The organism is Streptomyces sp. NPDC000404 (assembly GCF_040300365.1).
GTDB classification, from domain to species: Bacteria; Actinomycetota; Actinomycetes; order Streptomycetales; family Streptomycetaceae; genus Streptomyces; species Streptomyces ramulosus.
In genome coordinates this window covers 166,884-211,979 of sequence record NZ_JBEPDN010000016.1, presented here as the reverse complement: position 1 = coordinate 211,979, position 45,096 = coordinate 166,884, and the positions used below count along the sequence as shown (strand labels likewise).

42 protein-coding genes (1 of these 42 cut by a window edge) are annotated in these 45,096 nt (G+C 74.2%); 27 read left to right on the top strand and 15 right to left on the bottom strand.

Features of this window, described 5'->3' with window-relative positions:
• Positions 1-180 precede the first annotated feature (180 nt).
• Positions 181-1,104, bottom strand: coding sequence for a DUF3027 domain-containing protein (locus ABT345_RS28675; RefSeq protein WP_345079420.1), 924 nt, complete (start codon positions 1,102-1,104; stop codon positions 181-183).
• Between the two features lie 389 nt (positions 1,105-1,493).
• On the opposite strand from ABT345_RS28675, the gene ABT345_RS28670 reads away from it, so the two are divergent.
• The 4 genes from ABT345_RS28670 (at position 1,494) to ABT345_RS28655 (ending at position 5,204) form a co-directional block, all read left to right on the top strand.
• Positions 1,494-2,900 (top strand): MFS transporter, encoded by a 1,407-nt coding sequence (locus tag ABT345_RS28670; RefSeq protein ID WP_345079417.1) that lies wholly within the window; start codon positions 1,494-1,496, stop codon positions 2,898-2,900.
• Between the two features lie 160 nt (positions 2,901-3,060).
• Complete coding sequence (locus ABT345_RS28665; RefSeq protein WP_345079414.1) at positions 3,061-3,564, top strand: hypothetical protein; 504 nt, start codon at positions 3,061-3,063, stop codon at positions 3,562-3,564.
• A 37-nt stretch (positions 3,565-3,601) separates the two neighbouring features.
• Positions 3,602-4,306, top strand: a complete 705-nt coding sequence (locus ABT345_RS28660; protein ID WP_345079411.1) for a futalosine hydrolase — start codon at positions 3,602-3,604, stop codon at positions 4,304-4,306.
• A gap of 46 nt (positions 4,307-4,352) precedes the next feature.
• Positions 4,353-5,204: a 1,4-dihydroxy-6-naphtoate synthase gene (locus tag ABT345_RS28655; RefSeq protein WP_345079408.1), complete on the top strand. Its 852-nt coding sequence runs from the start codon at positions 4,353-4,355 to the stop codon at positions 5,202-5,204.
• Positions 5,205-5,259: 55 nt separating this feature from the next.
• Here the strand turns inward: ABT345_RS28655 and ABT345_RS28650 are convergent, their stop codons facing one another.
• Positions 5,260-5,643, bottom strand: a complete 384-nt coding sequence (locus tag ABT345_RS28650) for a cold-shock protein (RefSeq protein WP_143942785.1) — start codon at positions 5,641-5,643, stop codon at positions 5,260-5,262.
• Positions 5,644-5,862: 219 nt separating this feature from the next.
• On the opposite strand from ABT345_RS28650, the gene ABT345_RS28645 reads away from it, so the two are divergent.
• Complete coding sequence (locus ABT345_RS28645; RefSeq protein ID WP_345079401.1) at positions 5,863-6,114, top strand: hypothetical protein; 252 nt, start codon at positions 5,863-5,865, stop codon at positions 6,112-6,114.
• On the opposite strand, the gene ABT345_RS28640 is transcribed toward ABT345_RS28645, so the two are convergent.
• Positions 6,084-6,761 carry an HAD family hydrolase gene (locus ABT345_RS28640; protein WP_386459482.1) on the bottom strand — a complete coding sequence of 226 codons (678 nt, stop codon included), beginning with the start codon at positions 6,759-6,761 and terminating at the stop codon, positions 6,084-6,086. The genes ABT345_RS28645 and ABT345_RS28640 overlap by 31 nt on opposite strands.
• Positions 6,762-7,002: 241 nt before the next feature.
• Between ABT345_RS28640 and ABT345_RS28635 the strand changes: the two genes are divergently transcribed.
• From ABT345_RS28635 to ABT345_RS28625, 3 genes are read left to right on the top strand one after another with little or no spacing between them, the layout of a single operon-like run.
• Positions 7,003-8,004, top strand: coding sequence for a FecCD family ABC transporter permease (locus tag ABT345_RS28635; protein ID WP_345079397.1), 1,002 nt, complete (start codon positions 7,003-7,005; stop codon positions 8,002-8,004).
• Positions 8,001-9,164: a FecCD family ABC transporter permease gene (locus ABT345_RS28630; RefSeq protein ID WP_345079395.1), complete on the top strand. Its 1,164-nt coding sequence runs from the start codon at positions 8,001-8,003 to the stop codon at positions 9,162-9,164. Before ABT345_RS28635 ends, ABT345_RS28630 begins: the two co-directional genes overlap by 4 nt.
• Positions 9,161-10,000: an ABC transporter ATP-binding protein gene (locus ABT345_RS28625; RefSeq protein ID WP_345079392.1), complete on the top strand. Its 840-nt coding sequence runs from the start codon at positions 9,161-9,163 to the stop codon at positions 9,998-10,000. Before ABT345_RS28630 ends, ABT345_RS28625 begins: the two co-directional genes overlap by 4 nt.
• Here ABT345_RS28625 and ABT345_RS28620 read toward each other — a convergent pair.
• The gene (locus tag ABT345_RS28620; RefSeq protein WP_345079389.1) at positions 9,951-10,871 is read right to left on the bottom strand and encodes a LysR family transcriptional regulator; all 921 of its coding nucleotides are present in this window, start codon (positions 10,869-10,871) and stop codon (positions 9,951-9,953) included. The two genes, ABT345_RS28625 and ABT345_RS28620, sit on opposite strands and share 50 nt — an antisense overlap.
• Before the next feature lie 178 nt (positions 10,872-11,049).
• On the opposite strand from ABT345_RS28620, the gene ABT345_RS28615 reads away from it, so the two are divergent.
• A complete protein-coding gene (locus ABT345_RS28615) occupies positions 11,050-11,439 on the top strand; it encodes a VOC family protein (RefSeq protein WP_345079386.1) in 390 nt (129 codons plus the stop codon).
• Positions 11,440-11,511: 72 nt separating this feature from the next.
• On the opposite strand, the gene ABT345_RS28610 is transcribed toward ABT345_RS28615, so the two are convergent.
• Positions 11,512-12,330 carry a hypothetical protein gene (locus tag ABT345_RS28610; RefSeq protein WP_345079383.1) on the bottom strand — a complete coding sequence of 273 codons (819 nt, stop codon included), beginning with the start codon at positions 12,328-12,330 and terminating at the stop codon, positions 11,512-11,514.
• A 524-nt stretch (positions 12,331-12,854) separates the two neighbouring features.
• Between ABT345_RS28610 and ABT345_RS28605 the strand changes: the two genes are divergently transcribed.
• The gene (locus ABT345_RS28605; protein WP_345079380.1) at positions 12,855-13,850 is read left to right on the top strand and encodes an ABC transporter substrate-binding protein; all 996 of its coding nucleotides are present in this window, start codon (positions 12,855-12,857) and stop codon (positions 13,848-13,850) included.
• 242 nt (positions 13,851-14,092) lie between these two features.
• On the opposite strand, the gene ABT345_RS28600 is transcribed toward ABT345_RS28605, so the two are convergent.
• Entirely contained in the window at positions 14,093-15,736 is a 1,644-nt protein-coding gene (locus tag ABT345_RS28600; RefSeq protein ID WP_345079375.1) for a hypothetical protein, read from the bottom strand.
• Between the two features lie 421 nt (positions 15,737-16,157).
• Between ABT345_RS28600 and ABT345_RS28595 the strand changes: the two genes are divergently transcribed.
• Positions 16,158-18,740 carry a helicase-associated domain-containing protein gene (locus ABT345_RS28595; RefSeq protein WP_345079372.1) on the top strand — a complete coding sequence of 861 codons (2,583 nt, stop codon included), beginning with the start codon at positions 16,158-16,160 and terminating at the stop codon, positions 18,738-18,740.
• Positions 18,741-18,912: 172 nt separating this feature from the next.
• Here the strand turns inward: ABT345_RS28595 and ABT345_RS28590 are convergent, their stop codons facing one another.
• Positions 18,913-19,131 carry a hypothetical protein gene (locus ABT345_RS28590; protein ID WP_345079369.1) on the bottom strand — a complete coding sequence of 73 codons (219 nt, stop codon included), beginning with the start codon at positions 19,129-19,131 and terminating at the stop codon, positions 18,913-18,915.
• A gap of 89 nt (positions 19,132-19,220) precedes the next feature.
• Between ABT345_RS28590 and ABT345_RS28585 the strand changes: the two genes are divergently transcribed.
• On the top strand, positions 19,221-19,856 hold the full coding sequence (locus ABT345_RS28585; protein WP_345079366.1) for a TetR/AcrR family transcriptional regulator: 636 nt from the start codon (positions 19,221-19,223) through the stop codon (positions 19,854-19,856).
• Positions 19,857-20,021: 165 nt separating this feature from the next.
• Positions 20,022-21,674, top strand: coding sequence for a DNA repair helicase XPB (locus ABT345_RS28580; protein ID WP_345079363.1), 1,653 nt, complete (start codon positions 20,022-20,024; stop codon positions 21,672-21,674).
• 24 nt (positions 21,675-21,698) lie between these two features.
• Here ABT345_RS28580 and ABT345_RS28575 read toward each other — a convergent pair whose 3' ends face one another.
• A complete protein-coding gene (locus ABT345_RS28575; RefSeq protein ID WP_345079360.1) occupies positions 21,699-23,036 on the bottom strand; it encodes a glycosyltransferase 87 family protein in 1,338 nt (445 codons plus the stop codon).
• Positions 23,037-23,217: 181 nt separating this feature from the next.
• Complete coding sequence (locus ABT345_RS28570; protein WP_345079357.1) at positions 23,218-23,454, bottom strand: hypothetical protein; 237 nt, start codon at positions 23,452-23,454, stop codon at positions 23,218-23,220.
• Positions 23,455-23,941: 487 nt separating this feature from the next.
• Between ABT345_RS28570 and ABT345_RS28565 the strand changes: the two genes are divergently transcribed.
• On the top strand, positions 23,942-26,071 hold the full coding sequence (locus ABT345_RS28565; RefSeq protein WP_345079354.1) for a HelD family protein: 2,130 nt from the start codon (positions 23,942-23,944) through the stop codon (positions 26,069-26,071).
• A gap of 48 nt (positions 26,072-26,119) precedes the next feature.
• On the opposite strand, the gene ABT345_RS28560 is transcribed toward ABT345_RS28565, so the two are convergent.
• Positions 26,120-26,827 (bottom strand): copper homeostasis protein CutC, encoded by a 708-nt coding sequence (locus ABT345_RS28560; protein ID WP_345079352.1) that lies wholly within the window; start codon positions 26,825-26,827, stop codon positions 26,120-26,122.
• A 404-nt stretch (positions 26,828-27,231) separates the two neighbouring features.
• Here ABT345_RS28560 and ABT345_RS28555 point away from each other — a divergent pair, with 404 nt between their 5' ends.
• The 6 genes from ABT345_RS28555 to ABT345_RS28530 all read left to right on the top strand — a co-directional run bounded on the left by ABT345_RS28555 (position 27,232) and on the right by ABT345_RS28530 (position 33,409).
• Positions 27,232-27,693 (top strand): hypothetical protein, encoded by a 462-nt coding sequence (locus ABT345_RS28555; protein ID WP_345079349.1) that lies wholly within the window; start codon positions 27,232-27,234, stop codon positions 27,691-27,693.
• Entirely contained in the window at positions 27,690-28,550 is an 861-nt protein-coding gene (locus tag ABT345_RS28550; protein ID WP_345079346.1) for a hypothetical protein, read from the top strand. Before ABT345_RS28555 ends, ABT345_RS28550 begins: the two co-directional genes overlap by 4 nt.
• A gap of 133 nt (positions 28,551-28,683) precedes the next feature.
• The gene (locus ABT345_RS28545) at positions 28,684-29,550 is read left to right on the top strand and encodes a transporter substrate-binding domain-containing protein (protein ID WP_345079343.1); all 867 of its coding nucleotides are present in this window, start codon (positions 28,684-28,686) and stop codon (positions 29,548-29,550) included.
• 46 nt (positions 29,551-29,596) lie between these two features.
• On the top strand, positions 29,597-30,265 hold the full coding sequence (locus tag ABT345_RS28540; protein WP_345079340.1) for an HD domain-containing protein: 669 nt from the start codon (positions 29,597-29,599) through the stop codon (positions 30,263-30,265).
• A 175-nt stretch (positions 30,266-30,440) separates the two neighbouring features.
• The gene (locus ABT345_RS28535; protein ID WP_345079337.1) at positions 30,441-32,027 is read left to right on the top strand and encodes an eCIS core domain-containing protein; all 1,587 of its coding nucleotides are present in this window, start codon (positions 30,441-30,443) and stop codon (positions 32,025-32,027) included.
• A 92-nt stretch (positions 32,028-32,119) separates the two neighbouring features.
• The gene (locus ABT345_RS28530) at positions 32,120-33,409 is read left to right on the top strand and encodes a Cmx/CmrA family chloramphenicol efflux MFS transporter (RefSeq protein WP_345079334.1); all 1,290 of its coding nucleotides are present in this window, start codon (positions 32,120-32,122) and stop codon (positions 33,407-33,409) included.
• A gap of 182 nt (positions 33,410-33,591) precedes the next feature.
• Here the strand turns inward: ABT345_RS28530 and ABT345_RS28525 are convergent, their stop codons facing one another.
• Complete coding sequence (locus ABT345_RS28525) at positions 33,592-33,930, bottom strand: DUF4031 domain-containing protein (protein WP_345079331.1); 339 nt, start codon at positions 33,928-33,930, stop codon at positions 33,592-33,594.
• Between the two features lies 1 nt (position 33,931).
• The gene (locus ABT345_RS28520; protein ID WP_386459467.1) at positions 33,932-34,294 is read right to left on the bottom strand and encodes a DUF8819 family protein; all 363 of its coding nucleotides are present in this window, start codon (positions 34,292-34,294) and stop codon (positions 33,932-33,934) included.
• A 131-nt stretch (positions 34,295-34,425) separates the two neighbouring features.
• Between ABT345_RS28520 and ABT345_RS28515 the strand changes: the two genes are divergently transcribed.
• From ABT345_RS28515 to ABT345_RS28505, 3 genes are all read left to right on the top strand, one after another.
• A complete protein-coding gene (locus ABT345_RS28515) occupies positions 34,426-35,370 on the top strand; it encodes a MurR/RpiR family transcriptional regulator (RefSeq protein WP_345079325.1) in 945 nt (314 codons plus the stop codon).
• A 161-nt stretch (positions 35,371-35,531) separates the two neighbouring features.
• Positions 35,532-36,470 (top strand): N-acetylmuramic acid 6-phosphate etherase, encoded by a 939-nt coding sequence (gene murQ / locus ABT345_RS28510; RefSeq protein ID WP_345079322.1) that lies wholly within the window; start codon positions 35,532-35,534, stop codon positions 36,468-36,470.
• Between the two features lie 132 nt (positions 36,471-36,602).
• Positions 36,603-38,516: a PTS transporter subunit EIIC gene (locus ABT345_RS28505; RefSeq protein WP_345079318.1), complete on the top strand. Its 1,914-nt coding sequence runs from the start codon at positions 36,603-36,605 to the stop codon at positions 38,514-38,516.
• 88 nt (positions 38,517-38,604) lie between these two features.
• On the opposite strand, the gene ABT345_RS28500 is transcribed toward ABT345_RS28505, so the two are convergent.
• The 3 genes from ABT345_RS28500 to ABT345_RS28490 form a co-directional block, all read right to left on the bottom strand.
• On the bottom strand, positions 38,605-39,342 hold the full coding sequence (locus tag ABT345_RS28500) for a phosphotransferase (RefSeq protein WP_345079315.1): 738 nt from the start codon (positions 39,340-39,342) through the stop codon (positions 38,605-38,607).
• Between the two features lie 196 nt (positions 39,343-39,538).
• A complete protein-coding gene (locus ABT345_RS28495) occupies positions 39,539-39,937 on the bottom strand; it encodes a DUF3592 domain-containing protein (protein WP_345079312.1) in 399 nt (132 codons plus the stop codon).
• A 224-nt stretch (positions 39,938-40,161) separates the two neighbouring features.
• Positions 40,162-41,100 carry an alpha/beta hydrolase gene (locus tag ABT345_RS28490; protein ID WP_345079309.1) on the bottom strand — a complete coding sequence of 313 codons (939 nt, stop codon included), beginning with the start codon at positions 41,098-41,100 and terminating at the stop codon, positions 40,162-40,164.
• 154 nt (positions 41,101-41,254) lie between these two features.
• On the opposite strand from ABT345_RS28490, the gene ABT345_RS28485 reads away from it, so the two are divergent.
• From ABT345_RS28485 to ABT345_RS28470, 4 genes are all read left to right on the top strand, one after another.
• Complete coding sequence (locus ABT345_RS28485; protein WP_345079306.1) at positions 41,255-42,286, top strand: GlxA family transcriptional regulator; 1,032 nt, start codon at positions 41,255-41,257, stop codon at positions 42,284-42,286.
• A gap of 416 nt (positions 42,287-42,702) precedes the next feature.
• Positions 42,703-43,083 (top strand): RICIN domain-containing protein, encoded by a 381-nt coding sequence (locus ABT345_RS28480; protein WP_345079303.1) that lies wholly within the window; start codon positions 42,703-42,705, stop codon positions 43,081-43,083.
• A gap of 160 nt (positions 43,084-43,243) precedes the next feature.
• A complete protein-coding gene (locus ABT345_RS28475; protein ID WP_345079301.1) occupies positions 43,244-44,209 on the top strand; it encodes a hypothetical protein in 966 nt (321 codons plus the stop codon).
• Positions 44,206-45,096, top strand: the 5' portion of a protein-coding gene (locus tag ABT345_RS28470; protein WP_345079299.1) for a hypothetical protein. The gene runs 426 nt beyond the window's last position; the window shows 891 of its 1,317 coding nt (coding positions 1-891); it begins with the start codon at positions 44,206-44,208; its stop codon lies off the right edge, out of view. Before ABT345_RS28475 ends, ABT345_RS28470 begins: the two co-directional genes overlap by 4 nt.

Here is a 45,096-nt window from a genome sequence, read left to right as displayed (position 1 = left end):
GCTGCATCTGGTCGACCGCGGCACGCAGCCCGTCGCGCGCCTGGGCGACGGCGCCGAGATAAGGTGTCCTGGCCGCTTTACGTCTGCAACACCACCCCCGACCCCGCCACCTCCCGTTGTTCGTCCGGTGCGCCCCTCGCCCTCGGGAGGAGGAGAAAAGAAAGGGGAAAAGGTCCCGGGTTAGCTGTGGCCGAGTTCCTCGGGAGGGGTCGTGTCCTCTACGGAGCCGCCGGTGGGTTCGGGGCGGAGGGTGAGGGGTTCGATGACGGTTTCGTCGATGACCGGGGTGGCCGGGCGGGGCGGGGCGGGCATGACGGCGGCTTCGGAGTGGCCGCCGCAGCCGTAGGAGAGGGAGACGACGCGGCCGTCGGCGGGGGAGAACTCGTTGGCGCAGACGCCGAACGCCTGGCGCAGGGAGCCGGCGAGCGGGGTGAGGAAGCCGCAGGAGACGCAGGTGGCGGGGGCTGCCTGGGCCATCGGGGTGCGGGCGCCGAACGCCTCGTCCCAGCGGTCGGCGGCCTCGTGCAGGCCGTAGCGGGACAGGACGCGGGCGCGGCGCATGCCCAGTTCGTCGGCGAGGGAGGCGAGGTCGCCGCGGGCGGGGGCGGGCTGGACGGCGGGCGAGCCGGGGACGACGTCGGCGTCCTCGGTGTCGGCGATCTGCGCGATCTCCGCGGTCTCGGCGGGCAGGTCCGCGGCGAGGACGGAGTTGGGCGGCGGGGTGTCCTCACCCGTGTAGCCGGGCTCCAGGCGCAGGTCCTCGGCGTCGGTGGGCAGCAGGTCGCCGGGGCCCATGTCGCCGGGGCGCAGCCGCTCGCTCCACGGCACCCACTCGGGGGCGAGGACGGCGTCCGGGCCGGGCAGCAGCACCGACTCGTCCAGGGTGACGATCTTGGCGCGGGAGGCGCGGGCGACGGTGACGGCCCAGCGCCAGCCGCGGTAGCCGGGCTCCTTGCAGGCGAAGAGGTGGGTGACGACGCGGTCGCCGTCGGCGACGGCCTCCAGGTGCTCGCCGACCATGCCCGGCAGCGCGGTCTCCTCGGCCGCCGCACGGGCGAGGTCTACCGCCTCGGCGCACAGGCGGTCCGGGGTACGGCTTCGCATCGCAGCACTCACAAGAATCGATTCTCTCTTCCACGCCGTCTCACGAGTGCGCCAGCCGGAGCTGTCCTGTCCTTGTCCGGACGACCGGCGGGGCGGGGCGGGCGGAGCGGACCTGGGGACCGCGTCGACGTCCGCGCCCGATCGCTTGGGTCGAGCGCACCTCTCACGACCCATTCTGAGGGATCGCGCAAAGGCGCGCGGCCATGGACGACCACCGGTGGCGCGCTACACACGCTACCCCGTAGTTCGTGGACGATCCCTCGGCGGGAGCGGCAAATGCGATCACCGGGGTCCGCCGGTGGCGGCGGGAGGGGTCCGGATCGCCGTCGCCCCACGCAACAGGCCCAGGAAACCACCAGATACCCGGGCAGTTCGGGCAGTATGGCCGGATGGCTGCCGCACGGTCGTCCAAGGGGTCGAGGGGGCCGCGGTTCTCGCGCGCGTCGACCCGGAGCGGGACGGGGCGCGCCCGGGTCCGGCGGGCCGGGCGGTCCGCCGGGCGGGCGCTGCACCGTCCGGTCACCGGCGCGGCCCGGGGCGTACGGCGCGCCACCCATGCGCACGGCGCGGGCGAATCGGGCCTGGGCAAGCTCATCGAACTGCACGCGGTGAACTCCGCGGGCGACATGCTGATCACCGTCGCGCTGGCCTCGACGGTGTTCTTCTCCGTCCCGACCGATCAGGCGCGGGGCCGGGTGGCGCTCTACCTCGCGGTGACGATGGCGCCGTTCGCGTTGCTGGCGCCGGTCGTCGGGCCGCTGCTGGACCGGGTGCCGCACGGGCGGCGGGCCGCGATGGCCGCCGCGATGCTGGCGCGGGCGCTGCTCGCGCTGACGATGTCGGGCGCGGTCGCCGGCGGCGGGCTTGAGCTGTATCCGGCGGCGCTGGGGGTGCTGGTGGCGTCGAAGGCGTACGGGGTGGTGCGCAGCGCGGTGGTGCCGCGGCTGCTGCCGCCGCGCATCTCGCTGGTCAAGGCCAATTCGCGGGTGACGCTCGCCGGGCTGCTGGCGACCGCGGTGGCCGCGCCGCTGGGGGCCGGGCTGCATCTGATCGGGCCGATGTGGCCGCTCTTCGGGGCGTTCCTGGTGTTCTGCGGCGGCACCTTTCTCTCGTTCACGCTGCCGCCCGCGGTCGACTCGGCGAAGGGCGAGGCCCGCGCGCGGCTGGCGTCGGGGCCCGGGCGGCGGCCGGGGCTGCGGACCGTCGGCCCGTCGGTGCTGCACGGCCTCCAGGCCAACGCCACGCTCCGCGCGCTGTCCGGGCTGCTGACGTTCTTCCTCGCGTTCCTGCTGCGCGAACACCCGCTGGACGGGCTGGGCGCCGCGACGTCGCTGGGGCTGGTCGCGGTCGCGGCGGGCGGCGGCAACGCGCTGGGCACCACGGTCGGCGCCTGGCTGCGGGCGCGCGGCCCGGAGCGGATCGCCGCCGGGGTGCTGGGCCTCGCGCTGGCCGCGGCGGTGGCGGCGGTGGTCGGCTACGAGCCGTTGCCGCTGGTGGTCGTGCCGGTGGCGGCGGCCGCCGCGGGGCTCTGCCAGGCGCTGGGGAAGCTGTCGCTGGACGCGATGATCCAGCGGGACGTCCCGGAGACGGTGCGCACCTCCGCGTTCGCCCGGTCGGAGACGGTGCTCCAGCTGTCGTGGGTGGCCGGCGGTGCGATCGGCATCGCGCTGCCGCTCTCCGGCGAGCTCGGCATGATCGTCGCGGCGGCGCTGGTGGCGGTGGGCGCGCTGGTGTCCGTACGGGGGCTGCTGGGCGCGGCCCGGCGCGGCGGGCGGGCCGCGGCGCGGGTGCGGTGAGCGGGCGGGCGACGGCGTCCGGCGGGTGCGGGCGGCGGGGCCGGGCGGTGCGCGGCGGCGGCCCGGGCGCCGGTGCGGGCGGGCGCGCATGTGGGCGGCGCGGGGCGGCACGCCGTACCCGGGCGTGGTGCGCGCCGAGGCGCCAGATAGCCTGCCCGTCATGACCGCTGCGATGATCTCCTGGGGCAAGGGCCGCCGTGCCGCTGCCGCCATCGGTGCCGTGTCCCTGGGCCTCGTCACCCTCTCCGCCTGCGAGAAGCCGTCCGACCTGGCGACCGTGACCGTCGGCTCCACGACCGTCACCGCCGAGGCCACGCCCGGCTGCAACGGCGACGGCAAGCTGCTGAGCAAGAAGCAGGTCGAGACCTGCATCTCCAAGAACGGTGGCAAGACCATCACCGTTCAGCCCGGTGAGCGGGTCCGCGTCGGCGTGACGCCGGAGGTTGCCAAGTCCGGCTGGATCGTCATCGGCGGCGGCCCCGTGATGCGTGAGGCCAGCACCCAGACGTACCGCTCCTTCGACGCGGACACGCTCTTCATGCAGCAGAACCCGCAGACCGGCCAGACCACCTACAGCAAGTCGGTCACGCTCCAGGTCGCGGAGCTGGGCAAGGGCCAGGGCCCCAAGACCATGTGGCACTTCAACCTGAAGCAGAAGGACTGAGCGCGCTGACCGGGGCGAGGGCGGGGCGGGCCGTCTGATGCGGGTGCTCGTCGTCACGGCGGTGGCCGCCGAACGCGACGCGGTGTGCGCCGCGGGCGGCCCGTACACCCCGCGCGCCCTGCCCGGTGGCCTCGCGCTGCACACCGGCGACGCGGCCGGTGGCCCCGCCGTCGACGTGCTCGCCGCCGGGGTCGGCCCGGCGGCCGCAGCCGCCGGCACGGCCACCGCGCTGACCGCCGCCGCGCTGGACGGCGCGCCGTACTCCCTGGTGATCTCCGCCGGGATCGGCGGCGGCTTCGCGCCCGCCGCCCCGCTGGGCTCGGTGATCGTCGCGGACACCCTCACCGCCGCCGATCTGGGCGCCGAGACGCCCGAGGGTTTTCTGCCGGTGACGGAGCTGGGCTTCGGAACGGTCACGCACCGCCCGGACCCGGCGCTGGTACGGGCCGTCGCCACCGCCTGCGGGGCGCGCACCGGCCCGGTGCTGACGGTCTCGACGGTGACCGGCTCCGCGGCGCGCGCGGCGGAGCTGACGGCGCGCCACCCCGGTGCGCTGGCGGAGGCCATGGAGGGCTTCGGCGTCGCCGAGGCGGCCGTGGCCCATGGCGCGGGCGTGCTGGAGATCCGTACGGTCTCCAACGCGGTCGGGCCCCGCGACCGGGCGGCCTGGCGCATCGGCCCGGCGCTCACCGCGCTGACCGGAGCGTTCGCGGCGCTGCCCGCCGCACTGCGCGCCCTGTGACACCCCGGCCCGGCCACCGTGCCGGGCCCTTTCGCGAGGAGGACCCGTGACCCGGCCGCTGGACATCGCCTATTCGCCGTGCCCCAACGACACCTTCGTCTTCGACGCCTGGGCGCACGGCCGCGTCCCCGGCGCGCCGGAGCTGTCGGTGACCTTCGCGGACATCGATATCACCAACGGCATGGCCGAGCGCGGCGAGTTCGACGTGCTGAAGGTGTCGTACGCGGTGCTGCCGTGGGTGCTGGAGGAGTACGCGCTGCTGCCGTGCGGCGGGGCGCTGGGCCGTGGCTGCGGGCCGCTGGTGCTGACCCGCGAGGGCGGCGGGGCGGCGGGGCTCGCCGGGAAGACGGTGGCGGTGCCCAGCGAGCGGTCCACCGCGTATCTGCTGTTCCGGCTCTGGGCCGCGGCCGAGGTGCCGGGCGGCGTCGGGGAGATCGTGGTGCTGCCGTTCCACGAGATCATGCCGGCGGTCCGCGACGGCAAGGTCGATGCGGGCCTGGTCATCCACGAGGCCCGCTTCACCTACGGGAACTACGGCCTGACCTGCCTGGCCGACATGGGCGAGCACTGGGAGCGCACCACCGGCCTGCCGATCCCGCTGGGCGCGATCATCGCGAAGCGGTCGCTGGGCGAGGAGATGCTGCGGCGCCTGGCGGACGCGGGGCGGACGTCGGTGCGGATGGCGTGGGACGACCCGCAGGCGTCACGTCCGTACGTCCTCGAACACGCCCAGGAGATGGATCCGGCCGTCGCCGACCAGCACATCGGGCTCTACGTGAACGAGTTCACCGCCGACCTCGGCGAGCACGGCTACGCGGCGGTGCGGGGGCTGCTGACGCGTGCGGCGGCCGAGGGGCTGGTGCCGCCCCTCGGCCCGGACGCGCTGGCGTTCGTCTGATCCGTGACGTCCGGCCGGGCGCGGCCCTCCGGGCGCGGGCCCGGCGGGGCGGGGGTCAGACGTCGAGCTGGTCGGCGACCGCGCGGAGCATGCCGGCGATCTTGGCGCCGTGCGCCTTCTCGGGGTAGCGGCCGCGCTCCAGCTGCTGGGTGACGTTCTCCAGCAAGGTGGTCAGGTCCTGCACGATCGAGGCGAGTTCATCGGGCTTACGGCGCTGGGCCGCGGCCACCGAGGGCGCCGGGTCGAGGATCGTCACGGACAGTGCCTGGTCGCCGCGCTGGCCGGCGACGACGCCGAATTCGACGCGCTGGCCCGGCTTGAGTGCGTCCACGCCGTCGGGCAGCACCGACGAGTGCACGAAGACGTCACCGCCGTCGTCGCGGGAGAGAAAGCCGAAGCCCTTCTCGCTGTTGAACCACTTGACCTTGCCGGTAGGCACGTCTGTCCTCGTCCTCGTACTCGTGGGAAAATGCGGGCTGACTGCTCGGAAAATGCCGAATGTGCGGAAATTACGGAAATGCTGCCGGAAAAACGGGTCTGGATAGCAGTGCAGCGGGTCACTCGGACCCGCCGTCACCAAGGCTAATGCTCCCGCGCGCGGTGACAAGACGTACCGGGCGGTTCCTCAATGCTTGTGGCCCGGACTTACCCTGGTCAGGTGTCTGACGAAACGCCCCGGGACGGGGATCTGCTGGTCCGAATCGGCGCGATCGTGTTCCTCATTGGCGCACTGGCCACTCTGGCCACGATGACCCCGCTGTTCATCGGTGCCGAGCCGCTGCCTTCGGTTTTCTACTGGGTCTGCATGCTGATGGGCGTGGGCTTCCTGATCGCCGGAGCGGGGGTGGTCCGCTCCGTCATGGGCCAGCGCCGGCGGGCTCAGGCGGACGCGGCGTCGCCCGCGAGGTAGCCGCCGAGCCAGCCGGGGAACGCGGTGAGGTCGTCGAGGACGACATCGGCGCCCGCCGCGCGCAGCTCCGGTGCGCCGCACGGCCCGGAGGCCACCGCGACCGACAGCGCGCCCGCCGCCCGCGCGCCGCGCACATCGCCGGTGTGGTCGCCGACGTAGACCGTGGCGCCGTGCGCGCGCAGCGCCTCGGCCTTGGCCTCCGCCCACAGCGAGCCGACGAGGATGTCGACGTCCAGGCCCAGGTGGTCGAGGTGGAGCTTGGCGCTGGGCTCGTACTTCGCGGTGACCACGAGCGTGCGGCCGCCGGCGGCGTGCACCGCGGCGAGCGCGGCGCGGGCGCCGGGCATCGCGGGCGACGGCGCGACCGCGTACTGCGGATACAGCTCCCGGTACAGCTCACTGGCCTCGGCCACCCGCTCCTCGGGGAACCACTCGCGGATCTCCTGCTCCAGCGGCGGGCCCAGCCGGGTGATCGCGAGGTCGGCGTCGACGTGCACGCCGGTGCGGGCGGTCAGCTCCACGTAGGTGGCCCGGATGCCGGGGCGGGAGTCGATCAGCGTCATGTCGAGGTCGAAACCGACGGTCAGGGCGGGGGCGCCGGGGACGGTCGGGTCGCTGGGGGCGGTCGGGGCAGCCATGTCACCCATTGTGCCGGGCACCGCCGGCGGCCCCGCGGGCCCGCCCCACCCGGCCCGGTACGGCCCCGGGTCGTACCCTTAGCCTTGCCTTACCTAAGAGCGTGCCCCTGGGGCCCGGCGGTCCGCCGCACGGGATGCGGGGGCACGCGCTGCGCCCGGATATCTCGAAATGGACCCGATGTCAGCCGACCAGGCAAGCCCCCGGAGCGCCGCCGCGCGCCCCGGCGCATCCGGCCCGGGAGGGCGCGCGATGAGCCGGCTGCGCGGGCGGCGGCTCGTTCTGACGCTGGCGGCGGTGGCGGCGCTGCTGCTGGCCGTCCTCCTCTCGCTCGCCGTCGGCAGCCGGGCGTTCGCCCCGTCCGAGGTGATCGGCGCGCTGGTGCACGGCGGGGACGGTGACGCCGCGCAGGTGGTGCGCTATCTGCGGCTGCCGCGCACGCTGATCGGCCTGATGGTCGGGGCGGCGCTGGCGATGGCCGGGACGGTGCTCCAGGGCCTCACCCGCAACCCGATCGCCGACCCCGGCATCCTCGGCATCAGCCAGGGCTCGTCGGTCGGCGTGGTGCTGGCCATCTCGCTGTTCGGGGTGCACACCCTCACCGGTTACGTCTGGTTCGCCTTCGCCGGCGCCGCGATCGCCTCCGTCGTCGTCTATGCCATCGCCACCCGGGGGCGGGGCGGTGCGACGCCGGTGAAGCTGGCGCTGGCCGGGGCGGCGATCAATGCGCTGCTGGTGTCGGTGACGATGGCGGTGCTGACGACGCAGGCGGCGGCGCTGGACGAGTTCCGCTTCTGGCAGGTCGGCTCGCTGACCGGCCGCGACGCTCAGGTGGCCGCCCAGATCTGGCCGTTCCTGCTGGTCGGCGCGGTGCTGGTGCTGTCGGTGGCGCGCGGTCTGGACGCCCTGGCGCTGGGCGAGGACGTCGCCCGGGGGCTGGGCCAGAAGGTCGCCGTCGTCCGGATCGTCGGCGGGCTGGGGGCCACGGTGCTGACCGGCGCGGGCGTCGCGGCGGCCGGTCCGATCGCGTTCGTCGGGCTGGCGGTGCCGCATCTGGCGCGCGCCGTGGTCGGCGGCGACCACCGCTGGGTGCTGCCGATGGCGGCGCTGCTCGGCCCGGTGATCGTGCTGGTCTCGGACACGGTCGGGCGGATCGTCTTCCCGCCGTCGGAGGTGCCGGCGGGCGTGATGACGGCGCTGATCGGCGTGCCGTTCCTGGTGACCCTCGTGCGCCGGAAGGCGGTGGCCGCGTGAGTGCCCCCCAAGCCCGTGAGGCGGTCGCCGCCCCGGCGCCGCGCCCGGCCCGCGGGCACCGGCCGGCCGGTTACGCCGTCGTCGGCACGCGCCGCGTCTCGTTCCTGCTGCACCGCCGCGCCGCGGTCGTCGCCGCGCTGCTGGCGGCGGCGCTGGCCGCGGTGTGCCTGGCGTATCTCTGCGTCGGCGAGGACTTCGTCGCGCCGTCCGACGTGCTGGACGTGCTCCTGGGGCGGCCGTCGTCGCAGGAGCTGGTCGTCGGGACGCTGCGGCTGCCGCGGATGGTCGTGGGGCTGCTGGTCGGTGCGGCGTTCGGCGTCGCGGGCGGGCTGATCCAGACGGTCGCCCGCAACCCGCTGGCCAGCCCGGACATCATCGGCGTCACCCAGGGCGCGGGCGCGCTGACGGTCGGCGCGATGACGCTCGGGGTCACCTCGTCCGCGGTGCTGCCGTATCTGTCGATCGCCGGCGGGCTGCTGGCGGCGGCGCTGGTGTACGTCTTCGCATGGCGCGGCGGGCTGCACGCGACCCGTTTCGTCCTCATCGGCATCGGCTTCGCGGTGGCGCTCCGCTCGGTGATCCAGCTGTTCCTGACGAAGGGCGACTACCTCGTCGCGCAGCAGGCGCAGGTGTGGATGACGGGGTCGCTGAACGGCCGCGGCTGGGCCGAGGCGGCGCCGCTGGGCTGGGCGCTGCTGGCGCTGCTGCCCGCGGCGCTGTGGGCGGCACGGGCGCAGCGGACGGTGTCGATGGACGACGACACCGCGACGGCGCTGGGCGTCCGGCTGGGCCGCACCCGGCTGGGGCTGGTGGCGTTGGGCGTGGTGCTGGCGTCGATGGCGACGGGGGCGGCGGGCCCGGTGGACTTCGTGGCGCTGCTGGCGCCGCAGATCGCCCGGCGGCTGACCCGTACCGCGCAGATCCCGCTGCTCAGCTCGGCGCTGCTGGGCGCGGCGATCGTGGTGGGCGGCGATCTGCTGGCCCGCAAGCTGTTCGCGCCGACGGAGCTGCCGGTGGGCGTGCTGACCGCCGCCGTCGGCGCCCCGTATCTGATCTGGCTGATCATCCGGGGCCACCGCACCCGCAGCCGGACGGCGGGCCGCGGCCGCGCCGCCGGCCCCCGTAGCCGTGCCAGCCGTGCCGCAGGAGGAGAAGCGTGACCGAGACCGGCGCAACCACCGCCCCCACGACCGGGGAGAGCGCCCCGAGCCGGCTGACGGCGCGGGAGCTGACGCTGGCGTACGAGGACCGCACGGTCGTCGACGCGCTGGACCTGGACGTGCCGCAGGGCGCGGTCACCGTCGTCGTCGGGCCGAACGCCTGCGGCAAATCGACGCTGCTGCGCGCCCTGGGGCGACTGCTGCGGCCGCGGCGCGGCGCGGTGTTCCTGGACGGCGCGGATCTGGCGCGGATCCCGACGAAGCAGATCGCCCGGTCGCTGGGGCTGCTGCCGCAGACGCCCGTCGCGCCGGAGGCGATCACCGTCGCCGATCTCGTCGCCCGCGGCCGCCAGCCGCATCAGCACTGGTGGCAGCAGTGGTCGGCGGAGGACGAGCGGGCGGTGACGGAGGCGATGGAGCGCACCGACGTCGCCGAGCTGGCCGAGCGCCCCGTCGACGAGCTGTCCGGCGGCCAGCGGCAGCGGGTGTGGATCGCGATGGCGCTGGCCCAGGAGACCGATCTGCTCCTCCTGGACGAGCCCACGACGTATCTGGACATCGCCCACCAGGTGGAGGTCCTCGACCTGGTGCGCCAGCTCAACCACGAGCGGGGCCGCACGGTCGTCGCCGTCCTGCACGATCTGAACCAGGCCGCCCGCTACGCCGACCACCTGGTGGCGATGCGCGCGGGCCGCGTCCTCGCCGAGGGCCCGCCCGCCGAGGTGGTCACCGCGGAGCTGGTGCACGAGGTGTTCGGCCTGGAGGCGGTCGTCATCCCGGACCCGGTCACCGGCTCGCCGCTGGTGGTCCCGGGGCGGCCTTGGGCGAGGGCTTAGCTTCCGCCACGCCCAGCAGGGTGAGGAAGGCCGAGGCGGCGGGCGAGGGCGGGAAGCGGCTCCAGACCAGGCGCTCCACCCGTACGGGCCCGTCGATGACCTCCACGGTCACCAGGCCGTGGAGTTCGGCGGCGAACGTCGCGGGCAGCAGGGCGATGCCCAGTCCGTGGCGGACCATCGGCGCCATGAGTTCGACCCCGGACACCTCGAAGGCGACCTCGCGCCGCAGGCCCGCCGCCGCGAACGCCTGGTCCGACTGGGCGCGGGCGGCGCTGCCGTCGGCGAAGTCCACGAACGTCTCCTCGGCGAGGCGGCGGATGTCCACCTCGCCCCCGCCGGCCAGGGGGTGGTCCGGGGCGACCACGGCGACGTGCCGGGTGTGGGCCAGCTCCCGGTCGTGGATGCCCTGCGGCAGGAATCCGGGCTGCACGCCGAGCAGCGCCGCGTCCAGCTGCCCTTCGCGCACCCGCTCGACCAGCTGCTCGCTGGAGCCGGCCCGCAGGCTGATCCGCACCTGCGGGTGGCGCAGGCGGTAGTCGCGCAGCACCGCGGGCAGGTCCACGGCCGCCACGGCGGGGATCGATCCCACGGTCAGCCCGCCCCGTATCTCTCCGATGGCCGCCGCCACGTCCGTACGGGCCCGCTCGGCCGCTTCCAGGGCGCGGCGGGCTGCGGGCAGGAACGCCTCCCCGGCGGTGGTCAGCCGCACCCGGCGGCTGGTCCGCTCGAACAGCCGGGCCCCCAACTCCTTCTCCAGCCGGGCCACCTGATGGCTGAGCGCGGACTGGACGACGTGGCACCGCTCGGCGGCACGGGTGAAGCTCGCGGTTTCCGCCACCGCGACGACGTAACGCATCTGCTGCAGGTCCATCGATCCATGATGAAACGCGATGGACATCGATGACCAGCATGTGTTGGACCGATGGATGGCCGCTCGACGATGCTGAGGACACCGGCGGGCCACGGCAGTTGGCCACCGGCCACCGGCCCGGACCGGCATGTCCGGGACCACCCCCGGCGCCCGGCGCCCCGACCCTGCGGAGATCCCTGTGCGCGTGATCGCCTTCGACCACCTCGTCCTCAACGTCACCGACATCGAGCGCTCCCTCGACTTCTACACCGGCCCGTTGGGGCTGGAGCCGGTACGGGTGGCGCAGTGGCGGGCCGGCCAGGTCCCCTTCCCGTCCGTGCGGGTGAGCCCCACCACGATCATCGACCTCGTCGAAGTGCCCGGTGATCAGCCGCAGGGCTCCAACGTCGACCACATCTGCCTGGTGGTCGAGCCGCTCGACTGGCAGCAGGTCATCGACTCCGGCGTCTTCACCGTGCTGGACGGCCCCGGCAAGCGCTACGGCGCCCGGGGCACCGCGCTCTCCCTCTACGTGCAGGACCCGGACGGCAACACGGTGGAGCTGCGCTGGTATCCGCAGGACGCCTGAGCTGTGTCGTAGTCAACTACCCATACGAGGGGCGGGAGTTGGAAGACCCGCCCGCCCTCGCGCCGCCGCGTCTCAGGCCTCCGACCCGTTGTGACCGACCGTGACGAGGACCGGGCCCGACAGTCCCGTCACCGCCCGGACCGCGTCGGCGAACACCTCCGTCGTCCACGCGGCCACATCCGTGGACCACTCCGGGACGTCGCAGCGGAAGGCGAGCGCCGGGCGCAGCCCCTCGGCCTGGACCGTCCCGGCGAGGGGACGGGCCAGCCCCGGAGCCGTCACGCCGGCGGGCTTGCGGACCGTCACCGCCATCCGCCGGTACGTGCGTTCCCGCGCCGCCGCGCAGACCTCGGCGGCGCGGGCGGCGAGGCGGACCGACGGCGGCGCGGACACGGTGACCGTCAGCGAGGCCGCGGCGGCCGGGTCGGCGAGGGCGAACCAGTCGGCCACCTCGGCGAGCTCGATGCGGGCGTCCCCGGCGCGGTGCAGCGGTACGAGGGCGTGGGTGCCGGTGAGGCGGACGGTGCCGATGCGACGCAGCGCGTCCGCGAGGACCGTGACGACGGGCAGCACCGGCAGCCGGCGGGCGCGCCGCTTGTGGCCAGGCAGGTTCAGCGGCCGCGGCAGCGAGGCGTGCAGCCAGGCCAGTTGCCGGACCCGGCCGTCCGGCGTCCAGTCGCCGTCCGCGTCGTGGTGGTCCCAGAGGTTGTCGGCGGGCGGGTCCGTCAGGGCGGTGGAACTCCAGGCGTAGGCGGCCGCCCGCTTCACGGCGAGGCCGAAGACGTCCTCGTCGAGGCCGGCCCCGGCGCCCACCCGGTCGATCCAGGGATGCCGGTCCAGCACCCCGTGGAGTCCCACGACGAGAGTGGCGTCCGGCCCGTTCCCGCTCATCCGTCGTCCTCCTGGGGCACATCGTCGTCCGGGGTCTTCCGGGGTCTTCCGGGCTCTTCCGGGCTCTTCCGGGGTGATCCCGCCGCCCCTGCCGGGACGCCCCGAGCACATCAGATTCCGCGGACGGACGCGACCGACTTCCGCGACCGACTTCCGCGACCGACTTCGTGCAGACCGCCGCCCGACGGGAGAGGATTCCTGCGAACCACCTGCGACCCGCCCCCGACCGCCCCTTACGGGAACCCGGCCCGCACGACCGTCCCTTACGGGTTCCTGTACGGGCTTCTGGCCCGTACGGCCATCCCTTACGGGAACCCGGCTCGTACGACCGGCTCTTACGGGTACCCCTACGGGTACGCAGCACCGCCGCCCCGTCCGTCACTCCCCTCTCCCGTCCTCCCCCGCCTTCCCTCCCTCACGAGCCGAAAGGGCACTTCATGACCCGTCACCTCGCCCGTCGTGCCGCCGTCCGTCGTAGGAGCCGCCGTGCGCGGCCCCGTTCCGTCCGCCGTACCGGAGTCGCCGTGGCGGGGGCGGCCGTCGCCGCCCTCGTCCTCGCAGCCTGCGGAAGCGGCGGGTCCGGCGACGGCGACGGCGGGTCCCTGAAGGCCGCCGACTGTCCGAAGCAGCCGGTGACGCACTGGGCGCAGCCGCCCTCGGGCGGCGGTCCGCACCGGGTCGCGACGGCGATGGGCAAGGTCGAGGTCCCGGCCGCGCCGAAGCGGGTGGTGGTGCTGGACACCGCGGAGCTGGACTCCGCCCTCACCCTCGGCGTCAAGCCGGTCGGCGCCACCCGCTCCGACGTCGACTCGGGCTTCCTCGACTACCTGCCGAAGGCCGACACCGCGGGGATCAAGGACGTCGGCACGATCGGCGCCCCGAACCTGGAGGCCGTCGCCGCCCTCAAACCGGATCTGATCCTCACCAACAAGGTCCGCGACGGGCACAGCTACCGGCAACTCTCCCGCATCGCACCGACGGTGATGACCGAGACCACCGGCTACCCCTGGAAACAGAACTTCGCCACCCACGCGGCGGCGCTGAACCGGATTCCGCAGGCCAAGAAGGTCGTCGCGGGGTACGAGGCGCACGCCCGGCAGGTCACCGCCGCGCTCGGCGGACCGGCGAAGGCGAAGGCCCTGCGGACCAACGTCGTCCGCTTCGTCGAGGGCGCCGACACCCGCGTCTACGGCTGCCAGAGCTACATCGGCACCGTCCTCGACGACCTCGGCACCGGCCCGACGGACGTCGTCAACGACGCCAAGGACGGCCTGATGACGGAGCTGAGCGCCGAGCAGATGCACCGCGCCGACGCCGACGCGGTCTTCTACGCAAGCTACGGCTCCCCGGATACGTCGAAGGAAGCGCAGGTCACCAGCGGTCCGCTGTGGAAGAACCTCCGCGCGGTCAAGAACGACCGCTCCTTCCGCGTCGACGACCAGCTGTGGATCCAGGGCATCGGCTACACCGCGGCCGACAAGATCCTCGACGAGGTACGGGAGCGGTTGGCGAAGAGGTGAGGGACGCCGCGGGGACCGGTCGTCCGGGGCGCGCGAGGCGCGCTTCCGGGGCGCGCGGTGGCGGATGGCTGTGGCGGGCCGGCGGTTCCCTTACGGGAGTTGCCGTACGGGCGATCCCGTAGGGGCGATCCGGTAGGGGCGATCCCGTAAGGGCAGGCGGGCCCGTACGGGTTCCGTGAGGCCGCAACGTCCCCTACGGGGCGGTCCCGTGAGCGCCGGTCGGTCCAGGTGGGCTCGGGCCGTCACCGGGCCCAGCGCCGCATCCGCCACACCAGGAACACGGCCGAGGCGACGGCGGCGACGCGGACCAGGACGGGCAGACCGTCGAGGAGCGCGGCGCCCATCTTCCCGGAGGCGATCGGGTCGCCCCACCGGCCCGTGGCGCGGCCCCACATCCACACGGCGCCGCCGCCCGCCAGCAGACCGGGCACGCCGAGCGCGGCGAACTTCGCCTCGGTGTGGGTGAGACGGCGCGAGAGGAACGTCACCGCCCAGCCAGCGGCCAGCGCGAACCAGCTCCCCAGGACCGCGCCGGCCAGCAACAACAGCACGGCGAGCGTCACCACGGGGCTGAGCCGGACCCGGGCGGCCGGCGCCTGCTCGGCGGCCGGTTCCGGGGCGGGCGCCTCCGCCGCGGGCCCGGGTTTCTTCCGGCCGAGGGCGCGGCGCAGCAGCCCCGGCAGCGGACGGCCCGGCTCCGCACCGGCGCCGCCCGCCTGCGGCGTACCGTCCGCCGCCTTCTCCTTGTCGTCCTGCTCCCCGGGCCGCTTCCAGATCTCCGGGATCTCGATGCCGCCGACGAAGCCGGGCACCGTCTCGCCCACGCCGGTCGCCTCGGGCCGCGCCAGCCACCAGTCCGCGTCGCCGTCGCCGATTTCGTCGGCCCCGGCCAGATGCGGCGGTGCGGCCTCCCCGGGCGCCAGCGTGAACCGGGGGCCCGCCGCCTCCGCGGTCTCGGCGCCCTTCTTCCGGAACAGCCCGGACCACTGCCCGGGCCGCGATCCGTCCCGCGGCCCCGGCACCTTCCCCGACGCCCCGGACTGCCCCGACTTCCCGAGCGAGAGGGGCCGGTTCGGCCGCTCCGTCCCCTCGGGCGCGCCCGCCTTCCCCCCGAGCGCGGCCGCCCCGCCGAGCAGTCCGCGCACGCCGCGGGGGCCGGCCGCCTCCGGGGCCGCGCCGTCCTCGGGGCGGGACGGGCCGGCGGCACCGTCACCGGGTGTCGGGAATCGGGGTTCGGCGTCGCCGGGCGAACCGGCAGGAGCGGCGCGGCCGGACGCGGTGGACGAGGGGGACGGGTCGGCCGGCCCCGACGCGTCGGGCTGACCGGGCGTGTCGGAGGAGCCGGGCGTCTCGGAGCGTCCGGGCGGAGCAGACGGGCCGGGCGCCTCGGCAGGCCCGGGCGGCGTACCCGCGCCGGACGGAGCGGCCGGGCCGTCCGTGGCGCGCGGGGCCGACGTGGGCCCGGGGCCGCCCGGGGCCGACGGTGCAACCGGGGCCGACGGCACGCCCGGGCCCATCGAGGTCTCCGGGACCGCGGCCGACGGCACGCCCGGGTCCATCGGCGTCTCCGGGACCGACGCCCCGGCGGGCGCCGTCGGGGCCGCGGACTCCGGTCGCGCCGATCCGGCTCCCGGCCGCGTCCGCCCGGTCGTCCCGGCGGCCTCCGCCGCGGCCGACACCACGGCCTCCGGCGTGCCCAGCCGGGACAGCACCCGCTTCACCTGGGAGACCGACGGCGACTTCTGCCCCGCGATCCGGGCCGTGGCCTCGGCCCGCAGATCGGCCACCAGCCGCATCCGCGCCGCCGAGGGCAGGCCCCGCTGCTGGGCCAGGTCGCCGACCCGGCTCAGATAGTCAAAAACGAGCTGATCGTTCTCGATCCCCACGAAATCCCCTGCGGCGTCCGCTGGTTACTTCCCCGACCGTACCGCCTCCCCTCCCCCACGCACCGGAGACGGCGACCCCTGCCTCCTGACCGGACGCCAGAACCCTTACGGGCCTGGCCCCTGATGCCCCGTAAGGGAGGGGCGCATAAGCGGTGGTCGGCCCCCTGCCCCGGGCCCGTACGGGAAGAGGCGGCGCCCTGACCGTCCCGTACGGGTTCCCCGGCGACAGCCGCCCGGCCCCTGCGGGTTCCCCGGAAGCCGGGCCCGGGCCGCCGCCGTGACCGGGGCGACCGCGTCCCGCCCCGTACGGGCTCCCTGATCCCGGAGTCCGGGGCGCGCGGCGGGTGCGTACGGGCCCTGGTGCGCGCCGTCACAGCGGGATCCCGTTACGTCGGGCACCGGCCCGGCTAACGTAGGGCGGATGACGGATACGCCCCGCACTCTGGCCGAGGAGCTACGGACCCGCACCGACGGCGGGCTCGTCGACCTGCTGCGGGCCCGCCCGGACCTGCTCAACCCGGTACCGGGCGACGTCACCCAGCTCGCCACCCGGGCCGGGACCCGCGCCTCGGTGGTGCGGGCCGTGGAGCGCCTGGACCGGTTCGCGCTGCAGACCGCCGAGGCGCTTGCGGTGGCGCCCGACCCCTGCCCGTACGCCACGCTCGCCGCGCTGATGACCGGCGCCCCGGCGCCCGCCCCGGACGCCGCCCCGGGGACGGACGGCCCGAACGCGCCCTCCCTGGAAGCGGCGGTGCTGGCCGCGCTGCCCGGTGCCGTGGCGGCGCTGCGGGCGCAGGCCCTGGTGTGGGGGCCCGACGACCGGCTGCGGCTGGTGCGGACCGCCCGGGAGCTGCTGGCCCCGAGCGCGGCGCACCCGTCGCCGACCGGCCTCGGGCCGACCGTCGCGGAGGCCGCGGCCGGGATGTCTCCGGGGCGGCTCCAGGAGGTCATCGCCACCGCCGGGCTGCCGCCCACGCACGACCCGGTGACCGCCGTCGCCGCGCTGACCTCGCTGTTCACCGACGGCGAGCGGATGGCGGCGCTGCTGGACGAGGCGCCCGCCGAGTCCGTCGCCGTCCTCGACCGGCTGCTGTGGGGCCCGCCGTACGGCAGCGTCACCGAGCGGCCCGCGCCGCATCTGCGCTGGCTCCTGGACCGCGGGCTGCTGCTGCCCGCCGGCGCCCGCAACGTCGTCCTGCCCCGGGAGGCGGCGCTGCATCTGCGGGCGGGGCGCGCACACCGCAGCCCCGCGCCGGTGCCGCCCGCCCTCGCGCCGGTCACCGCGCGCGATCCACAGGCTGTGGACGCGGCCGCCGCCGGGCAGGCGTTCACGGCGCTGGCGACCGTCGAGGAGCTGCTGAAGGAGTGGGATCTGGGCGGTCCGGCGGTGCTGCGCGCCGGGGGCCTGAGCGTCCGCGACCTCAAGCGCACCGCGGCCGCCCTGGACACCACCGAGCAGACCGCCGCCTTCTGGCTGGAGCTGGCCCACGGGGCGGGCCTGATCGCCTCCGACGGCGAGGCCGACGAGCGGTACGCGCCGACGCCCGCCGCCGAGGAGTGGCGGCAGCTGCCCGACGCGCAGCGCTGGGCGGCGCTGGTCGCGGCCTGGCTGGACGCCACCCGCACCCCGGGCGTGGTCGGCACCGCGGACGCCAAGGGCCGGGCGGCCGCCGCCCTCGGCCCGCACCTGGACCGCTCCCCCGCCCCCGAGGTCCGCCGCCGCACCCTCGGCCTCCTCGCCGGGCTGCCGCCGGGCTCCGCCGTCCCCGAGGCGGCCGTTCTCGACCGCCTCCACTGGGAGCGCCCGCTGCGCGCCGCCGCCCCGGAGGCCGCACCCGCCGCACCCGGGGGCGCCACGACCGGAGGGGCCGTTTCCGCGCCCGGGGAGGACCTCCGCACCCGCCTCGCCCGGTGGACGCTGGCCGAGGCCGAACTGCTGGGCGTCACCGGGCGCGGCGCCCTCTCCGCCCACGGCCGCGCGCTCCTGGGGGACGCCGGGGCCGCCGGTTCCGGCGAGGCCGCGCCCCGCACCGCCCCGACGGCCGCCGCGACCCGGGAGGCCGCGGCCCGCGCCGGGGCGCTCCTCGCTCCCCTGCTGCCCGAACCGCTCGACCACGTCCTGCTCCAGGCCGACCTCACCGCCGTCGCGCCCGGCCCGCTGCACCGTCCGCTCGCCGAGACGCTGGGCGTCCTCGCCGAGATCGAGTCCAAGGGCGGCGCGACGGTCTACCGCTTCACGCCCGCCTCGGTGCGCCGCGCCCTGGACACCGGCCGCACCGCCGCCGAGCTGCAGGAATTCCTCACCGCCCACTCCCGGACGCCGGTCCCGCAGCCGCTCGCCTACCTGATCGACGACGTGGCCCGCCGGCACGGGCGGCTGCGGATCGGCGCCGCCTCCGCTTACGTCCGCTGCGACGACGACGCGCTGCTCGCCGAGATCCTCGCCGACCGCCGCGCCGCCCCGCTGCGGCTGCGCCGCCTCGCCCCGACGGTGCTCGCCGCGCAGACCGCCCCGGACCAGCTCCTGGAGGGCCTGCGGGCGATGGGCTACGCCCCCGCCGCCGAGTCCCCCGAGGGCGACGTCGTGATCGCCCGGCCGGACGCGTACCGCACGGGGCCGCGCAGCGCGCCCGTACCGGTGCCCGAGGGGCCGCCGGTCCCCGACGCGCCCCTCCTGGAGGCGGCGGTCCGCGCCATCCGGGCCGGCGATCTGGCCGCCACCGCCACCCGCAAACCGGTCTCCGCCACCGCCCCGGCCCCGGGTGCGCCGCCCCGCACCACCTCCGCCGAGACCCTCGCCACCATGCAGGCGGCCGTCCTGACCAACGCCGCCGTCTGGATCGGCTACGTCAACGCCGACGGCGCCGCCAGCCAGCGCGTCATCGCACCCGTGCGCGTCGAGGGCGGCTTCGTCACCGCCTACGACCACACCGCCGACGAGGTCCGCACCTACCCCCTGCACCGCATCACCGGCGTCGCCGATCTGGCGGACGACACGGTGTGAGCGCCCCCGGGCCCGGCCCTTACGGGACGGGCTCCCCTACGGGCCACGCTCCGGGGCCGGGCCGCCCCGTCCCCTAAGGGCCGCGCTCCCCTACGGGGCGAGGCTCGCCCGGGCCCGGCACCCGTCCCTTACGGGCAGCCCGCCCCCTACGGGCAGCGCCCCCGCCCCGCCTTCACCCTCGCCCTCCGCCCTGCCCCCGTCCGCCCGTCATCCGGCGGGTCGCGGCGCGCAGGGCCGCCCGGGCGGCGGGGTCCGCGTACCGGCGTGCCTGGTCGAGCCGGCCGCGCCGCTTCAGGACCAGCGCCACGGCGATGACCAGCAGCGCCACCACCACCAGCACGGCGGCTATCAGGCCGAACCTGATGAGCATGAAGTTGAGGTAGGTCTCCACGATCCCGTTCCCTCCGTCGTTTTTTATCGCGAGCGTGATAGAAAAAGAATTTATCATGACCGTGATAAAAAACGTGGTAAAAAGGGACCATGCCGAAGCTCGTGGACCGGGACGCCCGCCGCCGGGACGTCGTCGACGCCCTCTTCCGGGTCGTCGTCCGCGACGGCCTCCAGCGGGCCTCGCTGCGCGCCGTCGCCGATGAGGCCGCCCTCAACATCGGCTCCGTCCGCCACTACTTCGCCTCCCAGCAGGAGCTGATGCGGTTCGCGATGGAGTCGATGCTGGAGCGGGTCTCCGCTCGGCTGATGCGCCGGGTCGACGCGGTCGGCGGGGTGGCCGGCCACCCGCGGGCCGAGCAGTACCGCCTCGTCGCCGACCTCCTCGGCGAGCTGCTCCCCCTGGACGACCTGCGCCGCGCCGAGGTCACCGTCTTCCTCGACTTCACCGCGGCCGCCCGCACCGAACCGGCCTTCGCCGATCTCTCCCGCAAGGCCGCCACCGGCACCCGCGCCCTCATCCACCGCGCCTTGACCGGCCTCGCCGACGACGGCTCCCTCGGCCCCGGCCGCGACGTCCCCGCCGAGACCGAACGCCTCGCCGCCCTCATCGACGGCCTCGGCCTCACCGCCGTCCTCCACCCCGCCGTCGTCACCCCGGCCGTCTGCGCCGACACCCTCCGAACCCACCTGGCGGATCTGGCGGCCCCGGCACCGGCCGCCACCTGACCCGGCCGCCACCCGGAAAAACCCCACCGCGCACGGAGCCACCGCGGTCCGTCCCGGCGATGCGGCACACTGGACGTTTGGCCACCCGCCCGGCCGCGGGCGGTGGCCGGTGACCGGACGGCGACGGGGTCGGCCGGGCAGCACTCACGTAGGAAGGCGAGGCGCGTGAACGGACCTCTCATCGTCCAGAGCGACAAGACGCTGCTGCTGGAGGTGGACCACGAGGCGGCGGACGCCTGCCGGCGGGCCATCGCGCCGTTCGCGGAGCTGGAGCGGGCGCCCGAGCACATCCACACGTACCGGGTGACGCCGCTCGGACTGTGGAACGCGCGGGCGGCCGGGCACGACGCCGAGCAGGTCGTCGACGCGCTGGTGCAGTTCTCCCGCTATCCGGTGCCGCATGCGCTGCTCGTCGACATCGCCGAGACCATGTCGCGCTACGGGCGGCTGACGCTGGTCAAGCACCCCGCGCACGGGCTGGTGCTGACCAGCACCGACCGGCCGGTGCTGGAGGAGGTGCTGCGCTCGAAGAAGATCCAGCCGCTGGTCGGCGCGCGGCTGGACCCGGACAACGTCGTGGTGCACCCCTCCGAGCGCGGCCAGATCAAGCAGACGCTGCTGAAGCTCGGCTGGCCCGCCGAGGACCTCGCCGGTTACGTCGACGGCGAGGCCCACCCGATCGCGCTCGCCGAGGACGGCTGGGCGCTGCGGCCGTATCAGCAGCAGGCCGTCGAGGGCTTCTGGCACGGCGGCTCGGGCGTCGTCGTACTGCCCTGTGGCGCGGGAAAGACGCTGGTGGGGGCCGGTGCGATGGCGCAGGCGAAGGCCACCACGCTGATCTTGGTCACCAACACCGTCTCGGCCCGGCAGTGGAAGCACGAGCTGGTGAAGCGGACCACGCTGACCGAGGACGAGATCGGCGAGTACAGCGGGACGAAGAAGGAGATCCGGCCCGTCACCATCGCCACGTATCAGGTCCTGACGACGAAGCGGAAGGGCGTCTACCCGCACCTGGAGCTGTTCGACTCCCGGGACTGGGGCCTGATCGTCTACGACGAGGTGCATCTGCTGCCCGCGCCGGTCTTCAAGTTCACCGCCGATCTCCAGGCCCGGCGCCGCCTCGGGCTGACCGCGACGCTGGTGCGCGAGGACGGCCGGGAGTCGGACGTCTTCTCGCTGATCGGCCCGAAGCGGTTCGACGCGCCGTGGAAGGAGATCGAGGCGCAGGGGTACATCGCGCCCGCGGACTGCGTCGAGGTGCGGGTCAGCCTCTCCGACTCGGAGCGGCTGGCGTACGCGACGGCGGAGACCGAGGAGAAGTACCGCTTCTGCGCGACGACCGGCAGCAAGCAGCGGGTCACCGAGGCGCTGGTCCGGCGCCACCAGGGCGAGCAGACGCTGGTCATCGGGCAGTACATCGACCAGTTGGACGAGCTGGGCGCGCATCTGGACGCCCCGGTGATCAAGGGCGAGACGACCAACGCACAGCGCGAGAAGCTCTTCGACGCCTTCCGGGAGGGCGAGATCTCGGTGCTCGTCGTCTCCAAGGTGGCGAACTTCTCGATCGACCTGCCGGAGGCGACCGTCGCGATCCAGGTCTCCGGAACGTTCGGCTCCCGCCAGGAGGAGGCCCAGCGGCTGGGCCGGGTGCTGCGGCCGAAGGCGGACGGGCACGAGGCGCGCTTCTACTCCGTCGTCGCCCGCGACACCGTCGACCAGGACTTCGCCGCCCACCGCCAGCGCTTCCTGGCCGAGCAGGGCTATGCGTACCGGATCGTGGACGCGACCGAGCTGCTGTCGGCGGAGGAGGGCGCCTGAGCCCGGGGGCGGCGCCCCGCGGGCTCAGCCCGCGCCCTTCGCCGCCTCCTTGGCGCCGTCCGCCACGGCCGGGGCCGGGGCCGGTATCCGGACCGCCCCGGCGGTGGCGCTCCGCGGGCGCGGGATGCTGCCTCCCGAGGGCGCGCCCGGCGCCCCCGTGGCGGTGCGGCTGTGCCACGCCACCGCGGCCAGCAGGGCCAGGCCGAGCAGCGGATAGGGCGAGGTCAGAGGCTGTTCCCACCAGCTGAAGTGCAGATCGCGGTCGCCGGCGTGCGGGACGATCCACAGGGTGCGGGCGGTGAAGGCGACGGTGACGGCGGCGAGCAGCGCGCGGCGCCAGGGGACGCGGTAGGTGTGCGCGGCGAGCGCGATGAGCAGCGGGACGCACCAGACCCAGTGGTGGGACCAGCTGATCGGCGAGACGAGCAGCGCGGTGACGGCGGTGCACAGCACGCCCCAGAGGTCCGATCCGCGGCGCCGGTGGACGCGGTGGGCGGCCCACAGCCCGCCGACCGTGGTGAGCAGCGCGGCGACCGCCCAGACGGCGCCGGGCTCGGGGGTGTGCAGCACGCGGGCGAGCAGGCCCTGGAGCGCCTGGTTGTCGACGATCCAGACCTTGCCGACCCGGTCCGTCTCGAACATCCGCCGGGTCCAGAAGTCGACGCTGGCGTCCGGCAGCACCAGGAAGCCGAGCACGACCGAGCCGGCGAAGCCGGCCAGCGCGGTGCAGGCGGCCTTCACCCGGCCGGTGACGAGGAGATAGACCGCGAAGATCGCCGGGGTCAGCTTCACCCCGGCGGCGATGCCGACCGCGAGCCCCTTGAGGCGGGCGCCGTCCGGGCGGGCCAGATCCCACAGGACGAGGCAGGTCAGGGCGAGGTTGACCTGGCCGAAGATCAGGGTCTGGAAGACCGGCTCCAGCCAGATGCCGAGCGCCGTGGCGCCCAGGACGGCGGGCGCGGTGTAGGCGGAGCGGCGTACCCCGGCTGCCTTGCAGGAGAGCTGGATCAGCGCGGCGAGCAGTCCGGCGTTGGCGGTGAAGCAGGCGATCTTGAGGGTGGTGAGGGAGACCCAGGTGGTGGGGATGAAGAGCAGGGCCGCGAAGGGCGGATAGGTGGCCGGGAGGTTCCATTTGGTGGCGGTGAAGCCGTAGAGATCGCTGCCGGAGGCGGCGGCCTGTCCCTCGGCGCGGTAGACCTCTATGTCGGGCATCGGCAGCGGGTGGACGGTGTAGAGCACGCCCAGTCCGATGAGGGATGCCGCGAGCAGTGCCCCGGCGATGACCGTGCGGTGCGGGTGCGCGACGCTCTGCGCCCAGGTGCGCCGCCATGTCCACGTCCGCGTCCCGTCGGCGGCAGACACTCGTTCCCCTCCCCGTCGTCCTGCACGCTCTCAGCGGCGACGCTAACCGATCCGGGCCGACGGCCCGTAACCGTTTCCGGTCAACCAGATGTCCGGTGGGAATCGCGCCCGGACGCGCGGTGGCCAAGGCGGGCGGCGGCCCGCTGCCGGATGCCGGTGGCCGTGTCGGGGACGCGGCCGGTCAGGGCCGCGTCCCGGCGGCGTCGCGGGTGCGGGATGCGCGGCGGTCGGCTCCCTCCTCTCCGTACTCGCCCAGGAGGACGACGCTGAAGGCGGCCGAGGCGAAGACCTTCACGGCGCGCAGGGCGCTGCCGACCGGGTGGCGGCCGCTGTGGGCGGAGCCGAGGGCGGTGGCGCCCTTCATCGGGTGCAGGGATGCCGGGTGTCCGGCTGCTGGGGTGATCGTTGCGCTGCTCATGACTCCATCATGCTTTTCACGCGAATGCCGCACATCGGCCCATGGACCCATTCCCGGACCGACCGCCCTCTGACTGCGGTATCACCCCCACCCCCTACCGGAGATGTACGCGCCCCCTACGGGAGGGGGACGGCCCGGCGGCGGGCGCAGGTCGGCGGGAGTCGCCGCCGCGGATGCGGACGGGACGGACCGGCACGGCGGGCGGGGCCGTCCGGCCGGCTGCGGCGGCCGCGCCCCGGCCGCCCCGCGGAAAACGCGTTGGCGCCCCGCCCGGCCCCTGACTAGAATCGCGCGTCTCCCTGCCTCCCGTCGGCTTCCGTCGAGGAGCGCCGCCGACCGGACGGAAACCGGCCGGTCCTTCGCACCACGCCGATGACCGCCCCCGCCCCGTGCGTGCGGCGCCATCAGGCGTCCGTTCCGAACGACGGCCCGCCGCGCCCGCCTGGCGCGCGCCCGCCGCAGTGAGAGTCCACCGGAGGCAACGCCCGTGCCCGCGCACGCCCAGCACGTACCCGACCCGCACGCCCCGGCCGCCGGCGAGGGCGCCGATCCGCTCGGCAGCGAGCGGGATCATCTCGCCGCCTCCCGGGCCGCGCTGCGCGCGATGCGCGCCGACGCCGAGGCGCTGAACATCGCCGACGTCACCGCGAACTGGGTCAACGCCGAGGTCCTCCAGGGCGAGATCGACGCCCGGATCAAGGCGCTCGCCGACCTCGCCCACACCCCGCTGTTCTTCGGCCGCCTCGACTACCTGCACGCGCCGGGCCTCGACCCGTCCGAGGGCGGCGCGGGCGGCCACGGCGGCGAGAACTTCTACATCGGGCGGCGCCACGTCCACGACGCGCACGGCGACCCGATGGTCATCGACTGGCGCGCGCCGGTCTCCCAGCCGTTCTACCGGGCGTCCAAGAAGGACCCGATGGACCTGCGGATGCGCCGCAGGTTCGGCTACACCGGCGGCGAGCTGACCGCGTACGAGGACGAGCACCTGAGCGATCCGGCGGAGGCGGAGCGGACGAGCGCGCTGCTCCAGGCGGAGATCGAGCGGCCGCGCGTCGGCCCGATGCGGGACATCGTCGCGACGATCCAGCCGGAGCAGGACGAGATCGTCCGCGCCGGCATCAGCGGTTCGGTGTGCGTCCAGGGGGCGCCGGGCACCGGGAAGACGGCGGTGGGCCTGCACCGGGTCGCGTATCTGCTCTACGCGCACCGGGAGCGGCTGGCCCGCTCGGGCACCCTCGTCATCGGGCCGAACGACTCGTTCCTGCGCTACATCGAGCAGGTCCTGCCGGCCCTGGGTGAGCTGGAGGTCAAGCAGGCGACCGTCGACTCGCTGGTGGGCCATGTGGAGGTGCGCGCCAAGGACGACGCGGCGGCCGCGTCGGTCAAGGGAGACGCGCGGATGGCCGAGGTGCTGCGGCGGGCGGTGCGCTCGCACATCACGCCGCCCGAGGAGGCGTGCGTGGTGGTGCGCGGCTCGCGGCGCTGGCGGATCCCGGCGTACGAACTCCAGGAGATCGTCGAGGAGTTGCGGGAGCGCGACATCCGCTACGGCGCGGCGCGCGAGGCGCTGCCGCAGCGGATCGCGCACGCCGTGCTGGTGCGGATGGAGCAGGCGGGCGAGGCGCCGGACGACCGCGTGCAGGACGCGGTGGCGCGCAACGCCGCGGTGAAGGCGACGGTCAAGGCGGTCTGGCCGCCGGTGGATCCGGCGAAGCTGGTGCTGCGGCTGCTGGGCGACGCGGAGTTCCTGGCCGCGCACGCCGAGGGGCTGCTGACGCCCGAGGAGCAGAAGGCGATCCTGTGGGCGAAGCCGGCGCGGAGCGTGAAGAGCGCCAAGTGGTCGTCGGCGGACGCGGTGTTGATCGACGAGGCGATGGACCTGGTGGCACGGACGCCGTCGCTGGGCCATGTGGTGCTGGACGAGGCGCAGGACCTGTCGCCGATGCAGTACCGCGCGGTCGGGCGGCGCTGCACGACGGGTTCGGTGACGGTCCTCGGGGACATCGCCCAGGGCACCACGCCGTGGGCGACCGACACCTGGGAGGAGGCGCTCGGCCACATGGGCAAGCCGGGTTCGGTGGTCGAGGAGCTGACGCAGGGCTTCCGGGTGCCGCGGGAGGTCATCGCGTACGCGTCCCGGCTGCTGCCGGCCATCGCGCCGGAGCTGCGGGAGGCCACGTCGATCCGTGAGGCGGCGGGCGATTTCGAGATCCGCACGGTGTGCCCGGAGGCGCTCGACGCCTCGGTGCTGGCCGCGTGCCACGACGCGCTGGGCAAGGAGGGGTCGATCGGCCTGATCGCGGCGGACGCCCGGGTGCCCGTGCTGCGCGCCGCCCTGGAGGAGGCCGGGGTGACCTGCCTCGCACCGGGCGAGGAGACGTCCGCCCAGGCGCGGTTGACGCTGGTCCCGGCGACGCTCGCCAAGGGTCTGGAGTACGACTACGTGGTGCTGGACGAGCCCGCCGCGATCGTCGACGGCGAGCCGGACGAGCGCACCGGTCTGCGCCGTCTCTACGTCTGCCTGACCCGTCCGGTGTCCGGGCTGACCGTCGTCCACGCGGCGGAGCTGCCGGAGCAGTTGGCGGACGGCGGCGAGGTCACGCGGGTCGGCTGAGGCCGGGTTTCCCGGGGCGCGGCGGATGCGGCGCGCGCCCCGGGCCGGTCACCCCTCCGCGCCGTCCAGGGCGGTGCGCCAGCGCCGTACGGCCGCCGCGTCGGCGGGGGCGGACCAGCCGGACGGGCGGGCGGCGCCGCCGATGTGGAAGGCGTCGACACCCGCCGCGCGCAGGGTGGGCAGGTGCTCCAGGGTGAGGCCGCCGCCCACCAGGACCTGCGGGGCAAAGCCGTGCTCCCCGGCCGTGGTGCGGGCGCGTTCGGCGAGGAGGGTGGGCAGCCCGTCGGCGACGCCGGTGGCGGCTCCGGCGGTGAGGAAGGTGTCCGGGCCGGCGGGGAGCGCGGCGAGTTCGGTGCGCAGCTTGTCGCGGTCGGCGGCGTGGTCGAGGGCGCGGTGGAAGGTCCAGCGGCAGCCGTCGATCACCTCGGTGAGCGCCCGTACGGCGGCGAGGTCGAGGTGGCCGTCGGGGGTGAGGAAGCCGAGGACGAATTCGTCGGCGCCCTCCGCCCGCAGCGCGGCGGCATCCGCGCGGAGGGCGTCGAGGTCGCCCGCGGCGAAGCCGCCGCGGTGGCGGAGCATCACCCGCAGGGGGATGTCGACGGCGGCACGGATCGCGGCGAAGACGGCGCGGGGCGGGGTGAGCCCGTCGGCTGCCATGTCGGTGACGAGTTCGAGGCGGTCGGCCCCGCCGGTCTGCGCCGCGACCGCGTCCTGCGGGTCGAGCGCGATCACCTCCAGCAGTGCGCGGTTACTCATGAGACCCCAATCGGTGGTGGGTGTGGCGGACGGGCGCCGTGCGGGTGGCGGCGCCCGGGAAGCCGCCGCGATAGGTCTAGTCCAATCACGGCCCAGCGTAAACGGTGCCCACCGCTCCACGGGGTTTTTACGGAACGGACACGGCCGGAAACGTTCCGTGTCCGCCCCGGCCCGGCGGGGCGCCGCCGCCTCCCGCCCCCGGTGAGCGCCGTCCCGCCCGGTGGACGGCCGCCCGTGCGGCCGCGCTTGTGGGCGGCGCGAATTACGCCCGGAGGCACCCGCTTCCGCCCGCCGCGGACCCGCGGGAAAAGAAGGCGTGAAACCCGGCGGAAATGGGTAACACGCCTTCCCGGTAAGGGCGTTGCGGCACGGTGCACGCGGCCCGCCGACGGGGGGAGAGGCACATGTCAGAACTGGCCACGGTGTCCGCCGAGATCGCTCCGTATCTCGCGATGGCGGCGAGCAGTCTCGGTACGTCCGTGCTGGTCGCGGCCCAGCAGCGGATCACGGAGCGCACGGTCGACGCCGGTGAGGGATTCTTCCGGCGGCTGCTGGGGCGCGAGGCCGACCCCATCGGGGGCGGCACCGAGCCCGTGCTCGACGTGGACCGCGCCACCGCGCTGGACGGCAGCCTGGCGCGGCTGGACGACGCCGAGCGGCGGGCGCTGGCGGAGGCCGTCGCCGCCTGGCTGTCCGGCCCGGTCACCGCGCGGGACGCCGCCGGCTTCCTCTCCCACCTGGCCCCGCACCTCTCCGGCACCACGATCAACTCCCCCACCGCGTACGGGGACCACTCCGCCGCGATCGGCGTGGTGAACGGCACCGTCCATCTGGGCGGTGGCACGGACACCGAGGCCGCCTCGTGAACCGCGGCAAACCGCCGCGCCGCTCGCACGGCGCGAGACGCCCGGGGAGCGCGGACGCCTCCCCCGATCCCACTGGCGAGGCCAACGAGACCCCCGGGGCTCCCGACGCCCCCGGGGCTCCCGGCACGCCCGAGGTCCACCACCACACCCTCCGGCACAACAACCCCGTCACCACCGGCCCGCACTCCATCGCCGCCAACGACATCAAGAACGTGATCATCCGCTGGGTGATGCACCCCAGTGCCCGCTGGCTGCCGCTGCTGCTGGCCTGCGCCGCCCTGGTGATCGCCCAGGCGACCGACCCGCACGGCCCGGCCGGGCAGTACGCGCTGAGCATCGCGCTCGCCGTCCTCGCCGTCGCCGCGGGGGCCGTACGGGTCCTGATCCGCAAGACGCCGAGCGTGGCGGCGGTGGGCGCGCTGTCGCTGGTCTCGGTGCTGGCCACGGTCGGCGGCTGGCTGGCGTTCCGGTACGCCGCCGCCCACGCCGACGTCGAGGTGACGGGCCAGGTGCAGCGGCACGGCAGCCTGCCGCTGACCAGCCGGGACAACACCGTCACCTTCACGCTGGGCCCGGACGCGCTGCGCGAGCCCCGTGACCGGCTGCGGCTGACCCTGACCGTGTCGGACGCGGACCCGAGCGCCCCGGCCTGCTCGTACCGCACCTCGGCGACCGCGTATCTGATGGATGGCGGCGCCCCCGTCCAGGAGCCGGTCCGCTCCGGGCGGCCCCTGGAGTTCGCCTTGACCTCCGGCGCCACGTCCGTACGGATCCAGGTGACGCTGGCGGAGAAGGATCCCGGGCGGAACTGCCGGACGGACATCCGGGCCGTCGCAGCCGTTCTGCACGACTCCTGACCCGGGAATTTCTTGTCGGTCTTCGCGGGTCACGGCCCCACGAGGACCGCCGCTCCGGTGGCCGCCCACCGCGTACGCCCGCACGGCCGCCGTCGCGCACCACCTGTCACACCACGCACAACGGGGAGATTCCATGACTTCAGCCGCACCGCGGCGCCGCGCCCTCGTCGGCGCCGCGCTGCTCACCCTGACCGCGTCCGCCTGTGCGGACGACCGGCCGCCGACCCTCTTCGACCAGCGGTCGGTGTCGGTCGGGGTGAAGAACGACCAGCCGGGCACCGGCGAGGAGGCCGCCTACAAGTTCGCCGGGTTCGACATCACCGTGGCCCGGCATCTGCTCGAAGAGGTCGGCGCCAAGCCGCACTTCAGCAGCGTGCCGTCGGAGAACCGCGGCCAGGCGATCACCGAGGGCGATCAGGACCTGGTCGCCGCGACGTTCTCGATCACCCCGTCGCGGATGAAGGACATCGACTTCATCGGCCCCTACGCGACCACGTCCCAGGGCGTGATGATCCGCAACAAGGACGCCGGCCGCATCAAGAAGCTGGAGGACCTCAAGGGCCGGGCCGTCTGCACCTGGAAGGGCACCACCTCGTTCGAGGAGATGAACCGGCAGGCCTACCGCGACATCAGCGTCTACCAGGTGGCCGACGCCTCCCGCTGCATAGACGACCTCCGGGCGGGCCGGGCCACGGCGGTCTCCACCGACCAGATCATCCTTTACGGCTTCACCCGCAAGTACCGCGAACTCCAAGTGGTGCCCGGCATCGTCGTCGGCTCCCCCAACGACTACGGCATCGCCATCGCGAAGAAGTACCGCGCGGACTGCCGCAAGCTCAGCGACAAGCTGCGCGACTACCTCAACGGCAGCGACTGGGACCGGGACTTCGCCCTCGCGCTGCCGAAGATCCCCGAGCGGGTGCAGAACTGGCAGACGGAGTTCAAGCCGTCCGCCGAATCCGTGGGCCAGCTGTCGTGCCGGGACGCGCCCGCCGCATGACCGGCCCCCGGGGCCGCCGGGCGGCCCGGCGCGCCACAATGGCGGCATGACTTCCGACTCCCCAGCGGAGCCCGGCGGCCCGGCGGCGGAACTGCGCCGCCGCTGGGCGGCGACCGTGGCCCGCACCCGAGGCGCGGCGGGCCCCGATCCGGCCCCGTACGCGGAGAATCTGCTGGCCCGTTGGGCGGAGCCGCAGCGCCGCTACCACACGGTCGCGCATCTGGCGGCCGTCCTGGAGCGGATCGACGAACTCGCCCCGTACGCCGCCGATCCCGGCACCGTCGAGCTGGCGGCGTGGTTCCACGACGCCGTCTACCGTCCGGACCGTTCGGAGAACGAGGAGCGCAGCGCGGCGCTCGCCGAACGCGCCCTGCCGGAGCTGGGGCTCGACGCCGGCCGTACGGCGCAGGTCGCGCGCCTGGTCCGGCTCACCGTCAGCCACGATCCGGAGCCCGGCGACCGCGACGGCGAGGTGCTGTGCGACGCCGATCTGGCGGTGCTCGCCGGGACGCCGGACGCCTACGCGGCGTATGCGGCGGCCGTCCGCGAGGAGTACGCGTTCGTGCCCGACCCGGACTTCACCGCGGGCCGCGCGGCGGTGCTGCGCCAACTCCTGGGCCTGCCCCGGCTGTTTCGCACCCCGCTGGGCCAGGAGCGCTGGGAGGGCGTGGCCCGGCACAACCTCGCGACGGAACTGGCGCTGCTGACCGGCTGAACTGCGGCGACGGTCCGGGCGCCGGGCCCGCGCGCACACCGCCGACCGCGGCCGATGTCCGGGCGGCGGCTGCGCGCTGCCCTCGGGGACGGCCCCCGCTGCCCTTTTGCCTCTGCCGCCGGGGCCGTGGGACCGGTAGGCAGGGAGGGTCGCGTTTTCTGCGGGAAGAGGACCCATGCGTGCCCAGGACGAAGCCGGACGACCGGAAGCCGCGAAGAGCCGCCGTGCACCGGCGCCGCGCACCGCTGCCGGACCGGTCACCGCCGCCGGCGCGCCGGCCCACCCCCTCCTCGCCCTCCAGCACAGCGCGGGCAACGCCGCCGTCGTCCAACTGCTGAGGCAGGCGGGGCCCGCGGGCGCGCAGGAACACCGGCACGGCGCCGGATGCGGCCACGACCAGGGCGTTCCCCAGGTGCAGCGGTCCCGCGTCCACGAGGTGCTGCGGTCCTCCGGGCGCCCGCTGGACGAGGCGGTCCGCGGGGACATGGAGGCGCGGCTCGGCGCCGACTTCTCCGATGTCCGCGTCCACGACGACGGCGCGGCCAGGGCGTCGGCGGCGGAGGTCGGCGCCCGCGCCTACACCTCCGGCAGCCATGTCGTCCTGGGGGCGGGCGGCGGCGATCCGCACACCCTCGCCCATGAGCTGACCCATGTGATCCAGCAGCGTCAGGGGCCGGTCGCCGGGACGGACCACGGGGACGGGCTGAAGGTCTCCGATCCGTCCGACCGCTTCGAACGGGAGGCGGAGGCCAACGCCACGCGGGCGATGCGCGGCCCGGCTCCGCAGGCTCCGGTGGCCGCGCAGCGGTCCGTGGCGGCGCCCGCGGGTCCGGCGGCGATCCAGCGGCGGGGCGAGAATCCGCACGCCAAATCCGCCGACCACCAGGGGTGGACCACGACGGCGCACCACATCGTGGCGCATTCCACGCTGACGGAGTCCCTGGACCGGCTGGGCGCCGCCGAACAACTCGATGTGCTCACCGCCGCGATCCCCAAGGAGCTCTCCAAGGAGATGCTGGCCAACCTCAAGATCGGGGTGCCGGAGGAGAAAAACACCCCGGAATACCTCAGGAATCTGCGGAAGCGGCTGGCCGACAAGTCCGTCCCGAACTCCGAAGAAGAATACGGAGTTCCCTTCGGGGACATTCGTCATTCCTTCTTCGAATGGCAGGCGGGAAACCAGTTCATCGGCCCCAACACCAGCATTCGCGCGGAGCCGACGGAGCGCGGCTCCGACATCGACACCGACGGAAAGTACCTCTCCCCGCTGATCGACAAGAAATTCAAGAACCTCACCGCCCTGGGCGAGAAGCTGAAGCAGCCCGGGATCAAGAACGGTGAAACCGTCAAGACGCTGAAGGAGATGCTGAACCTCACCAAGAATGTGGAGGTCACCGACTTCGACCCCGACCAGTGGGACGAGATCACCGACTGGAAGGAGGTGGAGAAGCAGGCCGCCGATCTGGATCGTGGGCATCTGGAAAAGTACACGTTCTTCAAGTTCACCGCCGAAGAGCTGAAGAAGAACGGATATCTCAAGCCCGCGGAATCCGGCGGCGGTTACGAGTACTACGGCACACCGGTGAAGAACGCCGCCGCCCTGGGCAAATACGTCTACATCCCGTACACGACGAATATGGTTCCGCCCCCGAAGGAGGGCAAGACGGCCGGGAAGCGTGAGACGCTCGCCGAATTCTGCAAGGCCAGGGCGACCACCTCCACCTTCCTCCCGAAGGGGCTGCCCAGGGCGAGGAAGCAGTAGGCACCACCCTCAACCACGCCGCATAACGGGACATAGCGCACGGCACTCACGGCCGGGGAATGCGGCGCCCGCGGGCACTGTTGGTGGCGGACATGCCTGTCCCCTCCGAACGCACCCGCATGCCCGCCGCTGTCTACGTACTGGGCCTCTCCGTGTTCGCTCTTGGCACGAGCGAATTCATGCTGTCCGGCATCCTCCAACCGCTCGCCCATGACCTGGGCGTCTCCATTCCGCAAGCGGGCCTGCTGGTCTCCGCGTTCGCGATCGGCATGGTGGTCGGCGCGCCCGTCCTCGCCGCCGCGACGCTGCGGCTGCCGCGCCGCACCACGCTCATAGCCCTGCTCGCCGTCTTCGCGCTGGGACAGGTGGCGGGCGCGCTGGCGCCGACCTACGGCGTGCTCTTCGTCTCGCGGGTGGTGAGCGCGCTGGCGTGTGCCGGGTTCTGGGCGGTCGGCGCCGCCGTGGCGGTCTCGCTGGTGCCGGTCACCGCACGGGCCAAGGCGATGGCGATCATGGTCGGCGGGCTGAGCATCGCCAACATCGCGGGCGTTCCGGCCGGCGCCCTGCTGGGGCAGCACGCGGGCTGGCGCTCGGCGTTCTGGGCGGTGGCCGTGCTGGCGGTGATCGGCCTGGTCGGCGTGGTCTTCGTGGTGCCCCGTACGGAGGTGCCGACGGGCGCGGAGCGGCCGCAGCTCCGCCGTGAGCTGGCCATTTACAAGGACAAGCAGGTCTGGCTCGCGCTGTCCGCCACGGCGCTGAACGCCGCCGCGGTCTTCTCGCTCTTCTCCTATCTCTCGCCGCTGCTCACCAAGACCGCCGGGCTGGCGGAGAGCTGGGTGCCGACGGTGCTGGCGCTGTTCGGCATCGGCGCGCTGATCGGCACGTACATCGGTGGCCGGGTCGCCGATGCGCATCTCTTCCCGACGCTGTTCGCCGGGATCTCCGCCTCGACGCTGGTGCTGGCCGTGCTGGCGCTGACGGCGCACAGCCCGGTCTTCGCCATCGGCCTCTCGCTGATGCTGGGCGTCACGGCGTTCACCACCGCCCCGGCGCTGAACGCCCGGATGTTCAACGTCGCGAACGCCGCGCCGACGCTGGCCGGCGCGACGACCACCGCGGCGTTCAACATCGGCAACACCCTCGGCCCCTGGCTCGGCGGCCTGGCCATCAGCGCGAAGTGGGGCTACGAGTCCACCGCATGGCTGGGCGCGGCGCTGGCCGCCGTGGCGGTCGCCCTCACCTTCGTCGCCTTCCGTCTGCACCGGGCGCCGCACCGCTCCCGCGTGGTCGCCGTCTCGGCGCCGAGCGAGGAGCCGGGCACGGAGCCGATCGCGGAGCCCGGCGTCGCGCTGGCGAAGGAAGGCGCGGCGACGGCTTCGTAGCACTGATCACCGCTCGGCTGATCACCGCTCGGCTGATCACCACTCGCGCGCCGCTGACAATCGGCGCACACCCCTGGCATCCGGCCGTGGGAACCGCCTCGCGCGGTTCCCACGGCCGTTCGCCATTCGCCCGCCTTGACCTGCTGCGCGATACGCCTCCGCGACAGGTCTACGCGATACGTCTACGCCCCCGGATCGCCGGGCAGGCTCGGGCCGATCGCGGGCCAGGTGACCGCGCCGGTGACGGGCCAGACGTCCGGTGGGCGGTGCTTGGGGCGGCGGAGACCGGCGGCGGTCAGCCGGCGGAGCAGCTCCTTGCTGCCGACCTCGACCGCCCCGGCGCGCACCGCGTCGTCGTAGCGCTCCCGGGGCAGGTCGTAGTGGTCGCGCTCGAACGCCTTCGGCGGGATGCCGATTCCGGACGCGAAGCCGTGCAGCTCCTCGAACGACACGTCACTGACGAGGTGCGACCACATGCGGCCGTGACCGGGCCAGATGGGCGGGTCGATGTAGAGCGTCACCTCAGTGCTCCGCGGGCGCGCCGAGCCTGCCGACGCGGGCCACCGCGACCGCCGTCTTGGGGCAGACCCAGTGCGGGTCGGGCCCCAACTCCGGCTCCACGTCGAGCGCGTGCGGATCGCCGGACTCCGTGCACACCGGGCACAGCGGCCAGCGGCCGTACCGCTCCAGCAGGGCGTCCTGGACGTCCTGGGCTATCAGCCCGGCGACGAACTCGGCGCCGGCCGGCCACTGCTCCACCCACCAGCGGCGATGGGCGACGGCGTCCTCGACGAGGGAGACGATGTCGGCGTCGGCGACGTCGTTCGCCACCAGGTCGGCGAGGACCAGCGCCCGCGCGGCGTGCAATGCCTGTTCCAGCTCCATGCCGTCCATTGTCGCGCGGACCGGTGACAGCCCGCTCCGTCGTCCACAGCCCCGCGGCGGGCCCGGCCGCGGTTGTCCACAGGCCGCGGCGAGGTATTGACGCACCCTGGCGTTGAAATTACTTTTCAGTCGTGAGCAGCAGCGTGAAGGAAACTTTCAGCGAGGTGGCCGTCCCGTCCCGGCCGGCTCCGACTCCGCCCGCCCCCGCGGCGCTGGCGGCCAAGGTCCGCACCCTCGGCCCGTCGATGACCCGCTCCATGCAGCGGGTCGCCGAGGCCGTCGCGGGCGATCCGGCCGGCTGCGCCGCCCTCACCGTCACCGGCCTGGCCGAGCGCACCCGCACCAGCGAGGCCACGGTCGTACGCACCTCCCGGCTGCTGGGCTATCCCGGCTACCGCGATCTGCGGCTCGCGCTCGCCGCGCTCGCCGCACAGCAGGCCGCGGGCGGCGCCCCCGCCGTCACGGCCGACATAGCGGTCGACGACTCCCTGGTCGACGTCGTGGCGAAGCTCGCGCAGGAGGAGCAGCAGTGTCTGGCCGACACCGCCGCCGGGCTGGACGTCACCCAGCTGGAGGCGGCCGTCGCCGCGCTCGCCTCGGCCCGACGTATCGATGTGTACGGCATCGGGGCGTCGAGCCTGGTCGGCCAGGACCTGGTGCAGAAGCTGCTGCGGATCGGCCTGATCGCGCACGCCCACGCCGATCCACATCTCGCGGTGACCAACGCGGTGCAGCTGCGGGCTGGTGACGTCGCCCTCGCCATCACCCATTCGGGCCGGACGACGGACGTCATAGAGCCGCTGCGGGTCGCCTTCGACCACGGCGCGACGACGATCGCGATCACCGGCCGCCCGGACAGCGAGATCGCCTCGTACGCCGATCACATCCTGACCACCTCCACGGCCCGCGAGAGCGAGCTGCGCCCGGCCGCGATGTCGTCGCGGACCAGCCAACTCCTCGTCGTGGACTGCCTGTTCATAGGCGTGGCGCAGCGCACGTACGACACCGCGGCGCCCGCCCTGTCCGCCTCCTACGAAGCGCTCGCCCACCGCCACTCCCCCCGCTCGCACCGCTGACCGCCCGGGCGCCGCCCCGCCCGGCGGCGCCCGCCCGGCCGTCACCGATCCGCCGGTCCCCTGCCGGCCCGCCGTCCCCCTCCGCGCCCGACCCCGCCGACCGCACCCGCACCACAGCACGTCGTACAGATCCGTCCGTACGAGCCGGAAAGAGCCGCCACATGACTTCGACAGCCGATCACGCACATCTGCGGGCCCAGCTGGACACGCTCACCACCGAGGCGTTCCGCCCCGAGCTGGCCGAGATCGACCGGCGATCCACCCTGGAGATCGCCCGGACGATGAACGACGAGGACGCGCGGGTCCCCGGTGCGGTGGCCACGCAGCTGCCGCGGATCGCCGCCGCCATCGATGCGCTCACCGCCCGGATGGCCGAAGGCGGCCGGTTGATCTACGCCGGCGCCGGGACGGCCGGCCGGCTGGGGGTGCTGGACGCCAGCGAGTGCCCGCCGACGTTCAACACCGACCCGTCCGAGGTGCTGGGGCTGATAGCCGGCGGCCCGACGGCGATGGTCACGGCGGTGGAGGGCGCGGAGGACAGCAAGACGCTGGCCGCCGCGGACCTGACGGCGCTGGGCCTGACCGAGCGGGACACCGTCGTCGGGATATCCGCCTCGGGCCGCACCCCGTACGCGGTCGGCGCGGTGGAGCACGCCCGGCGCGTCGGGGCGCTGACCGTCGGGCTGTCCTGCAACGCCGGTTCGGCGCTGGCCGCGGCGGCGGAGCACGGCATCGAGATCGTCGTCGGTCCGGAGCTGCTGACGGGCTCGACGCGCCTCAAGGCGGGCACCGCGCAGAAGCTGGTGCTCAACATGTTCTCGACGATCACGATGATCCGGCTCGGCAAGACCTACGGGAATCTGATGGTCGACGTCCGGGCGTCCAACGACAAGCTCCAGGCCCGCTCCAGGCGGATCGTGGCGCTCGCCACCGGCGCCTCCGACGCGGAGATAGAGACCGCGCTCGCGGCGGCGGACGGCGAGGTGAAGAACGCGATCCTGATCGTGCTCGGCCAGGTCGACGCCCCGTCGGCCGCCCGCCTCCTCGACGCGTCCCGCGGCCATCTCCGCGAGGCCCTGGAAGCGGCCCGCCCGGCCTGAGCCGGCATCGGCGACCCGTCCACCCCGATGTCTCGGGCGGACCCGCACCGTCGCGGCCTCCGCCCACCCGATTCATCCTGATACAGACCACTTCCGCCCTCCCCTCGTTATCCGCACAGCAAGGCTCCGCACATGTCCGAAGACAAGAACCGCGCCACCGCCGCCGCGATCCTCCCCCTCGTCGGCGGCGCCCGGAACATCACCTCCATCGCCCACTGCATGACCCGGCTGCGGCTGGGGATCCGGGACCGTTCGCTGGTCCGGGAGGAGGCGCTCAAGGCGCTGCCCGCGGTCCTGGGCGTGGTCGAGGACGACACGTACCAGATCGTGCTGGGCCCGGGGGCGGTCGCCCGCGTCACCCCGGAGTTCGAGCGGCTGGTGGACGAGGAACGCACCGCCGCCCCGGAGCCGGGACCTGCGCCGACGGCCGCCGAGGACGCCACCGCCCCGGCCGCCACCGGCGCGCCCGATGCCCCGGCCGCTCCCGCAGGCACCACGGAAGCCGCGGGCTCCCCCGGCGCCCTTGCCCCGGCCACTCCCGCCGGAGCCGCCCCCGCCGGAGCCGCCCCCGCCCCCACCGCCACGGACCTCGCCGCCCAGGGTGCCGCGCTCAAGGCGCGGCAGAAGGCGCGGAACGCCACGCCGTTCAAGCTGTTCCTGCGCCGGGTCGCGAACATCTTCGTGCCGCTGATCCCGGCGCTGATCGGCTGCGGCATCGTCGCCGGCATCAACGGGCTGCTGACCAACCTCGGCTGGCTGCCGTCCGTCGTCCCGGCGCTGGCGGCGGTGGCCTCCGGCTTCATGTCGTTGATCGCCGTGTTCGTCGGCTACAACACCGCGAAGGAGTTCGGCGGGACGCCGGTCCTGGGCGGGGCGGTCGCCGCGGTGATCGTCTTCCCCGGCATAGCGAACATCACGGCGTTCGGCCAGAAGCTCTCCCCCGGGCAGGGCGGCGTCCTCGGCGCGCTCGCCGCCGCGCTGCTCGCCGTCCAGGTGGAGAAGTGGTGCCGCCGCCATGTCCCTCAGGCGCTGGACATCCTCGTCACTCCGACGCTGACGGTGCTGCTCACGGGCCTGGTGACGATCTACGGTCTGATGTTCGTGGCGGGCGAGGTGGCAGACGGCATCGGCACGGCCGCCAACTGGCTGCTGGCGCACGGCGGGGCGCTCGCCGGCTTCGTCCTCGGCGGGCTCTTCCTGCCGCTGGTCATGCTCGGGCTGCACCAGGCGCTCATCCCGATCCACACCACACTGATCGAGCAGCAGGGGTACACGGTGCTGCTGCCGATCCTCGCGATGGCCGGCGCGGGTCAGGTCGGCGCCGCCGTCGCGGTCTATCTGCGGCTGCCGCGGAACACCTCGATCCGCCGGACCATCAAGTCCGCCCTCCCCGCCGGTTTCCTGGGCGTGGGCGAGCCGCTGATCTACGGCGTCTCGCTGCCGCTGGGCCGCCCGTTCATCACGGCATGCGTCGGCGGGGCGTTCGGCGGCGGCTTCATCGGACTGTGCAACCAACTCGGCGACGCGGTCGGCTCCACCGCCATCGGCCCGTCCGGCTGGGCCCTCTTCCCACTGGTCAAGGGCAACACCGGCCTCGGCACGACGCTCGCGGTCTACGGCATCGGCCTGCTCGTCGGCTACGTCACCGGCTTCCTGGCCACGTACTTCTTCGGCTTCAGCCACCAGATGCTCACGGAGCTGAACGCCACGCCGGAGGCTGCGGAAGCCACCGGGAGCAAGCCGTCCCCGGATGCCGCGCCGGAGGAGGCGGAAGCCGCGGGAAGCGGGCCGCTCGCGGACGCCACCCCGGAAGCAGCCGCCGGGAGCGAGCCGTCCCCGGATGCCGCGCCGGAAGCGGCGGAAGCCGCCAGCAGCCCCCCGTCCCCCGATGCCGCGCCGCACACCACGGAAGCTCCCGCGAGCACCCCCGCCCGGAAAGCCACCGGTGACGCCCCGGCCCACATAGCCAACGGCCTCGCCCCGGCGCCGGCGAGTGCACCGGCGAGTGCATCGGCAACTGCACCGGAGAAGTCCGCCGCCACCTGACGACACCCCGACCGCCCGAGCACACAGCGACTACCGGCACCGACACCGAGGCAGGCACCACACACGCCTCGCGACATGTGCTCCGCGGTCAACGCAAGGCGCGTTCCAAATCGACCTGGTGATCGGCGACCCACCGATACGCCTCCCGTACCTCCGTCACTGCCCCGGCATCGCGGAGGCGGACCATCGCGGGATTTCCGGAGTCCGCAGCGGCTTCGATGCCACGCCGGCATCTGTCCTGCCACCACAGGATCACGGAAACGAGATCACCCCGTCCGACCAGCCCGTAGCTGTCGGCGATCAGCCTCAACCGTCGCGCAGTTCCGGACGTGTCTGCGATGCCTGGTCCCAGTCCGAGAAATTGCCAACACACGTGGGCGACGTCATGAATGCGCTCACCCGGCGCAGCCAGGTCCCAGTCGACGAAGGCCACCGGGCGCAAGGCGCCGCCCACAGGTCGATAGACGGTGTTCTTGGGCGAGAGGTCGTTATGACAGACGACCTCGTGTGATCCGGCCAGTTCCGTGCCTGCCGTCACGTCGTGGAATTCCCGCACGAGCTGAGCGACCCGCACCAGACTTTCGTCGGAGTACACGGCCGACGGCTGCCGCGGTTCCCAGGCCACGTGCCCTTCGAGATAGGTGAGCACCTCGCGCCCCGACTCGTCGATGCCACGGTAACGCGGTGCACCGGTCCATCCACTGGCCTCGAAGGTCTTCAGCAAGTGGCCGATGAAACCGGTCCTGGCCGACGCGGGGCGGCGCACGGTGGACCCGACACGCACTACGTGATTGACCAATCCACCGGGCAAGGACGACTCGGTCACCGTTCCATCGTGCACGATCTCCACGGCACACTCAGCGCGTTACTCAACGTGTCCGAGCCACGGAAAGGGAGCCAGAACCTGGGTTGGCTCCTCCTCAACGCGGCCGGCTGAGGAACCCGAGCGCCGCCCCCCGATCGCCGGAGACCGGGGCTCGCCCCGATCTCCCGGCCACTCCTCGCCCCGATCTCCCGGCCGCTCACTGCCCCTTGGCGATCATCAAGACCGCCGCGCCCACGAACACGATGCTGCCCATCAGCGGGCCCAGGATGTTGCCGACCCGGTGCTTGCTGTCGTCGATCCGGGCGGTTTTCGGGGACCCGGGGACGTACCAGACCGGGATCCGGCCGCCCACGGGATAGCCCCTGACCCCGGACATGTGGGCGCTGAACTCGTGGGCGCGGCCCTGTGCGTCGACGAATCCGGCCACCAGGGTGGAGACCTCGCCGCCTCCTCTGCCGCCGCTGCGCACGTCGTGGCGGACCACCCAGCCCTCGACGTGGATCCCCCGGCGCCGGAGGCGGCTCTGGTTCACGGTTTCACGGATCAAGAAGCCGATCAGCACGAGACCGGCCAGCAGCGACAGCGCCGTCCACATGTCGCTTCCCCTTCCCCTGCGGTGCGCGGGTCTTCGGGCAACTCCTGCTCGCCAACGGGGACGTTCCGGCGAGCGCCCGCGGTTCCTGGCGCACCACGGCGCGAAGCGGCCAACGATCCGCGGAACGGCCCACGCAGCGGCCCGGGCCGGTGCCGTTCTGCCGGCGAAGGCGCGGGCCCAGGAGGCTCGGCATCCCCCGGCCGGAGACCCGCGGGGATGCCCTCTCAGGGGTGGAGGGCCCGGCGGAGAGCGCGTGTCTGGTCGGTGAGGTTGTGCTCGCTGATGCGGGCGTGGGGGAAGAGGAGGTCGAAGCCGTGGACGGCGCCGGGGACCTGGACGAGTTCGGTGGTGACGCCGGCGGCGGACAGGCGAGCGGCGTAGGCGCGGCCCTCGTCGCGCAGCGGGTCGATCTCGGCCACGGCGATGTAGGCGGGCGGCAGGCCGCCGAGGTCGGTGGCGTGGAGCGGGAAGGCGTACGGGTCGGTGTGGCTGTCCTGCGCGTAGTGCCGCACGGCCAGTTCCAGTGCGCCGCGGTTGAGCACCGGGGTGTCGGTGAGCTCCTGTGCCGAGGCGCTGGTGAGGCTGCCGTCCAGGCCGGGGTAGGTCAGGGACTGGAAGAGCAGGTGCGGGCCCCCCTGGTCGCGGGCGCGGAGCGCGGTGGAGGCGGCGATGTTCCCGCCGGCGCTGCCGCCGGCGACCGCGATGCGGGCGGGGTCTGCGCCGAGTTCGGCCGGGTTGCCGGCGATCCAGGTCAGGGCGGCGTAGGCGTCGTCGGCGGCGGCCGGGAAGGGGTGTTCGGGGGCGAGGCGGTAGTCGACGGAGACGACGACGGCGTGGATGTCGCGGGCGTAGCGCAGGGAGCGTGCCTCTTCGGACTCGGGGGATCCGTAGGTGAAGGCTCCGCCGTGCACGTAGAGGATCACCGGCAGGTCTTCGGTGGTGCGGGGGCGGTAGACGCGCAGCCGCAGTTGTCCCGCGGGGCCGGGAATGTGCAGATCCCGGACGGTGACCCGGCCGTCGACGGGGGTGTCGGGGAGTGCGCGCAGGAGTGCGTAGCGCTGGGGGTCGGCGAGGACGGCGGCCAGGCCGTGGACGGGGAAGATGCCGGTGTCGGCGGTGTCGAGCAGGCTCTGGATCTCGGGATCGACGACGGGGACGGTCATGGCGGGACGGCCACCTTCCAGGTGTTCGGCCGGGTGCTTCGCGGCCTGTGGTGCGGGACTGGTCTCAGTCTCCGCGGATCACGGGCGGCGCAGAAGTGGCCCGAGGGCCGCCCTGTACAACTATCAGGCCATGACCCTGTGCAACTATCGGGCCATGACTGTCGCGACACCGCATCATGTGGCCGTTCTCGCCCTCGCACCGGTGGTTGCCTTCGACCTGAGCATCCCGGCCCAGATGCTGTCCGCGGTCGAGACCCGCGCGGGCACCGCGGCCTACGAGGTGCGCACCCTCACCCCGGACGGCTCCCCGGTACCGACGGTGAACGGGTACGGCGTCACGCCCCAGGGCGACCTGTCCCTGCTGGAGGACGCCGACACGGTGATCGTCGCCGGAACCCGCTGCCCGGAAGTGCTGGAGGCCGGCGCGGTGGACGCGTCCGTCGCCGAGGCGCTGCGTCGTGCGGCGCGGCGCCGCGCCCGGGTGGTGTCCCTGTGCACCGGCTCGTTCGTCCTCGCGGCCGCCGGCCTGCTGGACGGCCGCCGGGCCGCGACCCACTGGCGCTACGCGCAGCGGTTCAGGCGGCTCTTCCCGGCGGTCGACCTCGACACCGGCCCGCTGTTCCTCGCCGATCGCGGGATTCTGACGTCGGCGGGCGGCGCGGCCGCCATCGACCTGTGCCTGCACATGATCCGGGAGGACCACGGCAGTTCCGTGGCGAACCGGGTGGCGCGGTACAACGTCGTCGCGCCGATGCGGGACGGCGGGCAGGCGCAGTACATCGAGCACCCGGTACGGGAGGACGCGGGCACCTCGACGGCCGGGGCGCGGGCGCTGATGGCGGAGCACCTGGACCGGCGGCTGTCGCTCAAGGACCTCGCGGCCCACTGCCACATGAGCGTACGGACCTTCACCAGGCGTTTCCGGCAGGAGACCGGGCTCTCCCCGGCCGCCTGGCTCGCCTCGGCCCGCTTGGCCCACGTACGCCATCTGCTGGAGTCGACCGAACTGCCGGTGGACGACATCGCCACGAGGGCCGGCCTGGGCAGCGGCACCAACCTGCGGCAGCACATGCGTACCGCCCTGGACACCACCCCGTCCGCCTACCGGAGGGCATTCCGCTCGGCCGCCCCGGCCTGCGCGCCATCCCTCCCCGAGGACCGGCAGGTCCGGCCCTCGGGCACCTGACGCGACGCGGCGCGGGTCGCTCCGGGAACACGGCGGCCCGTACGGGAAGTCGGCCGCGCCGGTGGCCTGTACGAGACGGGGAGGACGCGGGCGTCGGAGGCGGTGACCTCGGCCGGCCACCACCGGACCAGAACCTCCCGGACCCGCACCCCACACCGAGCCCGGCCCCACCCCCGAGCCCACGCGTCACGCACACGGGTGAACCCCATCCCCCCGAGGACTCAACGGAGCCCGGACCGGAAAGCTCGACGGCGTCATCCACGTCATCTCCGCCCGCAACGTTGGGAGTTCCATGCGCCGTCTCAGTGCTCTGCTCGCCGCTGCCGCCCTTCTCGCGCTGTCCGGTACGGGCCCAGGCCGGTGCCGTTCAGCCGACGAAGGCCAGGACCCAGGAAGCGAGGTATCTGATCGTCAATGTGAATCCCGCGGTCGGCAGGCTGGCCCTGGCGCCGTTCAGCGTGCCGAACAACCCGCCCGAGTACCCCATCGTCGGCTCGGGCTTCAGCAACCTCAAGGAAGAGTGGACGGTCAGGCCCGCCGGGCCCGGTAAGTACACGATCAACTCGACCACGCATCCGGATGCCGCGTGGTCCCGCCTGGAGGGTGGCATCGTCGCCTCCGAGGGCAGTTGGAGCCAGTTCGCCATCGAACCGGCAGGTGACGGGGCCTACGTCATCAAGTCGCCCAACACGGACGAGGTTGCGACGCTGAACTCGGCCCGCGGGGAACAGCTCCACACGGAGCGCTTCAAGGGGTCGCCCTCCCAGCTGTGGAAGTTCGAGCGCGTCGGCCAGTAGCCACGGCTGGCGACGTGAAGGGGGCGCGGACCCGGCATCCCGGTCCCGGATCCGCGCCCCGCCCCCGCCGCACGCCTCCCCGCCCGGCCACCCCTGTCGCGCCCGCGCCCACCCAGTACGCTCCCGTCCCGAAGAAGGCCGACCGACGGGGAGTTGGGACATGACGCGCGACCTCATCCAGCCACCACCGGACCAGAACCCCCCGGACCCGAGCCCCACACCAAGCCCAAGCCCGGCCCCGCCCACGGACCCGAGCCCGGCCACGGACCCGAGCCCGGCCACGGACCCGAGCCCCACACCGGTCGCGGGCCCGGCCACGGACCCGAGCCCCACGTCGCCACCAGCCCCGTCCCCGAACGCCCCCGGCCGTCTCCCCCGACTCCGCCGCCTACGACGTCTCCACCGCTGGTTCACCGCCCTCTCCACCGACCGCAAGATCGCCGTGGCGGGCCTGGTGATCGCCGCCGTCCCGCTCGCCACCCCGCTCGTCACCGCCGCCTACGACGCCGCCTTCAGCGAACCGGCGCTCGTCCTCGCGGCGGCGCAGGACGACGACACCTGCTCCACCGCCTGGCGCGTCGCCCCAGGTCAAGAAGGCCTCCGCAGCTCCCTCCCGCACGCCGATCCGCATGCGCTCACCCGCTGGGAGCGCGACCGGAAGATCACCCACCTGGACACCGTCGGTTCCGTCGTCAGCATCCGCGGCAACCTCGCCAAGTCCGTCCAGCTGCGGGACCTCTCCGTCACCGTGCTGCGCCGCACCGCGCCGCTGCCCGGCACCACCCAGCCCACGGTGGACTGCGGCGGCGGCCCCGGCCCGCAGCTCTTCTCCGTCGATCTCGACACCCTGCCCGTGGGCCGACCGGTCTCCGCCCGCTACTTGGCGGGCAGCCCGCACCAGCAGGCGTTCCACGACGTGGCGGCCAAGCGGTACGACCGCGAGCCGATGCGGCTGCCGGTCACCGTCTCCACCTCCGACGTCTACGACCTGATGCTCGTCGGCCGCAGCCAGGCCCGGTACGTCGAGTGGCAGGCCACGCTGACCTGGTGGGACGGCGAGGAGACGCACACCACGACGCTCGACAACGACGGCACGCCGTTCCGGGTCACCGCGGAGCACCGATGAACACTCCGGAAGCGCCGGAGAACACCCCGGCCCCCGAATCCGACACGGCCCCCCAAGCCGCCCGCACCGCCCGCTTCCGCCTCCCCCTCCGCGCCCCGCGCTCCCCCTTCACCATCGCCGCCCTCACCGTCGCGCTCGTCCACCTCTCCGGCGCGCTCCCCGTGCAGGTCGACTGGGTCGGGCGGGTCGGCGCGGGCGCCGGCCCGGGGACCGCGCTCGACGCGCTCCGCCTCCTCACCGTCTCGCCGGTCCGCCGCTTCAGCACCGCGACGGGCGCGGGCGCCCTCGGCCTCGAACTGCTGTGGACCGCCTGCTTCCTCTTCCTGCTGACCTCCGCGACCCGCGCCCTCACCGCCCGCACGACGCTCCCGCCCCACGACCCGGAAGCGCCCGTGACCAGGGCGTACGCGCATATCGCCGCCTGGCCGGTGCTCGCCCCCACAGCGCATCTGGCGGCGCTCGCCCTCACCCGGCTGCCCGAGCTGTCCTTCGATCCGACGCTGCGCGGGATCACCGCGTTCACCCTCTTCCTCGACGTCCGCGCCGGTCTCGGGCACGCCGTCCTCCTCGGGCTGATCGGCGGCTTCGCCACGGCGCTGGCCCTGCTCGCCCGCGATCCCGACCTCGCCCGCAGCGCACCGCCGACCGGCCCGCGCGATCTGCTCCGCCGCTTCCACGGCCCGCTGCCCACCCTCGGCCGCCGGCTCGCCACCACCCTGCTCGCCACCGCCGCCGGCGCACTCGTCCTCTGCGCCGTCCTGAACTCCCTCCCCGGCCACCTCCTCTCCCCCCTCGCCCGCTTCTGGTGCGCCCCCGGCGAGCACGCCGGCACCTGCGCGAACGACCTCATCCGGCTGTCCGGACCGGACCTCCCGGAGTTCCCCAAC

What these genes read in the sequence shown, in the direction of transcription:
- ABT345_RS28675 (WP_345079420.1), bottom strand. Translation starts at nt 1,104, where the DNA reads ATGCGAAGCCGTACCCCGGACCGCCTGTGCGCCGAGGCGGTAGACCTC.
- ABT345_RS28670 (WP_345079417.1), top strand. Translation starts at nt 1,494, where the DNA reads ATGGCTGCCGCACGGTCGTCCAAGGGGTCGAGGGGGCCGCGGTTCTCG.
- ABT345_RS28665 (WP_345079414.1), top strand. Translation starts at nt 3,061, where the DNA reads ATGACCGCTGCGATGATCTCCTGGGGCAAGGGCCGCCGTGCCGCTGCC.
- ABT345_RS28660 (WP_345079411.1), top strand. Translation starts at nt 3,602, where the DNA reads ATGCGGGTGCTCGTCGTCACGGCGGTGGCCGCCGAACGCGACGCGGTG.
- ABT345_RS28640 (WP_386459482.1), bottom strand. Translation starts at nt 6,761, where the DNA reads ATGGGTGACATGGCTGCCCCGACCGCCCCCAGCGACCCGACCGTCCCC.
- ABT345_RS28635 (WP_345079397.1), top strand. Translation starts at nt 7,003, where the DNA reads ATGAGCCGGCTGCGCGGGCGGCGGCTCGTTCTGACGCTGGCGGCGGTG.
- ABT345_RS28620 (WP_345079389.1), bottom strand. Translation starts at nt 10,871, where the DNA reads ATGGACCTGCAGCAGATGCGTTACGTCGTCGCGGTGGCGGAAACCGCG.
- ABT345_RS28610 (WP_345079383.1), bottom strand. Translation starts at nt 12,330, where the DNA reads ATGAGCGGGAACGGGCCGGACGCCACTCTCGTCGTGGGACTCCACGGG.
- ABT345_RS28595 (WP_345079372.1), top strand. Translation starts at nt 16,158, where the DNA reads ATGACGGATACGCCCCGCACTCTGGCCGAGGAGCTACGGACCCGCACC.
- ABT345_RS28585 (WP_345079366.1), top strand. Translation starts at nt 19,221, where the DNA reads ATGCCGAAGCTCGTGGACCGGGACGCCCGCCGCCGGGACGTCGTCGAC.
- ABT345_RS28570 (WP_345079357.1), bottom strand. Translation starts at nt 23,454, where the DNA reads ATGAGCAGCGCAACGATCACCCCAGCAGCCGGACACCCGGCATCCCTG.
- ABT345_RS28560 (WP_345079352.1), bottom strand. Translation starts at nt 26,827, where the DNA reads ATGAGTAACCGCGCACTGCTGGAGGTGATCGCGCTCGACCCGCAGGAC.
- ABT345_RS28555 (WP_345079349.1), top strand. Translation starts at nt 27,232, where the DNA reads ATGTCAGAACTGGCCACGGTGTCCGCCGAGATCGCTCCGTATCTCGCG.
- ABT345_RS28545 (WP_345079343.1), top strand. Translation starts at nt 28,684, where the DNA reads ATGACTTCAGCCGCACCGCGGCGCCGCGCCCTCGTCGGCGCCGCGCTG.
- ABT345_RS28540 (WP_345079340.1), top strand. Translation starts at nt 29,597, where the DNA reads ATGACTTCCGACTCCCCAGCGGAGCCCGGCGGCCCGGCGGCGGAACTG.
- ABT345_RS28535 (WP_345079337.1), top strand. Translation starts at nt 30,441, where the DNA reads ATGCGTGCCCAGGACGAAGCCGGACGACCGGAAGCCGCGAAGAGCCGC.
- ABT345_RS28530 (WP_345079334.1), top strand. Translation starts at nt 32,120, where the DNA reads ATGCCTGTCCCCTCCGAACGCACCCGCATGCCCGCCGCTGTCTACGTA.
- ABT345_RS28520 (WP_386459467.1), bottom strand. Translation starts at nt 34,294, where the DNA reads ATGGAGCTGGAACAGGCATTGCACGCCGCGCGGGCGCTGGTCCTCGCC.
- murQ (WP_345079322.1), top strand. Translation starts at nt 35,532, where the DNA reads ATGACTTCGACAGCCGATCACGCACATCTGCGGGCCCAGCTGGACACG.
- ABT345_RS28505 (WP_345079318.1), top strand. Translation starts at nt 36,603, where the DNA reads ATGTCCGAAGACAAGAACCGCGCCACCGCCGCCGCGATCCTCCCCCTC.
- ABT345_RS28495 (WP_345079312.1), bottom strand. Translation starts at nt 39,937, where the DNA reads ATGTGGACGGCGCTGTCGCTGCTGGCCGGTCTCGTGCTGATCGGCTTC.
- ABT345_RS28490 (WP_345079309.1), bottom strand. Translation starts at nt 41,100, where the DNA reads ATGACCGTCCCCGTCGTCGATCCCGAGATCCAGAGCCTGCTCGACACC.
- ABT345_RS28485 (WP_345079306.1), top strand. Translation starts at nt 41,255, where the DNA reads ATGACTGTCGCGACACCGCATCATGTGGCCGTTCTCGCCCTCGCACCG.
- ABT345_RS28475 (WP_345079301.1), top strand. Translation starts at nt 43,244, where the DNA reads ATGACGCGCGACCTCATCCAGCCACCACCGGACCAGAACCCCCCGGAC.